The organism is Carboxylicivirga linearis, from assembly GCF_018271995.1.
GTDB classification, from domain to species: domain Bacteria; phylum Bacteroidota; class Bacteroidia; order Bacteroidales; family Marinilabiliaceae; genus Carboxylicivirga; species Carboxylicivirga linearis.
Genome location: NZ_JAGUCO010000031.1, coordinates 1 through 45,559, shown reverse-complemented (window position 1 = coordinate 45,559; position 45,559 = coordinate 1). Strand labels below are relative to the sequence as shown.

Below are 45,559 nucleotides of genomic sequence, written 5' to 3'. Positions count from 1 at the left end.
ATCGCAATAGTTCACTATTACTCTAAAATTATTCATTGTAAATCAGTTCTTTATTTCAATCTGAGTTTTAAAATTTAAATCGAACTCAGGTTAATTTATTTACGCCCGAAGTCAGCAGGAATCTCACCCCAGTTTTTGGTGTCCCATTTTAAAATTTGAGTTGAGTAGGTGTTACTTTTTAACCATTGCTCTGCTCGCCTCACAAAATCAAATAACTCTTTCGTCTTGGGCGTTTCGTCAAGTTTTGATTTACATTCTTTTTTCTTAACCCATCCCATCGCAATCTTCGAGTCGGTGTAGAGAGGTATGGGCAAGTTGTGTTTTTTTAGGTACGATAAACCATGCACCAAAGCCAAAAATTCGCCTATGTTGTTGGTGCCAATGGGGTACTTCATATGAAAAAGCTGTTCGCCGGTTTGAGTGTTTACTCCCTGGTATTCCATTACGCCGGGATTTCCACTGCAGGCTGCATCAACAGATATGCTGGGGGTGATAATATTACTCTTTGAATTGAATTTGGGCGAAGGCTTAGATTTGCCAGCCTGACCAATATATGCATAAGGTGAGCTTTTAAATGCTTTTTTAGCTTCCGTCTCAGATTCAAATCCTTTGTATTGAGCCCCTGCAAATCCTTTTATCTGAGCCTGACATTCGGCCCATGAATGATAAATGCCCGGCTTAGCACCTTTCCAAACTACGTAGTATTTATTTTTGGCCATACTGTAAATTCAATTGCAGTGTAAAACTACAGCATTGGCTCGACTAAACAAAAAAAGCCGGCTGAGATAGCCGACTTTTCTGAATATTGTTTTTGAACTATTATTTTACTAATGTCATTTCATCAATCAGGTTAGTAGCACCTGCATATTTGTCAATGATGAAAAGAACATATCGAATGTCGACATTAATACATTTCTGAAGTTCTGTTTCAAAAGCAATGTCACCACTCATGGCTTCCCAGTTGCCATCAAAAGCTAAACCAAATAGTTCGCCGTTGGCATTAATCACCGGACTACCACTGTTACCACCGGTAATGTCATTGTTGGATGTAAAACATACCGGTAAGCTTCCATCTTCATTGGCATACTGACCGTAGTCTTTTGCTTTCCAAAGATCCTTTAATTTTTGAGGAACAATAAATTCATAATTATCAGGATCTTCTTTTTCCATTACTCCTTCAATAGTTGTAAAATATTTATACTTTACACCATCGCGAGGTTCGTAATCGCCTACTGTACCATAGCTTAAACGCATAGTGAAGTTAGCATCAGGATAGTAAACCTTATCCGGGTGCATCTCCATTAAACCGGCAATAAACAAACGATTAGCTTCAGATATGGTGGTAGCACTTTCGCGTAATTGACCGTAAATTTCGCGGTAAGTTTCAATGATATCATCACCAGCCTGAAAAGCCAAATCTTTATTTAATGTTTTAAGCTTTGGTTTTGCTAAAAAGGCATTAAAATTCTCTTCGTTGGCAAATATTGATTTAGCAAAAATAGTATTGGCATATTTCGCGTAATCGCCTTTAAACTTCTTATTGATCGTATTATAAAAATCAGGATGGAAACGTTTCTCAATGGTTTCGTAATACAATTTCGTTAAGGCTGTTAGTACTTTGCGATCTGTTTCTGGATAATAATCTTTATAAAAAGCTTTTCCAGCTTCTTTCAAATGCTCTATGGCAGTTGCAATAGCATCATCATTTTCATCTTCCAAAGCTTTTTGAAGCTCAAGGGCATTTAATGAGAAGCTGTATATCTCAGTTCCTCTAATTAAACATTCCATGATATAGCTACTGGCCTTTTTGTAAGGTGCTTGATTTTCGTAAGCCTTTTCAAGGTTATTTAGTACATCTCCATATTTAGCTTTACGCTCAGACGAAGAAGCAACCCATTCAGAAAATTCAGCCTCCAGTTGACGTTTCTTTTCCAATACATTTAATTTCTCAAGACCACGGTTCATACCAATACTGTTTTTCCAGTAGTTTGAACTTCTTGAGAATTTAGATGCATATTGAATACGAACTTTTTCGCTCGCAGCCATGTCTTCACTCCAAATGTCCTGCTTAATACCACGAGGGGTAATGCGAGCTTCGTTAGTGATGTCCATTCGCTCTTCAATTCCCCAAGATGTAAGATAGCGCTCAGTGCTTCCTGGGAAACCAATGGTCATTGCAAAATCATCCATATCTACTCCTTTTAAAGAAATAGGTAAGTGATGCTTTGGCTGGTAAGGTACGTTATCTTCTGAGTAATCAGCTGGCTTGCCATCAGGGCTGCAGTATACACGGAACATGCTGAAGTCGCCAGTGTGACGAGGCCACATCCAGTTATCAGTATCGTGTCCGAATTTACCAATCGATGATGGAGGAGCACCTACAAAACGTACGTCAGTGAAGGTTTCATAAACGATTAAAAAGAATTGATTGCCTTCGAAATAGTCTTCAACAATAGCTCTGTATTTGTTCCCTTCAGTAGCCTTTTTGATAATCTCACCCGATACTTCTTTGATTTTTGCGCGACGATCAGCTTCGCTCATATCATCAGTTAATTCAGCATTGATTTTTTCAGTTACATCTTCCATGTATTTCATGAAAGTAACTTTTAAACCCTCTGCCGGAAGTTCTTCTGCTTTTGATTTTGCCCAGAAACCATCTTCAAGGTAATTGTGTTCAACCGAACTTAATGCTTGTATATTTCCGTATCCACAGTGGTGGTTGGTAAGAATTAAGCCTTCTTCCGAAATTAATTCGCCTGTACAGCCGCCGCCAAAAATAACAATGGCATCTTTTAAGCTTGAGTTGTTAATACTATAAATATCTTCAGCTGATAATTTAAGGCCAAGCTCTTTCATTTTTTCCATGTTAAGCTTGTTTAATAATGGAAGTAGCCACATTCCCTCATCTGCCTTGGCCATCTGCACAAGTCCAATGCTTGCTATCAGCAGTAGTGATGCAATTCGTTTCATAAATTAATATTATTTGGTGTTCATATTGATCGTAATTCCTGTAATGTTATTTCAGCGCTGCTGTATCAACGTTGAAATCTACAGTTTGTTTATACAATCTTCTTGTTTAAATCAGCTAGCAAAGATATAATTTTCCAAATAAGATTAAAGTGTCATAAATTACATAAAACAAAACCGGATAATTACTTATCCGGTTCGCTTTCCTGACAGCAGAAGTTGTTTTCCTACTTGTCCCCATATTTTATTAAACTGACTGGTCAGGCCAATTGTTTGTTGCTAATGAATAGACCTTTTGGTGCTTTTGAAACATATTCTTCTGAAGCTTGATTGCTACCATTTAACCCCGTAGGATAGTTTAAAAATGTTTCGTAAAACTTAACCTGCTCAAAATAATTAAGTTTTAACTTGGTAGGACTCATTAAATATTTGCGTGTCCAGAAACTAACAGGATTATATAAGTTTATTACCTGTAAGCCTTTTATCTTTAAAAAATAATCCAAAAGTTCCTCATTTGAGTATTTCTCTTTAGTTATTTCCTTCATTGAAGAAATGATCTCTTCTTTTTGCGAAGATCCACTACTAAAAAGTATCGATTCCAGCTGACTTACTGCATATCGTTCTGCAAGCATAAAAATGCCCCTTTTCCAGAACCAGAATCCAGCTGCTGTAATTGGAATCAAGATGAGAAATATTATTGTCATTGCGTTTATTTTAGTGTTGTTCCCTTTGGAATTAGGTTGTTATGAACGATGATACGTTCATTGTTTAAAATGGTTATGCTTGTTTGCATTTTTTAATACAGCTGTGTTAAAAAATGGTTAAACAATGTTGATGAAATAATTAAAAACAATGACTAACGAGTAGAATATAAGCTTAAGATTTGCTGCTATTTTTTAAGGGGAAGAGGTGGTAGATGAAAGTTTTTAGGGACCTGAAAAAAAGATCTCTGGTTAGAGTCTGCATGGAAAGATAGAAGAGGGCTTGATGGAATTTCCCTCTGATTAACAGTGACGAAATGAAAGTTTTTTCTCATATGTTCTGCCAGGTACTCTTGCTCGTATTGCCCGGGTGTAGGAATGAGAATGGCCTGGCGATTTACATACGCAAGGTCCATTAAGGTTGAGTAGCCTGACCTGCATACAATTTGTTTACTATTGTTTAAAAGGTGTAGATAGGAAGATGAGTTACAATGAGGTAAAAAGGTAATAGAACCATTTTTAATGAGTTTTTTTTTATTTGGTTGTGCGCGAAGTACTACAACCCGAAGTTGCCTGTTTATGTAACGTTTGACTATTAAGTCTTCGAGAATAGAGCGCTGAGGTTCCGGGCCTGATAAGATGATTAAAACATCCGGATTTTGAAGTTCCTTTGATACCTTAGCTTCATGTTGTACAATGGATAATCTAGAAGTTATACCAATACGAAAGGTGTTAGGATGGAGTATTTTACTGGATAGTTTACCTGAAATAGTAGGTTGTGTATCAATATCAGGAATCCAGCATGCATCAAACTGGTTGATCCATTGTTTTAAAAAGAATTGCACAATTGGTTTGGACCAATTCAATAATTTACCCGTCATTATATTGGTTTGATGAGTTAGAAGAACCGATGGAATAAAATCATGTCGGAATCCATATCTGTTATCAGAAATGATGCAATCTAAATCCAATTCATTAACCAGATTCTTTACAATTTTTTTATCCCTTTTTATTGATTGGATAAATTGAGGAAGCTGGCTGGCTAATTTTAATAGTTGATGGTTAGAATTGGAAAGTTGAATGGAGAGATTTTCAAGAATAATATAGGTTAGCTTGGGAAAAGCTTGTTGAATAACGGATATGGAAGGCTGTTCACCGGCTATGTAACATTGGTGTCCTTCTTTTAGCAGCTCATTTATTATAGGTATAAGGCGCGAAGCATGTCCCAGTCCCCAATTTAATGGACTGATTAAAATGTGCTTGAATTGGGGTGCTTTTAATTTCATATCCGTCTATCCTGAAACAGATATTTCAAAGCCTAATTGCTCAGCTCTGTCTGCAATCTGTTTGAGTAAAGATATTGATACTTTTTTAAGACCACTGTATGGCGTGTCTCTTTCAATAGTATATATCATTACTTTAGAAGGTTTGATTTGCTGCAATGCATTCAGCCAGCTTGCAATATCTTCTTCTGTAGTATTGTCAATTTGTTTGTTATTTATTTTACCGGCAACAAACATGGTTTGGATGATAACTTTACCATTAAATGACTGAAGCTGTGCTATCGTTTTCTCCAGATCAAAAGGATAATTAGGCTGGTCTAACCTTAAAATAGTTTCTTTTAATCCCGAATCTAATTTTTGAATATTGTCATCCACCTTAAGCAAAGCTTCGAAAATACCGGGTTTATGTAATCGCGATGCATTAGATAGAACCGCAATACGGGCATCAGGACAGTAGTGGTTACGTAATGCAATAGTATCATCAATTACAGCACTAAACTCGGGGTGGAGCGTGGGTTCTCCGTTACCGGCAAAGGTTATTACATCAGGCTTAAGGTTTTCGCTTAACATGTCTTTCAGTTTTTGCTCTAATGCCTGTTTCACTTGCTCTTTTGTTGGCATAGGGCTTTCTTTATCTCCTAATTCTCCATTTAAACCGCACTCGCAGTAAATACAGTCGAACGAGCATATTTTACGGTTGTTGGGTAGAAGATTGATGCCCAATGAAACGCCCAGTCGACGACTCATTACAGGTCCAAAAACAGTTTTGTCGAATAAAAATGTTGACATGCTTCGAAATTTTAGGCAAAGGTAATTTTTTGTTGTAAAAATGCCCTTTTCAGTACCCTGTAGATGTAAATTATTCTCGTTTGAACAACCAACTAATTTGTTATCTTTGAGCTTGATTTTTTCTGTTCATTCAAGAGGAAAGATAAAGAGCAGAAGACTTTCGGATTAGAGTAAAATATCAGATTTGATTCTGAGCAGAAGCGAATTAATTCAGTATGAAGTTTACAGAGGTTATAGGCCACGACCATATAAAAAAGCATTTAATTAACATGGTGAAAGAGGAACGTGTGAGTCATGCTCAGATGTTCACAGGTCCGGAGGGGAATGGAAAGCTAAATATGGCTTTGGCATTTGCTCAATACCTCAATTGTCAGAATCGACAGGAGAATGATTCATGTGGTACATGTCCTTCATGTATCAAATACAGTAAGTTGGTGCATCCCGATTTGCATTTTGTTTTTCCGGTGGTAAAAAGCCCAAAACATAAAAATCCGGTAAGTGATTCTTATCTTCAAGAATGGCGTCAGATTATTCTCACAAAGAAATACTTTAACCTACCGCAATGGTATTCGTTTTTGGAATCGGATAAGCAAGGCTTAATTTATAGTGAAGAGAGTCAGCACATCATTAAAAAACTTAGCCTGAAAACATTTGAGGCTCGTTACAAAGTAATGATTATCTGGCTGCCCGAAAAAATGCATGTTGCAGCCGCTAATAAGCTTCTGAAAATGTTGGAAGAACCACCGGCAGGCACAGTGTTTTTGTTGGTGTCGGATAATCCGTCGCAAGTACTGGGAACCATTCAGAGTAGAACTCAAATGCTGAAAATACCAGGAATCAGTAACGAAGATGTAGCCAATGCTCTGGTGGATGAGTTCAGCGTGGGAGCTGAAGAAGCACAGCAATTTGCCAAACTGGCTGTTGGTAATTATGTTGCAGCCCGGGAGTTGTTAGATCAAAGTGATGAGCGCAAGTTCTTTTTCGATAAGTTTGTGTATTTGATGCGTCAGGCCTATCAGCGAAAATTATTTGATTTGATTGATTGGTGCGATGAAATGAACAGTCAGCCTAAGGAGCGGCTGAAAAGCTTCCTTGATTTTTCGTTGCGTTTAATACGCGAAAATTTTATAATGAACATTCAGGAAGAAGATTTATTGTATCTTACGGCTGAAGAAAGAAATTTCTCAACACGATTTTCGCCATTTATTAATGATAATAACGTGTTGCAGCTGAGTGAAGAGATAAGTTTAGCACATTCTCATCTTGAACAAAATGGGAATGCTCGAATTATATTAATGGATTTGTGTTTGAAGGTCATTATGCTGTTGAAGCAATAGTTGACTAAGCAAATTCACAAGGTCAGAGAGCCTTTTATTTATTGAAATTATGGAAGAAGTTAAGGAACAAGAAAAAACGGGTTGTACCAATTGTACCAGTCGTTGCGGAAAGCTTAATGTTTTCGACTGGTTAGGCGATTTACCCGAAAGTATAAATAGTACAAGCATTGTTGAGGTTCAATTTAAAAATACACGTAAAGGTTTTTTTAATAACAGTAATGGTTTAAAACTCGAAAAAGGTGATGTTGTTGCGGTAGAAGCTTCACCGGGACACGATATAGGTACCATAACCTTAACAGGTGAACTGGTTTTGCTTCAGATGAAGAAAAACAATATTTCGCCTGAAACTTATGAGTTTAAGCGGGTATATAGAAAAGCCAAACCTGTTGATATTGAAAAGTGGGATGAAGCAAAGAACCTGGAACACGAAACCATGTTGGAATCCAGACGAATTGCTGAACGCTTGAACCTGGCCATGAAGATTGGTGATGTTGAGTACCAGGGAGACAGAACCAAAGCTATTTTCTACTATATCGCCGATGAACGTGTTGATTTTAGGGAGCTGATTAAAGTGTTGGCTGATCGTTTTAAGGTGCGTATTGAAATGCGTCAGATTGGAGCTCGTCAGGAAGCTGGAAGAATTGGTGGGATTGGACCTTGTGGACGTGAGTTGTGCTGTTCAACCTGGATGACCAATTTTGTATCGGTAACTACGAATGCGGCCCGATATCAGGAGATTTCTCTGAACCCTCAAAAGTTAGCAGGACAGTGTGGTAAGCTTAAATGTTGTTTGAATTATGAGCTGGATGCTTATTTGGATGCACAAGCTGATTTTCCAAAGACCAGCATTGTTTTGGAAACGGAAGAAGGACCTTACTATCACTTCAAAACAGATATCTTTAAACGAGTGATGTGGTACAGTACCGAAAAGGAATTTCCAGCCGGAGTGGTAGAAGTATCTGTTGATCGTATCAAAGAAGTTATTAAGCTGAACCGCAGAGGTAAAAAGGTAGATAAACTGGTTTCCGATGAGTTTAAACGAGCAGCCATTCATGCTGAGCCTAGCTATGAGAATGTAATTGGAGAGGATGATTTAACTCGTTTTGATGAAGACAAAAAGAAGAAGAAACGTCGACCATCAGGCAACAGAGGAGGAAATAAAGGGCGTAATCAAAACAGTAATAGAAGACGAAGACCCAATAACCAAAACAATCAAAATAATCCAAAGGGTCAAAGCAGGCAAAATAGTCAGAACAAACAGAAAAAGAATGAAGACAATAAAAAGAAATAGCATTCTTGCAGCTATTTTGTTGGCTGTTGTTTTTATTAGTTGCGATCAGGATGTTGTTTTCGATCAGTATGTTACTATTCCCGACGGAGGATGGAGTAAAGATTCAATGGCGGTATTTAAGGTAGATATTGAAAGTGTTGAAACCACTTACGATATTTATATTAATATTCGCAATCGCTCGGAATATCCCAATAGCAACCTATGGTTATTTATTGATGTAACAAGTCCGTCCGGCAAAATAATCAAGCAGAAAGTGGATTGTATTTTGGCAGATGATACTGGCCGATGGTTAGGCTCCGGGTGGGGGGATCTTTTTCATGTAACGGTGCCGTATCAAATGGGAGTGAAGTTAGCCGAGCAAGGAGAATATACATTTAGAATAGTTCAGGGTATGCGCACCGATGATTTGGATGGCATACATAATATAGGTATTAGAATAGAAGAAGCTGATTTAGCAGTTCAAAGTACAAAAAGTGGGAAAGAATAAGCTGAAGAAGTTTGCCGAAATGGCAACTTATGATCATGTGTTTCAGGCTGATTATAGCGATTTGAAAGAGCAGCCATTTTCCTTAAAAGGAAACTGGAACAAAGACTTTTTCAAGAATGATAACCCTATTGTTTTAGAATTGGGTTGTGGTAAAGGAGAGTATACCGTTGGTTTGGGGGAGCTGTTTCCGGATAAGAATTTTATAGGAATTGATATTAAAGGTGCCCGCATGCACAGAGGTGCCACTGACTCGAAAAACAAAGGCATGACCAATGTGGCTTTTGTACGTACACGAATAGAGTTGATTACTAATTTCTTTGAAGAGAATGAGGTAGATGAGATTTGGCTGACTTTTAGTGATCCTCAAATGAAGAGGGTAAACAAACGTTTGTCATCTACCCGTTTTATGAAGTTGTATTTGCGTATTATGAAACCTGGAGGTATTGTGCATCTAAAAACAGATTCGAACTTCTTACATACCTACACCGAAGCCATGGTGAAGGAGAATAAACTTCCTGTTTTAGTTAATGAAACAGATTTATATGGTTCGGGTTACGATGATGAAATACTTAGTATTCAAACCCATTACGAATCAAAATGGATAGCTCATGGTTTAAACATCAAATATTTGAAGTATCAACTGGAGCCAAGAGATGAATGGATTGAGCCGGAAATTGATATTGACTACGACTCATACCACAGCGCCGGACGAGGTGTGGTAAAAGAGCGTGAAGCCCGAACTCAGAGTAATGCCCAAAAATGATTTTTTCGATAAGGTTTATCAGGTAGCCGAATTGATTCCGTATGGCAGAGTAACCAGTTACGGAGCAATCGCTAAATATTTAGGTGCAGCTCGCAGTGCCCGAATAGTTGGCTGGGCAATGAATAAATGTAGCTCGTGGAAGAATTATATTCCAGCCCATCGGGTGGTTAATCGTAGTGGACTACTTACAGGTAAGCAACATTTCCCCGGGGGTGAAACCATGAAGGAGTTATTACAAAATGAAGGGGTTTTGGTTGATGATAATCAGATAACCAACTTTAAAGAGGTTTTTTGGGATCCATCCAAAGAATTAATCTAATACCTCATTCTTTATGATGGAAAGAAAAAAGGTTGATCCGACATTTTTCTGGCTTTCCACCCATATTTTCCACCCAAGCATATCGGCATAAGCTCTGCATATCGATAGTCCTAAGCCGGCACCTTCTCTGCGCGTAATTTTTGTATCTCTCACCTGAAAGAAATGATCAAAAATAGTTTTCTGCTCTTCAGGAAGCATTCCTATACCAGTGTCTTTAATATAAAAGGTTGGATTACCATGGTTGAAATAACCTAATTCAATTGTACCATTTACAGTGTATTTAATAGCATTTTTAGTAAAGTTAGTAATGATGGCATGGAATTTCTCCTTATCGGAATGTATAATAACTTTTCTCTCTTCATTAATATTATTACAAAGTTCTAATCCTTTCTGTTTTGCCTCAGGTGTAAAGAATTGCAAGGCGCTTTTGGCTGTTTCAATGGCATCAAATTCGGTACTGTAAACTTCCATTTGGCCAGCCTCAATCTTAGATATATTTATTAAGTTATTTAATGTGTTTAGCATTCGGTTGCCACTATCCTCAATAATATTCATGTACGATTGGCGTGTTGATTCATCAATAGAGGAGTCTTCAAGTAACTGCATAAAACCTAAGATACCATTCATGGGTGTTCTTATTTCGTGACTCATATTTGCCAAAAAAGCACTTTTTAAACGATCGTTTTCAATGGCTTTTTCTTTGGCTTTGATTAGTTCAAATTCGGCTTCTTTACGTTTGGTAATTACTTGCGATATGCCCACTAAAACATGTGGCTCGCCATTGCTGGTTGATATAAACTTACCTCTTCCTTCAACCCACACCCAATGGCCATTACGAGCTCGTAACCTGAATTCACTATAATAATCCGGGGTTTTACCTGATTTATGATCTTCTATAGCTTGCAATACGGCATTAACATCATCTTTATGAAGCAGGTTTAAGGTTTCTTCCATATTGGATGGCATCTCATCCTGTTTATATCCTAAATATTTATATAAATGTGGTGTGAATGATGCTTCACCGGATAGTATGTCATTGGTAAAAACAGATGCATTATTTAATTCAAGTGAAATTGATTGAATATCAAGATTCTTTTTTAATGATTTCTCAGCATCTTGCTTTTTTACTTTGTTTTCATGACACTGAAGCAACTGACTCAGATTCTGTAAAACCGGATCAATCCGATTGATGATATCTTTTTTGATAGGATTGTTTTCTTTTAGAAATAAAATCTTTCCATAATTCTTCAAATCGAAGTTATAAATAAACCAATTGTTAATTTGTTGCTGAATATGAATCAGGTTGTTATTAATAAACGAATTGGTGAATAGATCGTTAAGTTCCAGTTTAGCATCATCACTGTATGCTATGTATTCCGATTGCCACACATGGTAATTATCTTCTTTTAATACAGTTATTATATCACACTTTAGTTCCTTAAGATATACGGGTAAACACGTTTTTAACAAATCAACATGGTTGGATGCCTCGCGTGTAGATAAAACAAGGCTTAAGAGTATTTTGTCAATAGTAGAACTCATCTCATCTGATTAATGAATTATGAAGATAATTATAAACTATAATGCGTCATAATGGTTTTGATGAAAAGAAATGACAGCTTGAGGATTGAATGGTTAAATGACTTTAATTCTGATTTGTTGACAGTATTTATTTGTAAATTCTTATTTTTACAAGGTTTAAATAAAGATAAGTATGGAGTATTATCCTAATTTAATATTAGATGCGCTGAAACATGTGGTGCATCCGGGAAAAGGAAAGGATATTGTATCCTTAGGAATGGTTGAAGATGACCTTCGAATTGACGGAAAAAGAATCAGTTTTAGTTTATTATTCGACAGGGCTAATGATCCTTTGGTTGGATCGCTTAAGAAAGCTTGTGTTAAAGCTATTCATTCGTATGTGGATGAGGAAGCTGAGATTGAGGGAAATATATATGTAAAGGTTAAACCTAAGCCTAAGCCCGTTGAAACCAAGGTTCTTCCTGGTGTTAAAAATGTAATTGCCGTAGCATCTGGCAAAGGTGGTGTTGGAAAATCTACTATTACTTCTAACCTTGCCGTTGCACTAGCTAAGGCAGGATATTCTGTGGGATTGTTGGATGCCGATATTTTTGGTCCTTCAGTGCCTATTATGTTTCAAACCGAAGATGCTCGTCCGGTGTTGGAAAAGGTAGATGGCAAAGATCGGATTATTCCGGTTGAGAAATACGGTGTGAAGATGCTGAGCATAGGTTATTTTGTTAATCCTGATGATGCATTGATCTGGAGAGGGGCAATGGCTACAAATGCTATTAAGCAGCTAATAAATGATGGTAACTGGGGCGAGTTGGATTATTTATTATTGGATTTACCTCCCGGAACAAGTGATATTCACTTAACATTGGTACAAAGTATTAGTATTACAGGAGCTGTGGTTGTTACTACGCCTCAGAATGTGGCCCTGGCTGATGCGGTAAAAGGAATTAGCATGTTTAAGAGCAAAAATATTAATGTTCCGGTATTGGGCTTAATTGAAAACATGGCATGGTTTACGCCGGCAGAACTACCTGAAAATAAATACTATATTTTTGGTAAAGACGGAGGTAAAACCTTGGCCAATAAACTGCAGGTCCCTTTGTTGGGACAAATACCAATTGTACAAAGTATTCGCGAAGGTGGAGACAGTGGTGAGCCGGCCGCATTAAATGAAGCTTCTATCATTGGAATTGCCTTTGCTGACCTAGCACAAAAAGTAGTGGAACGCGTTGAGCATAGAAATGCAAGTATACCGGAAACCAAGATTGTTGAGATAAAAAAATAAGTTATGGGAGAAGGTGAGAAAGCAAAGTTGTTGCAGGAGGTAGAAGAAGCCCTGGAGACAATTCGCCCCTATTTACAAGGTGATGGAGGTAATATTACCCTACTGGATATTACCGACGATTTTGTTGTAAAGGTTCGTCTGGAAGGATCGTGTCATAATTGCCACCTAAGCATGCAAACGCTAAAAGGAGGAGTGGAGATGGTTGTTAAAAAAACGGTTCCGCAAATTGTTGAGGTGGTTGCAGTTGATTAAGTGTAGGATTTAAGGGAGGAGTTAAATTAGATAACCATAAAAATTATCAATAAGTAGCTTATTCTGATATACCTTTTGTTTATGTATTTTTATATAAATGTTACAAGAGAATTAGTCATTTTTTAAGATAGATGTCTTCATCTTAAATTCAAATATTGAAATATATATAACTTCTCTTTAATAAATACTAGAGCGTTATTGATGTAATAAAAATAGTAAGGTTGTCATTAAAATTTAATTCAATAATTTTGTAATTCTAAACTGGTAAATAATAACGCTCATATTGTGCCGATAAGTAAGAAATATGCCCATTTAGTAGTAATTATCTTTTTTTTGAATGTGAATGTGGTTGTTTTAAAAGCCCAATCCTTTTCAGATTATCATAGCTTATTAATTGAAGCTTCTCAGTCTCTTCCTAATGATCCATTAAAAGTAATTAAGATAGTAGATTTCATAACCGAAAACAGCGCAAATGATAGTATTGTTTTTAAAGCTAATGTTCTTAAATCGTATGCTTTATTTTATCGGGGGGATTATTTAAGTACACTTGATAGAATAAAGGAAGGTTTATCATATACAGGAGAGCTGGCTGGTGATTTCAAGGATCAATATTATATTCTTCTTGCTAAAACATATATTGATTTGGGCCTTTATCAATCGGCAAATATTTATCTAAATAGGGTATCAAAACAAACTTTATCAAAAAGCGATACGTGGCAACAGTTCTTTTATTACGAAGCATTGTCATCGCTGTATTTTCATCTAAATAAAAATGATTCATGCTGGTTGTTTATACATCAGGCAGAATTAATTTTGAATACAGAGAAAAATAAAAGTTTTGATTTAGAACTATCAATCATTAAGGCAAAATTATGGAATCGGGAGGAGCAAAAAGATTCACTTCAGAAAATGTATTCTGATACTTATTCGCTTCCTAAAGAACTTTATCCAGAAAAAACCGAATTGTTATTGATTACTTTGTATTACTTAAATGAATATGATCAAGTTATAGAATTATCCAATAGTAATAATGCCAATAATTTAAGCAATAGCGAGACGGTTTGTAAGTTGATAATGGAGAGTAGTTTGCAAGTTGATGATATTGATTTATTTAAAAAGTACGATAACCTATATCGTATGATGACGGATAGTATAAAAAAGCAAAAATTACAAGCCAGTCTGAAAGCTGTTAATTTATCCAGGGAATTGGGACGTATTGAACCAGTTCAGACAAATGATTTAATTATTAAGCTTGGATATGCATTGGCAATTATTGTTTTAGTATTAATTATAGTGTTGGGATATATCTTCAAAATTAATAAACGTAAATTTGATGTTAGATTAGAAAATTCACGTAATACAAAGAATGTAACTCCTTTTGTTATTCCAGAGACGACGGAAGAACAAATTGAAAAAAAACTGATTGATTTTGAGGGCCGAAGGATGTATCTGGATAAAGAGTTAAGCTTGTCCTTAGTTGCGAAAAAGCTAGAAACAAATACAAAATATCTTTCAGAAATTATTAAAAAAAAATATGGAAAGAACTTTAATCGATATATTAATGAGTTAAGAATATATTATTTAATTGAGTTATTGAAATCCGATGAGAAGGTGTTAAACTACAAAATAGCTTATTTGGCTGAATTATGCGGGTTTAATTCCCGTAATGTTTTCACTACTACTTTCAAGTCGGTTGTTGGTGAATCCCCATCTATATTCATTGAAAAGCTTAGGAAAAGTGATCAGGAGAATGAGAAACAGGGTTTATAATATTTTAGTATTCGTTTTATTATGCTTTACGTTTTTGGTAAATAGCGCATTAGCAAATGAAGTAGATAGTGTTGTAAAATGCCTAAGTCAAGCCAGAAAAAAGGTTTATACATATCCCGATGAGGCTGTTCAACTGTTAGATAGTTTGCAGATACATGCGACCTTAACTGATCTGCAACAGATTGAATTACTAAAACTAAAGGCTTCAGCCAATGCAGCTCAATATAATAGTTATCGAGCTATTGAATATGCAAAAGAAGCATTGCGCTTAGCAGAGAAGATAAACTCTACTGAGTGGCAAGTGATTAATCTTGCATTTATAGGTAATCAGTATTACATTATTAATGTAAAAGATGAGGTAATTAACTACCTGAATAGAGCCGAATCGATTATTTCAAATAAAGAGCTAAATGATTCGATGAGGTATATAAATGGAAATATCTACTTCTTAAAGGCCATTAATTTCAAAGAAAATTTGGATGGTGATATTGCAATAAAATATTTCAAAAAGGCAATTCATGTATACGAGCAGGTAGATAGTAGAAGTACTTCTCGGAATATTGGCATTTCACTAATACAAATGGGCTATATTTATAATGAGCAGAAACAGCTAGATTCAGCTAATGTTTGTTATGATAAGGCTTTAAGTCTTGTTAAGGACCAAAGTCTTCAAGATATTTATTTGTATGCACAACTTGGAAAGTCAAATGTATTATCTTCCCAAAAGAAGTTTCGAGAGGCAATTGCGAAGCTTAACTTTCTTTTTGATTCTCTAGGGTTACCCTCAGATCCAGCCCTTTTATCTGAATTATATGAGGCTTTGGCAGACAATTATCTGGCAGTTAATGATATTACTCATTATACCTTAAACAGTAATAAACGAGATTCAGTTCTAAATCATATGATACTTCAAGAGCAATTAGTTATAGATAATTTAATCGCCGGAAATATTAAATCGAATAAAGTCGAAGTTGAACGATACATGAAGAGGCATAATGTAATTGTATTCACTCTTGGAATTGTTGTTTTAGTGTTAGTAATAAAACTGGTGTTTGTTTTTAAGAAGTATATTGGCAATTAAGTGTTTTTGTACATACAATATTGTTGTTTAGAGGGGTAGTGGTGTTTTTTATGCGTAATGATTTGGGAAAATTCAATAATTGTGGGCACCAACTGTTTTTTTCTCCCATCTTAGTTAGCTTTTTTTGCGCATTCATTATTAAAACATCATGTATGAAAAACAATCTACTCATTATTCTATTTTTATTTTTTGGTTTGTTTGTAAAAGCACAATCTCCAGAAATACGTTTATATGATTATAATGCGGTTGAAATATCATCCATTATAGAGTATTGGTTTTGGGCTGCCGGAGTTACTGTGGAAGGGAGTGGTTTTGAAGCTAATTCTGAACTAGAATTAATAATAACAGATCCAAATGATGGGAAACGTTATTTTACGGCTATTACTGATGAAAATGGAAATTTTAATGGTTGGGTAAATTCAAAGACTAATTTATCTATTCTTGGTATACATACCATATCTGCAATAGATGCAAAAGCTAACACTGCAGATGCTGAAATAGAGGTTATCAAAGATCCGGCAGAAACTTTAAATGTGACAATTAGTCCGGCAGAAATAACTTTAAGTGAATTTGAACAGTCGGGAGTAGATTTAACAGTTACAGGATTGAATCCGGAGGCTTTGTTAAAAATTAATATAGGTTATCCATCTGGGAAAGGAAAAGAAGTAATGCCAGCCTCAGATTTATATGCCGATGTAAAAGGATCTTTTTCATTACATATAGATCCAACAACACCTATTGGTGCTTCGTTTGCAACCAGCGGTATTCCTTCAATCGAAGGAGTTTGGAATATCTCTGTATTTGATTATTCAGAAGGAGAAGATAGTTGGGGAAGATGTGAATTTAGAATGGTTAGAGATATTGAAAGTATTGATAGTTATTGCGAAGTTTCTTTAAGCGGAGTAGCACTGCCAATAACATCTGTTAATTTTGGTCAAATTTCAACGAATACCTCTAGTGATGATGCAAATGCATATATCGATAATACATCCGTAATTACCAATGTTACGATAGGCGAATCCTACACAATGCGACTGTCAGCTGTTTCTTATGCATCTTATTCAGCCAATACACTGACAGCTTTTATAGACTGGAATCATAATGGAACATTAGACGATGAAGGAGAAGTTTATAGTATTGGTTCAGTCCTGGGTTCAACAGGAATCGATGATCAATATGTTATTGCAGATATTACTGTTCCAGAGATAGCTGTAAGTGGGTCTACCAGAATGCGTATTTTAAATGCATATTCTCCTTCTTCAACATCAATGTTTTGGCCAACAGGAGCTTGTGGAGAATATGGAGACGGTCAGATACAGGATTTTACATTAAATGTTTCAACTTCAACAGGCATTGGTGATGTCTCAAAAATCAGTTTTGATGTTTCTCCAAATCCAAACAATGGAAATATGATTGTGGAAACTCAAACTATGGGTGTAATTAAAATATTTGATATTTCAGGAAACGCATTGTATTCAAAGGATGTTAACTCTGGAAAAACAGATATTAATGTGTTTTTAAAATCGGGTATTTATCTCCTTAATTTTAAATCAAAAACGCAATCTGTAACTAAGCGGATTTTGATTAAATAGTAATTCTTGGAAATGTTATAATGGTTCAAGGTTATTAATTCGCTTAATAACCAAACCATTATTCTCATACATCACAATCATTCGACTATCTATTGGCTGTTCTTATAAAATAAACATAAGAACATAGGGGTGAAATGTGTCTAATAACTAGGTATTGAGAAACAGGACTTAAATATATTATAACGAAATAACATCTCGATGGTAAAAAGACGATCTGGCAATAAACAAAAGTGTTCAAATGATCTGGTAGTTTGGTTAAAAAACTTTTCTTTAATACTCTGTCTACTTGTATATGGTGGTTTTAATAGCATAGTAGCGCAACAGAAACTACCGGCAAAACGTGAGAATAAGCCAACACACAGTTTTGGGGTTGTGGATAAGTCTGCAAAAGTTAATAATGAAATAAATAAAAATCCTGCCTTAACAACTGATACAGTTACAAGATCGGATTCTAATATACAGATTAAGAATAAATATCAGGCCAAGCTGACAAAGTCTGACAAACTAAGAAAGTTATCTGTTTCATTTGCTAATAAATATGAAAACAGAAAAGCTGAAGCATACAAACTTGCCAAAGAAAAGGGATGGGTCATTCGTAGTGAGAATAATGGCAATTTAATGGAACTTCAAGGGCTTGACGATAATAACCGACCTATTTATTATATTACCAATAATGAAGGGGCAGCTAAGACAACATCTACTGATCAATTATATGATGGAGGATTGTTAGGATTAAGTCTTGATGGTTCAGGAATTCATGCTGGTGTGTGGGATGGTGGAGGCGTTCTAACGACTCATCAGGAGTTTAATAATACAGGCGCTCCTAGAGTTACTCAAAAAGATAACCCTTCTTCAACCAACTATCACGCAACACATGTTGCCGGAACAATGGTAGCAGGAGGTGTTGTTCAAAAGGCCAAGGGTATGGCCTATAATGGAGAATTAAATGCTTACGACTGGGATTCGGATATTAGTGAAATGGCTGCTGAAGCGGCTAAGGGGCTTCTAATATCCAATCATTCATATGGTTATGTTTTGGGCTGGTCAACGGATGGATATGACTGGACATGGTATGGAGATCCAACCATAAGTGCCCTTGAAGACTATAATTTTGGATTTTATTCTTCAGCAGCACGTAATTTTGATGAAGTCGCCTTAAATGCTCCTTATTATCTGATTGTAAAGTCAGCTGGTAATGACAGAGGGCAAGGCCCAACCAACGGTTCTTATCCGCAAGATGGTCCATATGATTGCATTGGAACACAATCTACCGCTAAAAATATTTTGACCATCGGAGCCGTAGAAGAACTAAGTAATGGTTATCAGGGTGATCCATCCGAAGTGATCATGTCTTCTTTTAGTGCATGGGGGCCGGTTGACGATGGGCGTATTAAGCCCGATATTGTTACAAAAGGAGTAGATACCTATTCAACATATGATACTGATAATACAGCCTATAATACTATTAGTGGTACCAGCATGGCTTCTCCATCTGCAGCAGGTTCATTAATGTTGCTTCAACAACATTATCATAATTTGAATAACGAATATATGAAATCGGCAACATTAAAAGCTTTAGCTATTCATACAGCCGATGAATGTGGCCCAAACCCTGGTCCTGATTATATGTTTGGATGGGGATTGTTAAATTCGGCAGCAGCTGCTACTACAATAAATAAAAATAATACACAGGCTTTAATACAAGAGCGTTCGTATGATGGTACACCACAAACTTTAACAGTTAAGGCTTCGGGTACAGAACCAATTATAGTTACAATGGTATGGACTGATTTGCCAGGCACACCAGTTTCGCCTCAGTTGGATCCTGCTGATCCCATGTTGGTAAATGATCTGGATGTTAAGATAAGTAGTGATGGTGAATTTTTTTATCCATATAAATTAGACCGAGATAATCCTGAAGCAGCAGCCACAACAGGTATTAATAGCATTGATAATGTTGAGAAGATAGTAATTGATAACCCTATTGTGGGTCAGGAGTATACTATTACCATTTCACATAAAGGATTAATTGAAGATGGTGCTCAGGATTATTCTCTGATTGTTACAGGAATTGTAATGGATGGTGTACATACGGCAACCTTTACAGTGGCAGATGCTGATGGTATCATTGAAGGGGCTACGGTAAACGTAGGTGGACTACAGCGCATTACAGATGAAAATGGTGAAGTTACCTTTGTTGTTTTGGATAATACCACTTATAGCTATACCGTTACTATGTATGGCTATTACGATCAAACTGGTTCTATCGCAGTAAGCGGAGAGGATCTTATGCAATCCATTAAATTATTGCCATTGCCCAGCTATGATGTAACCTTTAATGTTGTGTCAAAACAAACTGGTAATCCAATTGAGAATGCATTAATTGAGTTTGATAATACATCTATATTGACTAATTCTTCAGGTATTGGAATTGTTCATAAAATAATTGATGGTGATCATAGTTACACCATTTCAGCCAATGAGTTCGCTGCTGTTTCAGGTACAATTACCATGAGAGGAGCAGACCAGACTTTAAATTTCGAATTGGAAGATACTCCGGTACTGTGGGATAACTTTTCAACTGAAGGCACTTCAAATGGAATTATTTCGGCTAATTATGGAGGATTGGGTGAGTTTCCTAATGGTTTAATCGAGAGTGCAGATGACTTTATTGTTCCTGTAGGTGCCATATGGAATGATATTGATATTTACGCATATGGATTCTCGCAGGATGTGTACCCTCAATCTTTTTATCTAATTATTTATTCCGACAATAAAGGAAGACCAGGTGAAATAGTCTTTCATGATATTATTTATCCCGCTAATGTTAAAAACCCTGTATTTCCATTAAACAACTTAGGATTAAATTCAGGTAAATACTGGTTGTCAGTTGCCGGTAATTTTCCTGATGCAGTTGAATTGGACGACGGGCGATGGAATATGAGTACAATTTTGGATACTAAAAATGAAGAAGCTTTACTTAGAGATCACCCTGATTTGTTTAATACTGGAACAGACTGGTCGCTAACAGCTGATCTATTAGAAGAAACAACAGTATCCTTAAAATTTGCAATCTATAAGCCTGAAGTTCGCTATCCTGTTTCGTTAACATTGGTGGATCAATACAATCAAGTAGTTAATGATGTAACAATAGTTTTTGAAGATGGCAGAAAAGTGGTTTCTGATAATAATGGTAAAGCTCAAATATTTTTGCCTGAAGGAGACCATAATTATACTATTAATTCTAAAGGATATGATGGTTATAGTGGTTCAATAAATATAAGTGGTCCTGTAGATAATCAGTTGATTACATTAAATAAGCAACCTCAGTATAATGTTGTATTTACTGTAAAAAATACAGATGGCAATGTTATAGCTAATGCTGGTATATATTTACCTGAAGAAGACATTACTCTTCAAACAGATGCAAATGGTGTTGCTACTGTTTCACTATTACCCGGTAACTATTCTTATACTGTTTCTTTCATGGAATATGCATCCTATTCAGATTCCTTTACGATCATTGATACAGATTTAAATAAGAATGTCCAATTAACCTATAACGGTGTTCTCTTTTTCGAAAGTTTTGAAAATAGTATATCGGATTGGACTTTGGTTGATGCTGATGGGGATGGTTACTACTGGGAAGTTAAATCATTAGGGACCGTTGCTATTGATGGATCTAAACTCATTACATCAGAATCCTATTCAATTGGAGCATTAACTCCCGAAAACTGGCTCATCTCACCAGAAATAGATTTGAGTGAAAAGTCAGGTATCTATAAGCTGGAATATTACGTAGGGGCTCAGGATGAAAATTATCCATTAGAGCATTATAAATGTATAGTTTCAACCACTGGTAACACTGTTGATGATTTCAGCAATGATAATATATTACTGGAGGAAACCTTGAGCAGTGGATTTGGTATTCGAACGGTTGATTTAACTCCTTATGTAGGCAGTAAAATACATATTGCATGGGTGCATTATGATTGTACAGACCAGTATAGAATTAATTTGGATGCCATTAAAGTTTTTAAGAATATTTCAAAGGATGCCTGTATTGTTTCAATTGACTCACCGAATAATCAAAATAGTTGTAGCCTTGGTGATTCAGAAGTGATCTCAGCAATGGTTGCTAATTATGGCGGTTATGATATCACCAGTTTAACGATGCGTTATTCAATTAATGGGGATACTCCCGTTGAAGAAGTTTTTGATAATGTTTTAATTGCACCAGGTGACCATCAAGTGATTGAATTTACTCAGACAGCTGATTTATCTATTCTGGGAAGATATGAAATCACTGTAGAATGTGAGATAAATAACGAGACAGTAACAGACAACAATCAGCAAACTATTACGGTTGATAATGGGGATGCTGTTATTACAGTTCGTGCATACTCCGGTTCTGGATCTGACAATAGATGGACCATCAAAGATGAAAATGGTACGGTTGTTAAAGAGTATTCTGACTATCCACTCAATACTCAAAAAGATATTGATGTTTGTATTCAATCTTATAACTGCTATACATTTGAATTTAATGGATTTAAACAAAGTGATGGCGTTACACCTTCTGAAACTGCATGGTTAGAAATTCTTTATAATGGAGATGTTATCTGGGGTGGCGTGAGTCCTGGAAATGCAGGTGAGTCTGTTAAAGTTCAATACATAGGAGATTGTTCTAATTTTGAATTGTACACCGTCGGGTTTAAGGTCGCTTTTGGAATAGAACCAATTGCCGGAGCAACCATTGCTATTAATGAATCGACCTATACAACAGAAGAAAATGGAAAAGCTATCATTACTATTCCAAACGGACAATACGATTATTCTATAAGTGCTGACAGGTATTCAACAAAGTCAGGTCACACTTTTATTGATGGAATGAATGTAAGAATTAGAGAGGAACTGCTCCTAGATCAGGAGATCTTCTTCGAAAGCTTTGAAGGTGATATTTCTGATTGGATAAATACAGATGGTGATGGAGACGGATTCAAATGGGGAATACAAGAATTAGAAGAAGGAGAAGCGATTGATGGCAATAGTTGTATCTCATCAAAATCATGGGATTCTGAATCCGGAACATTAACTCCTGAAAACTGGTTGATATCTCCAGAGATTGATTTATCTCAATTATCCACAGCTTCGTTGAGCTATTACATTGGTCCCGGAGATGCTAAATATCCACAAGAACATTACAAATGTGTGGTTTCAACAAATGGTACTGATATCAGTAATTTTACTGATGACAATATTATATATGAAGAAACCATTGAGGCAGGAGATATTGCGTTGAACTTTAAACAACGTACAATTGATTTAAGTTCTTATATTGGACAAAAAATAAGAATAGCCTGGGTACATTACGATTGTAAAGATATATACACAATTAATCTAGATGCTGTTTCTGTAAGAACAAGTATTTCATCTGATGAAACTATCTCAACCAATTTACTAGTGACAGATGAAAATAATAATGCAATTCAAAATGTTCAGGTTGAGGTTAATGGTTTAACAGGTATTACTGATATTAATGGTAAGGTAACCTTTACTCAGCTGGTTGAAGGTATGAGTTATGAATATTCTGCAGCTGCTGACATTGGATATGAGTATAAGAATGGTCGTTTTGTAGCTACAGCTGTAGAGCCTGTCCAATTAGTGTTAGATGTGGTTCAGCCTGTTAATTTTTCACTAAACAATTCATATTATCAACCCGACGTTGAATTATCATGGGTAAATGATGCCACCCAAAAGTGGTTTAAATTTGATAGTGGAGTTCTTAAAACAGGTATTGGAACTAATTCAGAAGCAGTATTTGACGCAGCCATACAATTAGATCAAGATGACTTTACCAATTACGATGGATTTGCAATCACACAATTTGCTTTTACACCGTACATTGATTCTGAAAGTTTGGATGCTGAGTATACAATGCATATCTGGGATGAAGATGGAAATGATATGTATTCGCAGTTGATTGACTCATATGAAGCGAATAGCTTAAATATAGTTGAGTTAAATACTCCATATGTAATTGATGTTGACAAGGCAATATATATTGGATACCGTGTTGTTACACCCGGAGGATACCCTATTGGATGCGATGAAGGGCCTGCCATTGCCAATAAAACTGATTTGCTGAATTTAGGTGATGGATTTGTTAGTGCATCAATTAATTATGGGGTTGATTATAACTGGATTATTAGAGCATATGCAACTTCTAATTCTCAGGTTAATTCAGTAGGTGTACAGTCGGTTGTTTTAGGCGATAATACAAAAAATAACTTTGTTGATCAGCCTATTCAATCAATTAAACTTGAATCACCGATAACTATTGATAAGCCTATACTCAAGTCATCAAGCGGTTTTACTTATAATATTTATCGAAATAATGAAGTAATAGCAAATATTACAACAACTAATTATGATGAGGTAATTAATCCGGGAGTTTACACTTATTATGTAACAAGCGTATACAATGGCGCTGAATCATCACCTTCTGACATTAAACAAGCTGCCTATGTTGGTGATAAAACAACGGATCGTAAAACAGTTCTTTTAGAATCTGTTATTAATACAGAAATGAATAATAGTGCAGGTATTGAAAAGGGCCTTAATGATCTTTTAATACAAGGATACAGTGTATCAAATATCAATTATTGCATTGGCGATGCATATGAAAACGATTTTAGTATTGCCAGAGTTGAAGATTATTATGCTGAAAACCAGCTTGCAGTGAGGGTTGATGGAGTAACCCGGATTGGAGGTAGCGCAACAACCTCTTTGGTTGATACCTATAAAGAGGCTTATTTAACCAGGTTGGCACAGAAGTCAATTATTGAAATGAATCTAGAGCTGCAGCGCCAGGAATATGGTAAATGTATCGCAACTGTTGACCTTCATGAATTATTCAAACTACATGAATCAGGATATGTATTGTATCTAGCTCTGGTTGAGAATAATATTGATTTTACATGGGCTGAGCCTGCTACTATCAACTCTATTTTAAAATCGATGTATCCGGATGCATCAGGTACTCCGTTCGAATTTATTGATGGTACAGCAAATGTTAAGGTTGAATTTGATGTTGATAAAAATATTGATATTGCCAACTTTAAGCTCATTGCATTTGTACAGCATAGCCCAACCCACGATGTTATGCAAGCTGTCAATGCAACCCTACCTGTTGGTACATCAATTGATATGGAAACCAATCCAAATACTATTCAGATATATCCAAATCCGGTTAGTAACTTATTGAATATTGATAACATTTCTATTGAATCAGAAGTGTTAATTCAAATTAGCAATAGTGCAGGAAGGGTCATTCGAAGAGTAGTTATTCCGGTTGGGTTGGGTACAGCACAAATTGATTTTTCAGGTTTGCCCAAAGGAGTTTACTTCATAAACCTTATTTCAGAAGAACAATCTATTGGTTTTGAAAAAGTTGTGAAATGGTAGCTGAATTGAAATAGTGTTGTCGTATGCGATAGCACTATTTCAAGGGTAATATCATAAAGCAACTTGTAGGGTTTACTCTTTATATGAGTTTTATGATACCTGCTATAAGTACCTGAATACAATTCGTTAGAATAAATTTTTAGCAATCTAATTATTAATTAAACATTACGACACTTTATTATGAAGAAGATCTACTTTTTGTTTTTGTTTATTCTTGTTGGAATGAACGCTGCTATTGCACAGGTGGCAGGTAGTAGCTTGAATGAGGATTTTTCTGGAGATGCTTTCCCTCCTGTTAACTGGAAAGAAAAATTGTTATCTGGAAGCATTAACTGGACAGTATTAGACGAGCCAGGTAATGAGACTGCGAATAGGGTTGCCGGGTTTTCGGGATATGGCAATACAGATGATTTTCTTATAACACCACAATTGTTACCAACGAACGATAATAATCAAATTCAATTCAGAATACGAAGTGGTGAGTATAATTATGAGGGTGTATCTTTACATATTTTAATATCAACGGGATATACTGATTTTGCCGATTTCTCAACAGAGTTATTAACCTTATCTACAGGTGCAGAAACGACAGCTGATGGTATAACAACCGATTGGGAATATCATACTATTGATTTATCTGATTATGTTGATAGTCCTGTTTATATTGCCTTTGAAGCAGTGGGGTATATCAGTACTACCTTTTATATTGATGATGTAACGGGAGTTGCCCAAGCTCAATATAATAATGATTTACAGGTTCAGAATTTGGAATTGCCTTCTGATAATCCATTTATTTATGAAAATGATCAGATTACGGTTTCGACCACTATCAAGAATCTCGGTTCGAACAGTGTTGTTGACTCACCAGTGCGTTTTGATTTGGATGGAGTAGAGTATGTAGTCCAAAATATTTCGCTTACGGAAGGCGAAGAAATAACTGTTTCAAAACAAATAACCGCAAGTAAAGGAAGTCATCAGATTACGGTTTCCATTTCTTCCGATGATTTTGAAGCCAATAATAGTTTAGAGGGATCTGTGTTTTTATACCCTGAGGACGCTTTATTGGAAAGCTTCGAAGGAGATGTTTTTCCTCCTGTCTATTGGACTATTGAAGGTGAGGAGATATGGTCTGCTGCTAACTTTAATCAGAGCCATGGGGATTTTAGTGCTTCTTGCACCTCTTCAGGTTATAAATTAATTACGCCAAAATTAGATGTTGCCCTAGGTGATTCTCTTTGTTTTGATGCTTACATTTCAGGAACACTGGAGGTGGCATCTTCTGTTGATGGAAGAAATTGGGAAGTCATTAAAACCATTGAACTATCAGATATTTATGATGTTTTATCATACCAGATTAATTTTGATGCTAACGAAAATACAGGCTTTGTAGGGAGTCGATATTTTTCTTTTGAGATAGTAGGAGAGTATGGGTATTTGTATTTGGATAAGGTATATGGATCAACACCACTCCCCGTGGTGGATGACCTTGAATTAGTGGATTTTGGAGTAACAAATACATCTTCATTTTATGCAAATGATCCGATAAACTTCTCAATTAAAGTACATAACAATGGAGAAAGTGCCTTAGAAAAAGAAATTTCATTGTCAGTTAACGGTACTGTAATCAGTGATGGATTGACTACTGGAGTAGTTGAACCAGCTAGTGATGTTGAAATTTCGTTTCAATGGACGCCTGATCAAGGATACGTATATGCATTATTTGATATTGCGATTGAGCCTGATGACTATTATGGAAACAACACTGGTTCTTTTGCTAAGATTATTTATTCAAGTGAAGCAATGGAATTACCATTTGAAACAAGTTTTGAAGATTGGTATACATTCCCTGATTTCTGGACAGTTGATGCTTCCACATCAACCACCTGGATGCAATTGACTGGTAATTTGTATGGGCCTAATGCTACAGCTAATAACGGAGATGCAGTACTAGGGTTTTCTTCATATGATTACGTTAACGCTAATATGATTACCCCCAACATAAGTTTATCGGGTGATTATTACAAGGTTTCTTTTTGGATGTATCGTGATGATATGGAATATTATCTTGACACTGATGACAAAGTGAATGTGTATTTCAATGAAAATCCGGTTGTTGAAAATGCTATCTTAATTGGTTCAGTAAGTCGATCAATCGCCATTGAACCGGCAGTTGAGCAAGCAGGTTGGTATCAATACCAATTTTTAGCTGATTGTAGTGATCTTACTGAAGGCTTCTTTATTTTTGAAGGGGTGGGACAATCAACCTATCGCCAAATTTACATTGATGATTTGAGTATTAAAGCTGTATATGATGTAACATTTGCAATAACCAATAATTCGAAAGCCATAGAAAATGCAGAATTAACAATAGATGGTCAAGAAGGTACTTTAGTTACTGGGGCAGATGGGAAAATAGTTACTCAATTATCAGATGGAGTATATAATTATACGGTAACAACAGTTGATTACGAAACTGTTGTCGGACAGTTTGAGGTGAATGGATCAAATGAAAATGTAGATATTCAATTGGTATCTACGGATATCTCTTCTAATCCTGAAAAAGGAATGTTGGTTTATCCAAACCCATTCGATAGTCAAATAACAATATCGACATCTTCCGGTGTAAAATCAATTTCGATGTATGATGTTAGTGGTAACGAGGTTGTTAAGCAATCTAATTTAATTATAAATACATCTAAGCTGGAAAAAGGGGTGTATATTGTAGTAATTGAATGCACTAATGGAGAAAAAATAATAAAAAAACTTACAAAATAAGAGGATCTGTATTTTTAAACGTACCTATGAGCCTGTTCAAATTCTTTTGGGCAGGCTCATTAATTATATACTATTCTATGTCAATTCAACTGATTTGTGAAGACTTAAGTAAAATATGTTTTAATATCTGTATGGAAAGATATATCGAAGATGTTTCTACTGGTTTTTTTAGTTATGAGTTAAACTGACAACATTTATTTGGGAAAGCAGAATTAGGCAATCTCAAACTACATGTTCTTTTATAAAAAAATGTTATTTTTGGCATCCGTTTTGGTCCCATAGTTCAATGGATAGAATGTCAGATTCCGGTTCTGATGATATGGGTTCGAATCCCGTTGGGATCACATTAACTATATTATTCAACTAAGCCTCTCCAAGAGAGGCTTTTTTATTTGCTTTAATTTGGTTGCGATCAGATAGATTTAGGGCCACAACAATATACTTATTGATAATTCAATACTACCCCTTACTAGTATATTTAGTGTTGACAATTGTTGTTGTTTTATCTCTGCTATTCAGCAATTCCTTAACATCTTTCCTGTAGCTTCTGCCAATATTTAATTGATAGTCATCGACTAAGACCTGATCCAAAGAGCGTTCTTTAATTTTCTCCGTATTGATGATAAAAGAGCGATGAATTCTTAAAAAAACATTAGGTAACTTTTCTGACAGCTTACTTATTTTCTCTTTACTTTTGATCTCATCTTTTATAGTGATAACCTTGATATAATCAGACAAACTTTCGATATAAATAATTTCGTTATAGGGTATTTGTATCATCTTACGATTCGACATTATTTCGAGAAAGGATTTTTCTCTTTTTGCCTTATCATCTATTAGGCTCTGAATGACTTGGCGATTTTCCGTAATTTGATTCATCATCAATAAAAAAGAACCTACAAAAACTAACATATACATGATGACTGTCATTATAGTAATCTGCGTTGTATTGGGCATCACATAACTAAAGTTTGATAGGTATACGAAGGCAAATACAATTACTAATATTTCGAGATAAACAGAAATTATAGCTGTGCAAAAGGTATAAAATGTAAATCGTGCATATCTTTTAGTAAGATAGAATTTAGGAACAAGTACATAATTAAAAAAATAGGAGGTGCCTAAAACTATTGGAAGCATCATACTAACAAAGAAGAATAACAGAGTACCGTTTCCCCATGTTGTTCGAAACGCAAATAATAAAACAAGTACAACAAGAATCCAATAAGCTATATGGTAATGTGGCTTTTTTAATATTTTATGCATTGATTTCTCTCTTTTCAAACTAATTTCGGGAAAGATATTAAAATAACAAGCCAGAGTAGGCAGATTACCGGTTAAGATGCGGATTCGACATTGTTATTTTATTCGTTCTCATATACTTTGGCAGTAGTAATTAATCAAAGTAAAACTAAAAAATTATGAAAGAATTATTTATTAAAGGAGGTCCGTTTTTTATGGGACTGGTGTCCATCTTATTTATTATTACTACTGCCTGGTTTATTTATCATTTTGTTGTTTTTTATACCGCAAAAGAAATTAATCTACCAAAAACCTTGCGTAAACTTAGTTACGGTAAAACATTTGGTTTATTTACATTGATTGTAGGAATTGTTGGACAAATGATTGGATTTCTTGCCATGTTTGAAGCTATTGAAGGGGCTGTTGCAAAAGGAATGGAAATAAAACCGATAATGGTGTATGGAGCAATAAAAGTAACCATGATTGTTACGGTCTATGGTTTACTCATTTATTTGTTTTCATTGCTATTGTGGTTTGTATCAACTACCATAATTGAGAAAAAGGCAGAAAAAATAAGTGTTGCTTAGAAGTCTTATGTATAAATTCCTTTTGTAATATGGTTTTGATGACTTATAACCAAATAAAATAACTCAATTAAAAGTATTTGAGGAGTAGTGTAAAACCACTGGTTTGCTTTGCACTATTCCTCTTATCATAAAGAAAGGGTCATCAAATAAATTTAATATTCTGCCGGATAAACTTTTTTGTTAATTAAATTTTTTAAGGTGTCGATTTTAAAACTTTCAATGTTTTTAACGAATACGCCATCTGTTACCTTTGCTCTTCTTTTACCCTCAATTTGATTAAATCCTAATGTTAAAACGTATACCGAATCGATACAATAAGGAGGACTAACAGCGCCTGCATTATTAAATTCTATTAAGTTGCTTATGGTAACTGTTGATAGCCGGTTATTTCTTTTTCCTCTATAAAATAACTCTCTTTTTAAAGCAAAGTCTGTTGGCCTTGCTTCAAATGCAGTGCTTAAAATGCCACTGTCCGGAATTCGGTAAATTCGATTGTTTTTTGCAATCTCTTTATCCATTGAATTATCATACAAAACATGGAATAAGCCAAAGTAATTCTCTGGAATATAGAATACAGATTTACTTGTATTGACACTTCTTTTTTTAGAAACTGTTTTTTTATCTGGCTTTACAAGAACTTGTATCTCATCAATCTCTGTTGGATTCTCTTTTTTAGCTTTAAAAGAGGTCAATATCATGGTATCATTTTCAAAATGAATATAGATATCATGGATAAATTGATTATTCTCAGCATTAGATATTTTTAACAACCACCCTGCCTTATAATTTTCTGCTGTATATAAAAAATGATGAGTTACAGGAACCAAATCTTCCCCTATCCAGGCATGATACAGGATATTATATTTGCCGTCTTCTGTAAACTCATAACACGATTCTTTATCCCAGGTATTATTCCATTTTCCAATAAAGTTCGGTGATTTTGAATGGCGATGAGTAAAACTAACTAATATAATTAGACCTGTAATTAATAATATTTTTTTCATTTATAATATGTTATTCTAATGAATTGAATACAACAATTGCTGGATTCTCATATTGCTCCTTAGTCGTGGTGTAAATTTGTTGCTTAGGCATTGGAGTATAATGTCAACATATACTTTCAAAATTCGTTCAACGATTTTAATTCCAGGTATTCTCAATTGCGCCTCTTAAAATACAACCATCTTTTCTTTGGTTAGGTCCAGTTTTTTTTAACATCGATGCTAACCAAATTCAATTGACTCCTAAGCTAATATTTTGCTCTGCTGAATGCCAGAAGATAATCTTGATGCTGATTTTTACTACTCTTTTATATTATAAGCCACTAAAACATCTCCATGCCTGACATACAATATTCCGTTATAGATTGCCGGGCGCGACCAATGCGGACCATTCCCGTCGGTAACACGAAACGAACTTATTACTTCAAATTTTTTAGGGTTGCTTTTTACCAATGCCATATTCCCCCTTTTTTCGTCATAAAGGTAAAGCATTCCGTCGGCAGCTATTATTGGGCCTTTTGTATGAAAATCGCCAATCCAGGTAATTTCCCCACTTTTCCAGTTCATGCATATCCATTTTCCGCTTTGCCTTCCCGTAAAATTCGAGCCATATAAAAAGCCATCAACCAAAACAACACCGTGGTTTTGGTTGTCGAAAGTCTGGTCGGTAAATTTTACCGAAACCGACTTGCCATCGGGGGCTATTTGCAGCATGGTGGAAGGAGTGTCCCAACCGCTAGTTATCCACAGGCAACTATCTTTATAGGTTGGTATATTTGACAAAATGGTGGAGTTGTCGCCGTTCGGACTAAGGAAATTATGTTGAAAATCCCAGGTAATTTTACCGTTTTCCGGATCTATGCTAAGCACGTGTGTTTTGCTGGAGGTGATAATGTATTCTTTGCCACAATGTTCAATTAAAGCAGGCGACATATTAGAACGTTTGGTTTTTAATGATTTCGATTTCCAAATCAAACGGCCATTCATTTTATCCAGAGCAATAACCATGGCTGTTTCTCCGCCAATGGAAGCAATTACTTTATCGTCAACCAATAGTAATGATTCTGATACTCCAAACATATCCCAATCGCTTTGGTATTCTTTGTGTAAGTCGACACTCCATATTTTATTCCCGGTTTTAGCATTTAAACAAACCATTTCATCCATGCCCGAGAGTAAATAAATGCGATCGCCTTCAAGTGTTGGCGTGCACCTTGCTTCGGGGAATGAATTTTTCCATGCTTGTCCATAAGGTTTTTGCCAAAGAATTTTGCCGTTTAAATCAAGGCAGCTTATATATTCAAGTGTATCGATATTTCCGGTGGTGTAAATACGGTCGGTAGTGGCAATGGTTGATGAATTTGATTTACCTAATCCTTCTGTTACAAACAGAACTTCAGGGCCATCGGTGGGCCACTCTTTTATAAGACCTGTTTCGGGAAAAATACCATCGCGGTTTGGCCCGCGAAATTGCGTAATTTGTGCATTGGCAGAAAGAAGGATGGTTAATAAAACCGATAGTACAATAAAGGTTCTTCCGGTAGATTTTGTATTCATATTTTTTAAAATTGTGTGTTTATAGCTGTATTCTTCCTTTGTGTAAATATGTCTTATGATTTCAGCAAGTTATGATTTTTATACTTGTATGTCAGTATAAAATAAAATTGTCTAAAGGATATTGATAATCTGTGAACTTTCTCTGTACTAATTATAATCTAAAAAGTGCGTCTGTTATACTTGCTCACAACATTTCCTAGATTCTCCCATTCGTCCCAATCAATGAATGTTTCTCCGTATTTATCGTCAAAAACAATCCATCCTCCGGCCCTTTGAGAAAGATTCTTCAGCTTTTCTATTATTTCATGTGTCAAGGTAAGTAATCCATACTCGGTTATTATTCCATTCATTCCCTTCCATAAATCAAACGCTAAGTTTTTCATCCAACTTGCATAATAAGCTTGTTCAGATAAGTCGGACATATATTCCGCAAGTTTTCTTTGGTCGGTATTTAATTCGCTTAACATTTATTCTAATTTACGTGCTTGTAGTGGTGTTGAATCAATTCTTTTTTACCTGACAGTATACTAAGGTGTTAGGACGAGCAAAGCGCGCCATGCTTTATTTCCAGCGGGTTGCCAGTAGTATTTTCTTAATCAAATCTATAACTAATTGCTATTAAGTATATGAATCATAATCCAACGCTTCCTCTTTTATAATCTCAGTGGCCAATTCTTTAAACTTATTTTTATAATTATTTATTTCGCATTTTTCAACGACGAAATTATATATCAATTCATAGTTCGACCAAGTATATTTTTCAATATTAACTATCTTTTTCTTCTTCTTTTCATACAAAACCATTTGTCCTAGAGCTGTTTTATAAGTTATTTGGTCAACATGAAAGGTTTTTATTTTTTTTGTATAAAATGTGAATTGAAAAGAATTATAATCCTCATCAATTTCAACTGAAATTACTTTATCCTTAAATTTTAATAGAAGTATAAATATTAGGGATAGGAATATTATCGAAATAAAGTTCATCAATGAAAACATTGGGAACCATAAAATTCCAATAACACAAAGAATTCCTTTAGTTTGATATGTAAGATATAGTCCTTTTAAGCTTTTGTATTTGGAATTATTTGTAATCATAGATAAAATTAAGTATTTATAAGAATGTTGGGTTAATATTACTGCCAACGGTGTCAGGTCGAGTCGACCAAGCCATGCTTTATGCCAGCGGGTTCGCTGCCGTTTTTTCTTTTGAATTTTGTTGTTAAACATTAAATTCTGTAAGAATATAAATAGTCAGAATGTATAAAAAGGTTCCAAATATTAAGGCTCTTCTTCTTTGTCCATACTTTAGTATGTAATTATCAGCTTTCAATTCACTAAGAGACATGTCATAACGTCTTTTGCCAATTAAAATCCAAATTGATAAAGCAATAATTAGTATTTGGTTTGCAACAGTATAGCTTTCAGTAGCATTTATGCGCCTTTGTTCTTGAATTTTTTGTTCTTCTATCTGTTTTTCTTGCTCTAGTTGCTTTAGTATTGAAGACTCATATTCTTTCGATATATTTCTTCTCTTAAGTTCGCTTTTTGCTTGATCAATTGCCTCCTGTTGCCAGTGATAAGTGTCACCATGTGCTATGATGATTAATTCTATTGTTTCTCTTTCTTTTATCGGAGGATTAAATTCCATGTTCTTATTGTCAAATTACAATTATAATTTAAAAGTGTTTTGTACGATATGTTGGTAGCTAACGTTTGCTGGATGAAGTCGTGGCGCGTTAGTCGTGGTGTCGTGTCATGCGGTAGCGATGACAGGATAGTAGACAAAGGCGTCAGGACGAGCAAACCGAGCCATGCTTTATACCAGCGTGTTATGCACCGTATTTTTAATAAATAATTTCAATCTCCACTCTTCTATTTTTACTGCTATATATATCTTCGCCATCTAACAGTTTTTCTTCACCGAGCCCTTTGATTTCAATTAGATCACTTTCAATTCCATGGTTTTCGAGTTCGATAGCAAGAGAAGATGCTCTGTCTTTCGATAGCTTAAGATTGTACTCTTTATCACCACTTGCATCAGTGTAGCCTGTAATTATTATTTTCTTATATGATATGCTTTTTAATTTATTACAAATTGTATCAATATTACCTTTCTGATCTTCTTTAATTCTAGAATCGTTTATTTCGAAGAACATATCTGGGAACACTGCAAATTTTTGCTTGCGTTTGAGGCTGTCTATAAGAATTTTTTGTAATTCAGTTGCTTCTGACTGATATGAATTATTATTTTCTTTTAGACCACAAACACTGACTAATTCATAGCCATATGGATATGCTGATGCGCTTAATCCTTCAACTTTAATATAATGTATTGGCTTTTTGATTTTAGCATTCTTTAGATCAAAACTTGTATCTTGTCGACTATGTACATTACCAATCTTATAATATTTTTTGTTGTTGTTACTCACCGAGATACAAGCACTATCTATTAGATGTTTTCCACATATAAAACCAGTACAAGTGATAAATATGTCATCGGTATTTGGAATGTCACAAACTTCATTCTCAAAACCGAAGATGATATAACTTCCTGTTGGTATAAATAAATGGTAACCTTTTCTTTTAAATAAAATTTCAGGGGATAGATTTGTAGAGTAATTAATAGTTCCAATACCACCCATAAAAGTGACTTTGTCAGATTTTACTTTTGGTGGATATTTTATAGTCTTTCCATTAGCTTTCATTTTTTTAAATCCCATTTTATGCTTTGATGATACAATTTTGTCAGGAAAATTAATGCTTGCATTACTAAGATCCTGAGACACTATTATTTCAATATGACATAATAGAATTGAAAAGAGTAAAATATATTTCATTGTTATTTTGTGTAGCCTTTTTTTAGGACGACTCATTATGGTGCATAACTACATGATAGACGGAGTATGCTCTCTATCCCACATTATAAAACTATAAAAATAAATAGAGTTAACAAATAGCGTTATAAGTTAATAAGAAACGATATTCTTCAAATACTTAACTGTTTTTAATATCTTATTGCATTAATGGTAATTGAGTAAGGATTAAACCTTATTTTATTATTCATGGAAATTAAAAACTTTCTTGCTTACAATTACTTGGCGTAATTCTAAAAATATATCAACATTATTGTATGCCTAGAAGGATGTTTGCTTTTTGGTTTTGTTGTTAATCATAAAAAAACGGGTAATTCATCAGGTAATATAATCTGTTTATCACAACATAATAAAAATAAGTGTTACGATAATAAGGTTTTTGCAATTAACCTATAATTAATGTGATGAAGGATTGAAGCTGTTGGAGATGTCTAACTTAAAAAACCATTTTTTATGGCAACAATGATCCCGGAGCGACGCTCCACCGAAATGCATTTGAACACAGCCTATCGTCATATGCGTTTATGTTCACAGGTAAAAGGAGCCGAGTCGCTTATCTCTCCTATTGAAAAAGCTATTACAGATCTTAAAGCTGCATATGCCGAAACAGAGCAGGCCCGTATTAATAAAGAAGCAGCCAACGATTTGGTTAATATGCATGATGCGGTTCTGGACGATGAAGTACGTAATTTGTTTGATGAGGTAAAAAAGTACGACCGTAATAATCCTACCGGCAAAATTATGAAAATGATCTTTCCTGAGGAGCGTTATGGCGACATTGTAAAGGCTCCGCTTTACTCCGAGCCCGATGAAGCAAACAAGCTAATTACACGTATCGATAGTTTAGGCGATCATCCGTTAAAGCAGGAAACAGGTGCATTAAGTAAGGCTATCGCCCAATCGCGTGAATCGATTGCTACCTTAAAAGATTTGATTACTCAATGGAAGATGGTTGAAGCTGAAGAAGAAATTGCAAAAGGTAAATTACGTCTTCAGTACGAGCATAATTACCTCGATGCAATAAAAATGTTTGATAAACGGTTTGCACAACGCTTATTTCCGAACCTTACCAAAGCATCAAAAATACAAATCGAAATAAGTAACGAAGATTAAAAATGGGTTAATTGATTTGATTTCCCCGGTGTTGTTCTAGTGCTACGCCGGGGATTTTATATTTTATCAATGCTTTATAGTTGATAAAGGATTGAAGGTGCCTCCCCAAAAAAGTATGACGAGCTTACTTACAGGCTGATGAAGGCCGGTAAAACTTTCGACACAGGTTTTTCGGGCCTCACAACGTGCGTAAAAACTTATTCGTAGGTTTTTCGAGCCGAAAAATGTTGGTTAAACTTTTAACGCAGCGGCTTCGAACTTGCATGAGGGGCGTAAAAACTTTAACCATGCTATTTTAATGTGGTATGAAGGTGGTAAAACTTTTTACCGGGGTTTTGCAGTGTGCACAATGTGTGGTAAAACTTTTACGGGTTATTTTTCGGCCTGCAGTAGCCTGGTATACGTTTTTATTCACAAGCTCAGGACTGATATGAGCAAGCCATCGAGTGTAATTCCGTTTATTATTTTTAGCAGGTGTGTTTATTGATATATGATGGTGTTTGCTTGCCAATTTTGCTTTACGCATACTTTTACGTTTTCATCATTTTCTGAAATATGCAAAGCATCTTCTGTAAGTTTCTCTTTATTATCAATTATTATCAGGGCTGTATTTTTATTGTCGAACACAGTTTCTTTCACTAACTTATTATTTACAAATACTTTTTCTGAACTTTTATTTCCAGCAAGATCATATGCAACAGAGGTTCCGTCTTTTACCGGTGTATATTTCGAATCGCCAATTGATTTATGCGTGTAAAAAGTTGAATCACTAACATTTCCGTTTTGGTGATATTGAACCAGCAATGTTTTTGACTGATTGTACATAATTTTGTTGATGAATTGCGGAGTATTGTTTTTTGAATAACTGATGGTTTTAAGAATAATACAATCTTCATAAACCGTTGAAGAGGCATATTTCTTTTTACCGGCCATTTTCTTTACCTTTTTATCATTGCTTTGAGCAATGCTTTTCATCTCCAGTAATTCTTCGGTAATAACCCGACCTTTACGGTCAAAAGTAAATCGTTTAAACAGGTTAAATCCGTTCATATAGATGGTGCTGTCGGCTAATTGACCATTCTTATGCCAGTTTTTCATTTCAAGGGGTGTACCATCCTCAATGGTCATTTGCCAGGCAATTTGCTTATTGCTGAAGAACTGTTGGCAAGTGCCATCATAATTAGAATTTGTATTTAAATCAATTGCCAGTAACGAGTTGTCATCAACAGTAAAAAATTGCTCGTATTGCGAAAAAGCGAACGTGCTATTGATTAAAAGCAAAGCGGATAGGATGAGTGTTGTTTTCGTTTTCATAATACTGGTATTTGATTCTTAACAGCTTGTAAATCTTATCCAGTTTACGCTACAAAACAGAAGATGGTAATTCTATTTACATCAATGACACTCTTGTTTTGATCAATATATCGAGGATAAATTTTGGGTGATTTTTCTTCCATCAACGGCTGTTTTTTATCCATTAATTGATTCAGGATGGCATTATGGTTTGAAGTTGCTTGATAAGATTATTTCCAATAGCGCACGGTTTACTATAGGCATTAAGGTTAGACAGAACTGTGTCTGATGTATATTAAATTAAGGATTAGGGGGAGGTTGAAATGCCAATGCCTAACTGTATGATATATATTGACCTAGGCTGGATAAATGCGTAACTTATATACTTGTTTACTTCATTAAAAAATCATCATTATGAAAGGTTTACAGTTTAGTTTGGTTATGGCACTTGTACTTTTTACATCTGCTGTTACAGGTCAGAAGGGTGAGAAGCTGAAATTTACAACTTCTTCCAATGAGGTTTCTCAGTTACTGAGGGAGGCTATCGATAATTATTACATGGCAAATATGAGTAAAGCAGATGAGTTGGTTAAGAAGGCTCAGCAAAAAGATCCCGATTGTGCATTTGTTGTATTGATGGGACCAGATGAGATGACTTATCAACAAAAGCTGGATAAAATACAAGGGATGAAAATGTCGGCTGATGAACAACTATTTATGGATGGATTTCAGGCCAACCTAAAAGGTGAATCATCGGTTAATTACTTCAATCAGTTTTTTAAGAAATATCCTAAGGATCCGCAACTTAGTTTATGGCTAACATTTTTTATGAGTAACCTTGATGAAAGTGTGGCTTGTAATGATAAAATAATTAAATCCAATAAAAAGTTTGGTCCGGCCTATAATATGATGGGGTATAAACAAATGCAACTGAAAAATATGGATGAGGCTCAGAAGTGTTTCGACAAATACCTGGCGCTTGAACCTGATCATGCCAATCCATACGATTCAAAAGGCGACTGGTTTATGGCAAACGGTATGTTAAAAGAGGCCGGCGAATCATTTGATAAAGCCGCAGCTATGGGTATGAAAGTGTCGATAAAGAAGGCTGCTATTGCAAAAGCAAGGGGAAAGTTTACAGAAATAAGCGAACAGGATATTCAAACCATCAAAGATATTTGTATTGAGAGCGAAGAGAGTTATGTAGATGAGGATTTTGAGAAGCTCAGTGCAGTGATGCATAATCAGGCCATAGAAATATATAAAAACAACATGGTTAATGTAGGTAAATACAATATCAAAGCAAATCTGGAGAGAAGATACAATAATGGTACATACTCGCGGGCTGATATTAAAATTGATGATGTGATTGGACTGGGGAATATTGCAGCAGTAATAGGTAGTGCTAACGGCGACTTTAAAAACAATAACGGAAAAGAAACCAGTTATGATGGCAATGCTATTTTTCTGGTTGATAAAGCCGATGATGACTGGAAAATAATAGTCTCACATTATTACGAAGACGGGACCTTTACTGATGAAGATAAAACTAAGATCAAAAAGTTATGTCAGTCTTTCTCGTCATTGTACGATTTTAATGTGAAGGTAACAGAAGAAATGCTGAAGAAACAGTCTGCTTATTTTATGCCTCAGAGTATTGAAATTTATGGCGATCATAGATCGAATGTAGGATTACCCAATATGGAAATAAGATGGCAATACTTTTTAGGAGGGGAATTTGAATTTGCATTGCTAAATCCGGTTAAAATATCGGGTAAAGGAAATAAGGCCGTTGTATGCGGAGTTGCATGTCAGAAATTTAAAGCCAAAGGTTCGGATGAATCCCAAGAATGGGAATCAGCCTTTACATCGATACTAACCAAAGAAGATGGAGATTGGAAAATGCAGGTGTGGCACTGGCAATAAAGTAACAGTTATAATAATATCCAATGTTTGGGAACGGTTCTTTATAGCCATTACGGTTTGATAGAACCGTTTCTTATCTATGTTATCTTAATTAGCTCTTCTCTTTATATTTATAAAACTTCTCAGGTAAAAGAATGATCTGATGCAACAAATGTTGCATTCTTAGATTTAAACGTGTTCGCCTTCTGCATAATACCTATCGTAATTTGGCTTTTGTTATAACGACTTGAAAAAGAGTCTTTAATTATTACTAAAAATTATAAGTCATGAAAAAGAAGGTATTAAGTATTTTAGGTGTCGCTGCCTTGCTGGTTGCAACAGGTTTATTATTTATCAATGCAGGTAATAAAGATGCGCGGAAAGAAATAATCAACCTGCTTGAAAACGAACGAACCACTTTTAACAATAATGATTTTGTAGCATATGCCGAAAATTGGGTAAAAGATGAGCAGGCCTTGTTCCTATACTCCGGTATGGAGAACTATTATTTGTTACAAGGATGGGAAGAAATAGGTAAAGGTTTTAAAGATCATATGGACTGGAAAGAAGAGAATGACATTAAAACCTATGAAGATCCGAAAGATTTCAAGTATCATTTTATAAAGGTGGATGGTGATTTGGCATGGGTAAATATGTCGCAATTTAACGAGGATAAAAGTGAACAGGATCGGAGAGCTTATGTGCTGAAGCGAGTTAATAAGGACTGGAAAATTTTAAATATTAATATGCTTAATTTAAATTCTTATGCCGAAGGAAAATTTGTAGTGGATGCAAACAAAGCACCTGATAAAACACATGTAAATCTGAATGATTTCCCAAAAGATCAAGTGTTTCCAATGATTGAAGGATGGGGAGGAATGTGTGTGGATATTAATAATGCACCAGCCGGAACGGAATTTACACCTCTTCTTGAAGGATTAAAAAACGATCATTGCCAGGTTCCACATTGGGGGTATGTAGTAAAAGGTGCTATTCGAATGGATTACGAAGATGGTACTTCCGAAGTTTTTCGCGAGGGAGAAGCCTTTTACATGAAACCGGGTCATACAGGTGGAGTTGAAGAAGATTTGCTTTTGGTGAGTTTTGGACCTGAAGAAGGCATCAGAGAATTAGTGAGTCATTTCGAAAATAAGGTAGCCCAGATGAATGCGAAAAAATAGCCAAATTTAAGGGGCGTTGTAATAAAAGTTGCTTTTAATAGTGATATGCATTAAATTAAGTACTTCATTACTTAAATAATTGAGTTATGCCACTGTTTATGGATTATCACAATGCTCCTGGTATTACAATCGAATATGCCCAAAAAGCCCACCTCGAAGATCTTGCTGTACAGGACAAGTACCATGTAAAGTATCATCAATTTTGGGTAAACGAAGAGGCCGGAATGGTTTTTTGTCTGATGGAAGGCCCGGATATGGAATCATGTGTAGCAACTCACAGAGAGGCCAACGGAGTTGAAGTGTGTAATATTATTGAGGTTGATGGAGGCATGTATTCAGCTTTTATGACCTATGGGCAGTCGTTGGATAAAGATATAGTGATGAAAAATCCGGGGCAACCTGATTCAGGATTTCGTTTTATCCTAACCCTCGATATTATATCGTTGACAAGCCTTAAGGATAGTATTAATTTTGAGGCATTAAAATTTCCTGAGAAGCCCGGACAGAAAGCAAGAGATATTATCAGACGTTACCAGGGACGAATTTTACAACAGCTGCAAAACGATTGCCTTATAACCACTTTTTATACACCCGAAAGTGCTGTGCAGTGCGCAGTGGCCATAAAAAATGAGTTTGATAATAATATAACTGACAACAAAAATAATGGCTGGAATATCAAATTTAAAATGGGAATAAGCGTTGGTCAGCCGGTTACAGAAAATGACAATGTGATTTTTGAAAAAGCGGTTGAGCAGAGTTATCGTTTTTGTAAAATTGCGGGCGACAACGAAATAATGTCTTCATCTTCCATTGGTAAATTGAGTGTATTTTGTAATGAGGAAGTAGAGAATAAAACGCTACAGGTAATAACCGAAGTAGAACAAGAGTTTTTAGATCGTTTATTTAATATAGTAGAAGGAAATTATCCTGATGAACAGTTTAATGTAGAATCTTTAAGTCGTGCTATTGGGTTAAGCAGGCCTCACCTGTATCGTAAATTAAGAAGTATTGCAGGTGCATCACCCGTGGCTTTTATTAGGGATTTACGACTGGGAAAAGCACTTTCCTTACTAAAACAAAAAAAGAAGAATATAACAGAGATTGCTTTGGATGTTGGAATTAATAACCCGTCTTACTTTGCTAAATGTTTTCAGAATAAATATGGCATTTTGCCTTCGCAAGTGGCTGTTTAATTCTGTTGTAAACATTTCCAACCTCCACATTACTAATGTAAATCTAAATAAAAGATTATGGATGTGGTATTAAGTACAGAAGGAAGGGTTAGTCTTGATCAGAAGCTGATTGATGATTTTAACACAAGTCTGGGAGGTCAGTTATTGACGGGTTCAGATGCCGATTATAATGAGGTAAGGCAATTGTGGAATGGTATGCACGATAAAAAGCCAGCTCTTATTGCCCGATGCACAGGGGTGGCTGATGTTATAGCCTCGGTGAAATTTGCACGCGAGCATAATTTGTTGGTCTCGGTTCGTGGAGGTGGACATAATGTAGCAGGAAGTGCTTCCAATGATGGCGGTTTAATGATTGATTTATCCTTAATGAAAGGCATTAAGGTGAATCCGGAGGAACAAACTGTTCATGCTCAGGGAGGCGTCACCTGGGGAGAGTTGGATAGAGAAACTCAGGCATTTGGTCTTGTTGCTCCGGGTGGAGTTGTTTCTACTACAGGTATTGCCGGATTAACACTTGGAGGAGGATTAGGATGGTTGCGTAAAAAGCACGGATTAAGTATTGATAATTTACTTTCGATTGACCTGGTTACTGCCAAAGGAGAATTTGTTACGGCCAGTGAGAATAGAAATGCTGATCTTTTTTGGGCTGTGAAAGGGGGAGGTGGTAATTTTGGTATCGTTACCTCATTTGAGTATAAACTCCATCTGGTAGGGCCAATGGTTGCTCTATGTTTACCTTTCTATCCTGCAGAAGAGGCTAACAAAATTTTGCCTGTTTGGAAAGCTTTTGTGGAAACTTCTCCAGATGAGGTCTCGTCAACAGCTATGTTTTGGACCATTCCATCGGTGCCTGATTTCCCTGAAGAGGTACACGGCAGAAGAGTGCTTATACTGTCAGCGGTGCATTGTGGTAATCCTGATGTAGGGGTTAATATATTAAAGCCACTTCGTGAAATCAGTACCCCACTTGTTGATTTAAGTACACCTATTCCTTGGGTAATGCTTCAGGGGATGTTTGATCCATTCTTTCCAAAAGCTCAGCAATTGTATTATTTCAAATCAAAGTACCTGAATAATCTGGATGAGAAAACGATTGAGGCCATTGTGCCCAAGGCCATAGCTCCACCACAACCCATGATTTTAGTGGCTATCTGGCATATTGGCGGAGCCATGAGTCGGATTAGTGATGAACAAACGGCTTTTACCGGAAGAAAGTCTAATTATTTGTTCAGCGTTGATGCTATCTGGACTGGTGCTGAAAATAATGATCAGGTAATAGCCTATGCGAGGGAATATTTAAATGATATGGAAGAATTCTCTCCTGGTGGATTGTATGTTAATTTCGCCGGCCTTGGAGAGGAAGGTGAAAGTCTGGTGAAGGCTGCTTATGGTAAAAACTATAAAAAGCTGTCGGCCGTTAAATCAAAATATGATCCGGATAATTTCTTTCATATGAATCAGAATATTAAACCGGAAGGTTAATTTTATTAGGATCGCATCTTTGATTTGCATCATGGTTAGAAGTTGCGATCCTATTGGTAGCATAGAATCAATAAATCAAATATTATTACTGATATAGCTTTTAAACAGTTTTGAAATAGATTTTTCTTCGCCTATTATGGTAAGTATATCATCTTCTTGAAGAAGAGTGGAGCCGTTTGGAGCAAAGGTTTTATTATCACGTTCAATCAAAGCAACCAACACATCTTTGGGTAGTTGTACTTCTTTCAGCTGAAGTCCTACCATAGCAGACTGAGCCGTTCCATTCAGGAGTTTAATGCTGATGAATCGTTCGTTCTGCAGCATATATTCTTTCATTGCACGGTGACTGTCCATCTTAATAATCTCCTGAACAAAACCAGGTCGTTCCATAATATCAACCATTCGTGACAGCATGCGTAATTGTTGTTTTGGGTTTTCGTCGGAGTTAATCATAAAACAACAAATATGAATGGGCGAAAATGGTTCGGGATTTTTAAACGGACTAACATCCGATATGACAACTTTACTAACAACTGAGTAAATGGATGGGTGCATCACATTTTTATCCTTCACATGAAAAAACAAAACACCGGGTAAGGCAATCACAGAGTCTTCATCAAGTGAATGAATGAATCGTTCTTTGATAGTTTTCTTATTATACTGCAGTTCGGTTTGGAAATAATCAGTGACTTTATCTAATATTTGATTCAGACTGCTTTGTTGCTTTAAGATGCTAATCCTGGAATTAATCACTGTTTCGTCAAAAGGATCACCTTCTCTCAAACCTTTTTCTTTTACAATGGTCATTAATTCGTTTTCCAATTCATCGTACTGGTATTGCCCCAGAAGTGCAAACCAATGAAAAATGGCACCTTCGCGTTTTACTTTTCCCCGCGAATGAAAATGATACCAAATAACTGCCAACAATATAATGCCGGTAGTGAAAAGGATAGGCATCCACCCAAGGTATACGATTAATAAAAATGAAATAATAATGCCAACAATCTGCATAAATGGATATAGAGGCGACTGATAGCCCGGATCGTACGATTCAATTTTACTCTTACGGAAAACAATAACCGAGAAATTAATAAAGATAAATATTAGCAACTGAAAGGTACTGGCCAGTTTTACAATGCCCTCTTCGGAGAGAAGTAAGATAAACAGAATGATGAAAATGGTTGTAAATAAGATGGCTATGGCAGGGGTGCCTTTGCCCCATATTTTTGAGAGAATGGCAGGCATTAACTTATCTCTTCCCATAGCAAACGGATAGCGCGAGGCGGATAATAATCCCGCATTACCTGTTGAGGCAAAAGCCGCCAATGCGGCAATCGACATTAAAATAACTCCGGTGTTTTCGGGTAACCAACTGTAGATTTTGGAGGCGGCTACGGCCGCCGGAGCCAATTCGTCAGCAAAAGTTGCCGGATCGATTAATGCCACCATAATAAAAACACCTACTCCGTATATTAATCCTGTCACCACTAAAGATAAAACCATCCCAAGCGGAATATTTCTTTCAGGATTTTTAATTTCTTCAGCTACACTGGCAATCTGTGTTAAACCAAGGTATGATACAAATACAAAGCCGGCAGAGGTAAATAATCCACCTAATCCATCAGAAAGAAAGGGAGTGAATTGTGTGTTCAGCGCTTCTTTGCTTATGGTTGATTGAAAAAAGATAGAGTAAATGCCATCTACAATAAAAGAAATTAAAATGATGAGAAGAAATACCACAAATATCTTTTGAAAGGCAGATGTTTTCTTAGCTCCTACCAGATTTAAAGCCATAAAAAAGAGGGTTGCTATAATGGCGACTAGTTTTGTAGGTACCTCCCAAAAAAGTGCAGCATACGCTCCGATACCAATAATTGCAAAAGCGGTTTTAAGCATTAATGCGAAGTAGGTGCCTAAACCTCCAATAGTCCCGAATAATGGACCCAGACTGCGATCGAGAAAGAAATAAGCACCTCCTGACCGGGGTAAGGCGGTTGATATTTCGGCAATACTAAACATGGTTGGAAGAATCAAAACTCCGGCAAGCATATAGGCTATAAATACCGATGCCCCGGTGTAATGAGATGCGATACCCGGAAGTAAAAAGAAACCAGAACTGAACATGGCTCCGGTACTAATGGCAAATACGTCAAATAACCCCAGCTCTTTATTTAATTTCTTACTCATAGGTAATCATTAATTAATGCAACCCCCCATCCAGCATGAGGTGAAGTTATATACAAACAATCGAATCGGGTCGAGGGTTTATTCTTCGATCAAAATAGTTCAGAATAGATTTATAATTCTGGTTCATTATGAGATTGAGTGAGTGAAAATTCTCGGGTAAAAGTTAGCCCTAGATCGGCCTTGTCTGGTGAGCCATAAAGCAAGGTGAAGTTGCCGTTAAAATCGGTGCTGTTTGAGCGTAGCGAGTTCA

At 35.6% G+C, this 45,559-nt stretch carries 33 protein-coding genes and 1 tRNA gene; 19 read left to right on the top strand and 15 right to left on the bottom strand.

Features of this window, described 5'->3' with window-relative positions:
• Nucleotides 1-95: 95 nt before the first annotated feature.
• From KEM10_RS21625 to KEM10_RS21605, 5 genes are all read right to left on the bottom strand, one after another.
• Nucleotides 96-719: a ribonuclease H1 domain-containing protein gene (locus tag KEM10_RS21625; protein WP_212219662.1), complete on the bottom strand. Its 624-nt coding sequence runs from the start codon at nucleotides 717-719 to the stop codon at nucleotides 96-98.
• Nucleotides 720-819: 100 nt separating this feature from the next.
• A complete protein-coding gene (locus tag KEM10_RS21620; RefSeq protein ID WP_212219659.1) occupies nucleotides 820-2,970 on the bottom strand; it encodes a S46 family peptidase in 2,151 nt (716 codons plus the stop codon).
• Nucleotides 2,971-3,227: 257 nt separating this feature from the next.
• Nucleotides 3,228-3,671: a hypothetical protein gene (locus tag KEM10_RS21615; RefSeq protein WP_212219656.1), complete on the bottom strand. Its 444-nt coding sequence runs from the start codon at nucleotides 3,669-3,671 to the stop codon at nucleotides 3,228-3,230.
• A gap of 185 nt (nucleotides 3,672-3,856) precedes the next feature.
• On the bottom strand, nucleotides 3,857-4,954 hold the full coding sequence (locus tag KEM10_RS21610) for a glycosyltransferase (protein WP_212219653.1): 1,098 nt from the start codon (nucleotides 4,952-4,954) through the stop codon (nucleotides 3,857-3,859).
• Nucleotides 4,955-4,960: 6 nt separating this feature from the next.
• Complete coding sequence (locus tag KEM10_RS21605; protein ID WP_212219650.1) at nucleotides 4,961-5,740, bottom strand: radical SAM protein; 780 nt, start codon at nucleotides 5,738-5,740, stop codon at nucleotides 4,961-4,963.
• 215 nt (nucleotides 5,741-5,955) lie between these two features.
• Between KEM10_RS21605 and KEM10_RS21600 the strand changes: the two genes are divergently transcribed.
• Genes KEM10_RS21600 through KEM10_RS21580 form a run of 5 tightly spaced genes read left to right on the top strand, consistent with a single transcriptional unit; the run spans nucleotide 5,956 to nucleotide 9,937 of the window.
• A complete protein-coding gene (locus KEM10_RS21600; protein ID WP_212219646.1) occupies nucleotides 5,956-7,077 on the top strand; it encodes a DNA polymerase III subunit in 1,122 nt (373 codons plus the stop codon).
• A gap of 49 nt (nucleotides 7,078-7,126) precedes the next feature.
• Nucleotides 7,127-8,368, top strand: coding sequence for a PSP1 domain-containing protein (locus tag KEM10_RS21595; protein ID WP_212219643.1), 1,242 nt, complete (start codon nucleotides 7,127-7,129; stop codon nucleotides 8,366-8,368).
• The gene (locus KEM10_RS21590; protein ID WP_212219641.1) at nucleotides 8,346-8,855 is read left to right on the top strand and encodes a gliding motility lipoprotein GldH; all 510 of its coding nucleotides are present in this window, start codon (nucleotides 8,346-8,348) and stop codon (nucleotides 8,853-8,855) included. The genes KEM10_RS21595 and KEM10_RS21590 overlap by 23 nt, the downstream gene beginning before the upstream one ends.
• Nucleotides 8,842-9,618, top strand: a complete 777-nt coding sequence (trmB, locus tag KEM10_RS21585; protein WP_212219638.1) for a tRNA (guanosine(46)-N7)-methyltransferase TrmB — start codon at nucleotides 8,842-8,844, stop codon at nucleotides 9,616-9,618. Before KEM10_RS21590 ends, trmB begins: the two co-directional genes overlap by 14 nt.
• Nucleotides 9,605-9,937, top strand: coding sequence for an MGMT family protein (locus tag KEM10_RS21580; RefSeq protein WP_212219636.1), 333 nt, complete (start codon nucleotides 9,605-9,607; stop codon nucleotides 9,935-9,937). The genes trmB and KEM10_RS21580 overlap by 14 nt, the downstream gene beginning before the upstream one ends.
• Here KEM10_RS21580 and KEM10_RS21575 read toward each other — a convergent pair.
• Nucleotides 9,929-11,479 (bottom strand): sensor histidine kinase, encoded by a 1,551-nt coding sequence (locus KEM10_RS21575; RefSeq protein ID WP_212219633.1) that lies wholly within the window; start codon nucleotides 11,477-11,479, stop codon nucleotides 9,929-9,931. The genes KEM10_RS21580 and KEM10_RS21575 overlap by 9 nt on opposite strands.
• Before the next feature lie 172 nt (nucleotides 11,480-11,651).
• Between KEM10_RS21575 and KEM10_RS21570 the strand changes: the two genes are divergently transcribed.
• The 8 genes from KEM10_RS21570 (at nucleotide 11,652) to KEM10_RS21535 (ending at nucleotide 28,039) form a co-directional block, all read left to right on the top strand.
• On the top strand, nucleotides 11,652-12,758 hold the full coding sequence (locus tag KEM10_RS21570; RefSeq protein WP_212219630.1) for an Mrp/NBP35 family ATP-binding protein: 1,107 nt from the start codon (nucleotides 11,652-11,654) through the stop codon (nucleotides 12,756-12,758).
• A 3-nt stretch (nucleotides 12,759-12,761) separates the two neighbouring features.
• Nucleotides 12,762-13,010: a NifU family protein gene (locus tag KEM10_RS21565; protein WP_212219627.1), complete on the top strand. Its 249-nt coding sequence runs from the start codon at nucleotides 12,762-12,764 to the stop codon at nucleotides 13,008-13,010.
• A 285-nt stretch (nucleotides 13,011-13,295) separates the two neighbouring features.
• Complete coding sequence (locus KEM10_RS24820) at nucleotides 13,296-14,780, top strand: helix-turn-helix domain-containing protein (RefSeq protein ID WP_212219624.1); 1,485 nt, start codon at nucleotides 13,296-13,298, stop codon at nucleotides 14,778-14,780.
• Entirely contained in the window at nucleotides 14,761-15,861 is a 1,101-nt protein-coding gene (locus KEM10_RS21555; RefSeq protein WP_212219621.1) for a tetratricopeptide repeat protein, read from the top strand. The genes KEM10_RS24820 and KEM10_RS21555 overlap by 20 nt, the downstream gene beginning before the upstream one ends.
• A 152-nt stretch (nucleotides 15,862-16,013) precedes the next feature.
• Nucleotides 16,014-17,453, top strand: a complete 1,440-nt coding sequence (locus KEM10_RS21550) for a T9SS type A sorting domain-containing protein (protein WP_212219618.1) — start codon at nucleotides 16,014-16,016, stop codon at nucleotides 17,451-17,453.
• Between the two features lie 198 nt (nucleotides 17,454-17,651).
• Complete coding sequence (locus KEM10_RS21545) at nucleotides 17,652-24,920, top strand: T9SS-dependent choice-of-anchor J family protein (protein WP_212219615.1); 7,269 nt, start codon at nucleotides 17,652-17,654, stop codon at nucleotides 24,918-24,920.
• A 180-nt stretch (nucleotides 24,921-25,100) separates the two neighbouring features.
• Nucleotides 25,101-27,695 (top strand): T9SS-dependent choice-of-anchor J family protein, encoded by a 2,595-nt coding sequence (locus KEM10_RS21540; protein WP_212219612.1) that lies wholly within the window; start codon nucleotides 25,101-25,103, stop codon nucleotides 27,693-27,695.
• Nucleotides 27,696-27,967: 272 nt separating this feature from the next.
• Nucleotides 27,968-28,039: transfer RNA gene (locus KEM10_RS21535), tRNA-Arg, on the top strand.
• Between the two features lie 115 nt (nucleotides 28,040-28,154).
• Here KEM10_RS21535 and KEM10_RS21530 read toward each other — a convergent pair.
• On the bottom strand, nucleotides 28,155-28,961 hold the full coding sequence (locus tag KEM10_RS21530; RefSeq protein ID WP_212219609.1) for a LytR/AlgR family response regulator transcription factor: 807 nt from the start codon (nucleotides 28,959-28,961) through the stop codon (nucleotides 28,155-28,157).
• A 155-nt stretch (nucleotides 28,962-29,116) separates the two neighbouring features.
• Here KEM10_RS21530 and KEM10_RS21525 point away from each other — a divergent pair, with 155 nt between their 5' ends.
• Nucleotides 29,117-29,524 (top strand): hypothetical protein, encoded by a 408-nt coding sequence (locus KEM10_RS21525; protein ID WP_212219606.1) that lies wholly within the window; start codon nucleotides 29,117-29,119, stop codon nucleotides 29,522-29,524.
• 152 nt (nucleotides 29,525-29,676) lie between these two features.
• Here KEM10_RS21525 and KEM10_RS21520 read toward each other — a convergent pair whose 3' ends face one another.
• The 6 genes from KEM10_RS21520 to KEM10_RS21495 form a co-directional block, all read right to left on the bottom strand.
• The gene (locus KEM10_RS21520) at nucleotides 29,677-30,528 is read right to left on the bottom strand and encodes a hypothetical protein (RefSeq protein ID WP_212219603.1); all 852 of its coding nucleotides are present in this window, start codon (nucleotides 30,526-30,528) and stop codon (nucleotides 29,677-29,679) included.
• Between the two features lie 297 nt (nucleotides 30,529-30,825).
• Nucleotides 30,826-32,082: a PQQ-binding-like beta-propeller repeat protein gene (locus KEM10_RS21515; RefSeq protein WP_212219600.1), complete on the bottom strand. Its 1,257-nt coding sequence runs from the start codon at nucleotides 32,080-32,082 to the stop codon at nucleotides 30,826-30,828.
• Between the two features lie 158 nt (nucleotides 32,083-32,240).
• Nucleotides 32,241-32,549: a hypothetical protein gene (locus KEM10_RS21510; RefSeq protein WP_212219597.1), complete on the bottom strand. Its 309-nt coding sequence runs from the start codon at nucleotides 32,547-32,549 to the stop codon at nucleotides 32,241-32,243.
• Nucleotides 32,550-32,700: 151 nt separating this feature from the next.
• On the bottom strand, nucleotides 32,701-33,177 hold the full coding sequence (locus KEM10_RS21505; RefSeq protein ID WP_212219595.1) for a hypothetical protein: 477 nt from the start codon (nucleotides 33,175-33,177) through the stop codon (nucleotides 32,701-32,703).
• A gap of 124 nt (nucleotides 33,178-33,301) precedes the next feature.
• Nucleotides 33,302-33,730: a hypothetical protein gene (locus KEM10_RS21500; RefSeq protein ID WP_212219592.1), complete on the bottom strand. Its 429-nt coding sequence runs from the start codon at nucleotides 33,728-33,730 to the stop codon at nucleotides 33,302-33,304.
• Between the two features lie 196 nt (nucleotides 33,731-33,926).
• Nucleotides 33,927-34,919 carry an OmpA family protein gene (locus tag KEM10_RS21495; protein ID WP_212219589.1) on the bottom strand — a complete coding sequence of 331 codons (993 nt, stop codon included), beginning with the start codon at nucleotides 34,917-34,919 and terminating at the stop codon, nucleotides 33,927-33,929.
• Between the two features lie 489 nt (nucleotides 34,920-35,408).
• Between KEM10_RS21495 and KEM10_RS21490 the strand changes: the two genes are divergently transcribed.
• On the top strand, nucleotides 35,409-36,068 hold the full coding sequence (locus tag KEM10_RS21490) for a hypothetical protein (RefSeq protein ID WP_212219586.1): 660 nt from the start codon (nucleotides 35,409-35,411) through the stop codon (nucleotides 36,066-36,068).
• Between the two features lie 480 nt (nucleotides 36,069-36,548).
• On the opposite strand, the gene KEM10_RS21485 is transcribed toward KEM10_RS21490, so the two are convergent.
• The gene (locus KEM10_RS21485; protein WP_212219583.1) at nucleotides 36,549-37,382 is read right to left on the bottom strand and encodes a hypothetical protein; all 834 of its coding nucleotides are present in this window, start codon (nucleotides 37,380-37,382) and stop codon (nucleotides 36,549-36,551) included.
• A 393-nt stretch (nucleotides 37,383-37,775) separates the two neighbouring features.
• On the opposite strand from KEM10_RS21485, the gene KEM10_RS21480 reads away from it, so the two are divergent.
• The 4 genes from KEM10_RS21480 (at nucleotide 37,776) to KEM10_RS21465 (ending at nucleotide 43,122) form a co-directional block, all read left to right on the top strand.
• Nucleotides 37,776-39,287 carry a nuclear transport factor 2 family protein gene (locus KEM10_RS21480; protein ID WP_212219580.1) on the top strand — a complete coding sequence of 504 codons (1,512 nt, stop codon included), beginning with the start codon at nucleotides 37,776-37,778 and terminating at the stop codon, nucleotides 39,285-39,287.
• Nucleotides 39,288-39,553: 266 nt separating this feature from the next.
• Nucleotides 39,554-40,447 carry a cupin domain-containing protein gene (locus KEM10_RS21475; protein ID WP_212219577.1) on the top strand — a complete coding sequence of 298 codons (894 nt, stop codon included), beginning with the start codon at nucleotides 39,554-39,556 and terminating at the stop codon, nucleotides 40,445-40,447.
• Between the two features lie 86 nt (nucleotides 40,448-40,533).
• Nucleotides 40,534-41,640, top strand: a complete 1,107-nt coding sequence (locus KEM10_RS21470) for a nickel-binding protein (RefSeq protein ID WP_212219573.1) — start codon at nucleotides 40,534-40,536, stop codon at nucleotides 41,638-41,640.
• A gap of 57 nt (nucleotides 41,641-41,697) precedes the next feature.
• Nucleotides 41,698-43,122, top strand: coding sequence for an FAD-binding oxidoreductase (locus KEM10_RS21465; RefSeq protein ID WP_212219570.1), 1,425 nt, complete (start codon nucleotides 41,698-41,700; stop codon nucleotides 43,120-43,122).
• Nucleotides 43,123-43,197: 75 nt separating this feature from the next.
• On the opposite strand, the gene KEM10_RS21460 is transcribed toward KEM10_RS21465, so the two are convergent.
• A complete protein-coding gene (locus KEM10_RS21460; RefSeq protein WP_212219567.1) occupies nucleotides 43,198-45,309 on the bottom strand; it encodes an amino acid permease in 2,112 nt (703 codons plus the stop codon).
• Nucleotides 45,310-45,559: the final 250 nt, after the last annotated feature.

Coding starts and splice junctions, on each gene's coding strand:
- KEM10_RS21615 (WP_212219656.1), bottom strand. CDS start 3,671: ATGACAATAATATTTCTCATCTTGATTCCAATTACAGCAGCTGGATTC.
- KEM10_RS21625 (WP_212219662.1), bottom strand. CDS start 719: ATGGCCAAAAATAAATACTACGTAGTTTGGAAAGGTGCTAAGCCGGGC.
- KEM10_RS21510 (WP_212219597.1), bottom strand. CDS start 32,549: ATGTTAAGCGAATTAAATACCGACCAAAGAAAACTTGCGGAATATATG.
- KEM10_RS21600 (WP_212219646.1), top strand. CDS start 5,956: ATGAAGTTTACAGAGGTTATAGGCCACGACCATATAAAAAAGCATTTA.
- KEM10_RS21620 (WP_212219659.1), bottom strand. CDS start 2,970: ATGAAACGAATTGCATCACTACTGCTGATAGCAAGCATTGGACTTGTG.
- KEM10_RS21605 (WP_212219650.1), bottom strand. CDS start 5,740: ATGTCAACATTTTTATTCGACAAAACTGTTTTTGGACCTGTAATGAGT.
- KEM10_RS21570 (WP_212219630.1), top strand. CDS start 11,652: ATGGAGTATTATCCTAATTTAATATTAGATGCGCTGAAACATGTGGTG.
- KEM10_RS21460 (WP_212219567.1), bottom strand. CDS start 45,309: ATGAGTAAGAAATTAAATAAAGAGCTGGGGTTATTTGACGTATTTGCC.
- KEM10_RS21565 (WP_212219627.1), top strand. CDS start 12,762: ATGGGAGAAGGTGAGAAAGCAAAGTTGTTGCAGGAGGTAGAAGAAGCC.
- KEM10_RS21515 (WP_212219600.1), bottom strand. CDS start 32,082: ATGAATACAAAATCTACCGGAAGAACCTTTATTGTACTATCGGTTTTA.
- KEM10_RS21520 (WP_212219603.1), bottom strand. CDS start 30,528: ATGAAAAAAATATTATTAATTACAGGTCTAATTATATTAGTTAGTTTT.
- KEM10_RS21495 (WP_212219589.1), bottom strand. CDS start 34,919: ATGAAATATATTTTACTCTTTTCAATTCTATTATGTCATATTGAAATA.
- KEM10_RS21525 (WP_212219606.1), top strand. CDS start 29,117: ATGAAAGAATTATTTATTAAAGGAGGTCCGTTTTTTATGGGACTGGTG.
- KEM10_RS21575 (WP_212219633.1), bottom strand. CDS start 11,479: ATGAGTTCTACTATTGACAAAATACTCTTAAGCCTTGTTTTATCTACA.
- KEM10_RS21545 (WP_212219615.1), top strand. CDS start 17,652: ATGGTAAAAAGACGATCTGGCAATAAACAAAAGTGTTCAAATGATCTG.
- KEM10_RS21590 (WP_212219641.1), top strand. CDS start 8,346: ATGAAGACAATAAAAAGAAATAGCATTCTTGCAGCTATTTTGTTGGCT.
- KEM10_RS21595 (WP_212219643.1), top strand. CDS start 7,127: ATGGAAGAAGTTAAGGAACAAGAAAAAACGGGTTGTACCAATTGTACC.
- KEM10_RS21480 (WP_212219580.1), top strand. CDS start 37,776: ATGAAAGGTTTACAGTTTAGTTTGGTTATGGCACTTGTACTTTTTACA.
- KEM10_RS21550 (WP_212219618.1), top strand. CDS start 16,014: ATGAAAAACAATCTACTCATTATTCTATTTTTATTTTTTGGTTTGTTT.
- KEM10_RS21610 (WP_212219653.1), bottom strand. CDS start 4,954: ATGAAATTAAAAGCACCCCAATTCAAGCACATTTTAATCAGTCCATTA.
- KEM10_RS21555 (WP_212219621.1), top strand. CDS start 14,761: ATGAGAAACAGGGTTTATAATATTTTAGTATTCGTTTTATTATGCTTT.
- KEM10_RS21505 (WP_212219595.1), bottom strand. CDS start 33,177: ATGATTACAAATAATTCCAAATACAAAAGCTTAAAAGGACTATATCTT.
- KEM10_RS21500 (WP_212219592.1), bottom strand. CDS start 33,730: ATGGAATTTAATCCTCCGATAAAAGAAAGAGAAACAATAGAATTAATC.
- KEM10_RS21580 (WP_212219636.1), top strand. CDS start 9,605: ATGCCCAAAAATGATTTTTTCGATAAGGTTTATCAGGTAGCCGAATTG.
- KEM10_RS21540 (WP_212219612.1), top strand. CDS start 25,101: ATGAAGAAGATCTACTTTTTGTTTTTGTTTATTCTTGTTGGAATGAAC.
- KEM10_RS21485 (WP_212219583.1), bottom strand. CDS start 37,382: ATGAAAACGAAAACAACACTCATCCTATCCGCTTTGCTTTTAATCAAT.
- KEM10_RS21530 (WP_212219609.1), bottom strand. CDS start 28,961: ATGCATAAAATATTAAAAAAGCCACATTACCATATAGCTTATTGGATT.
- KEM10_RS21475 (WP_212219577.1), top strand. CDS start 39,554: ATGAAAAAGAAGGTATTAAGTATTTTAGGTGTCGCTGCCTTGCTGGTT.
- KEM10_RS21465 (WP_212219570.1), top strand. CDS start 41,698: ATGGATGTGGTATTAAGTACAGAAGGAAGGGTTAGTCTTGATCAGAAG.
- KEM10_RS21490 (WP_212219586.1), top strand. CDS start 35,409: ATGGCAACAATGATCCCGGAGCGACGCTCCACCGAAATGCATTTGAAC.
- KEM10_RS21470 (WP_212219573.1), top strand. CDS start 40,534: ATGCCACTGTTTATGGATTATCACAATGCTCCTGGTATTACAATCGAA.